Source organism: Streptococcus pseudopneumoniae ATCC BAA-960 = CCUG 49455 (assembly GCF_002087075.1).
GTDB classification, from domain to species: Bacteria; Bacillota; Bacilli; order Lactobacillales; family Streptococcaceae; genus Streptococcus; species Streptococcus pseudopneumoniae.
In genome coordinates this window covers 1-57,671 of the sequence record NZ_MWSM01000018.1, presented here as the reverse complement: position 1 = coordinate 57,671, position 57,671 = coordinate 1, and the positions used below count along the sequence as shown (strand labels likewise).

The 57,671-nt window shown below is 39.0% G+C and carries 53 protein-coding genes and 3 pseudogenes (1 of these 56 running past the window's edge); 47 read left to right on the top strand and 9 right to left on the bottom strand.

The features are described from left to right. From B4W83_RS04670 to tnpA, 13 genes and pseudogenes are all read left to right on the top strand, one after another. Positions 1–405: the 3' portion of a hypothetical protein gene (locus B4W83_RS04670; protein ID WP_000744515.1), read on the top strand. 1,452 nt of this gene lie to the left of the window's left edge; the window shows 405 of its 1,857 coding nt (coding positions 1,453–1,857); the start codon falls outside the window, past its left edge; its stop codon occupies positions 403–405. 495 nt (positions 406–900) lie between these two features. Then, positions 901–1,380: a hypothetical protein gene (locus B4W83_RS04665; protein ID WP_000350879.1), complete on the top strand. Its 480-nt coding sequence runs from the start codon at positions 901–903 to the stop codon at positions 1,378–1,380. Further along, a complete protein-coding gene (locus B4W83_RS04660) occupies positions 1,377–2,498 on the top strand; it encodes a hypothetical protein (protein ID WP_001221832.1) in 1,122 nt (373 codons plus the stop codon). Before B4W83_RS04665 ends, B4W83_RS04660 begins: the two co-directional genes overlap by 4 nt. Positions 2,499–2,501: 3 nt before the next feature. After that, entirely contained in the window at positions 2,502–2,750 is a 249-nt protein-coding gene (locus B4W83_RS13340; RefSeq protein ID WP_001144048.1) for a hypothetical protein, read from the top strand. Between the two features lie 20 nt (positions 2,751–2,770). Continuing rightward, on the top strand, positions 2,771–3,436 hold the full coding sequence (locus B4W83_RS04655) for a hypothetical protein (protein ID WP_000793417.1): 666 nt from the start codon (positions 2,771–2,773) through the stop codon (positions 3,434–3,436). Next, positions 3,423–4,649: an MFS transporter gene (locus B4W83_RS04650; RefSeq protein ID WP_001257305.1), complete on the top strand. Its 1,227-nt coding sequence runs from the start codon at positions 3,423–3,425 to the stop codon at positions 4,647–4,649. Before B4W83_RS04655 ends, B4W83_RS04650 begins: the two co-directional genes overlap by 14 nt. After that, positions 4,633–5,400: a DNA-methyltransferase gene (locus B4W83_RS04645; RefSeq protein ID WP_000846118.1), complete on the top strand. Its 768-nt coding sequence runs from the start codon at positions 4,633–4,635 to the stop codon at positions 5,398–5,400. The genes B4W83_RS04650 and B4W83_RS04645 overlap by 17 nt, the downstream gene beginning before the upstream one ends. Positions 5,401–5,421: 21 nt before the next feature. Further along, positions 5,422–6,549, top strand: coding sequence for a nucleotide sugar dehydrogenase (locus B4W83_RS04640; protein WP_007284842.1), 1,128 nt, complete (start codon positions 5,422–5,424; stop codon positions 6,547–6,549). 266 nt (positions 6,550–6,815) lie between these two features. Next, positions 6,816–7,379, top strand: a pseudogene (locus tag B4W83_RS13895) (IS66 family transposase); the annotation flags it as partial. A gap of 277 nt (positions 7,380–7,656) precedes the next feature. Continuing rightward, positions 7,657–8,448 (top strand): Cof-type HAD-IIB family hydrolase, encoded by a 792-nt coding sequence (locus tag B4W83_RS04625; protein ID WP_025172090.1) that lies wholly within the window; start codon positions 7,657–7,659, stop codon positions 8,446–8,448. Further along, complete coding sequence (locus B4W83_RS04620) at positions 8,448–9,266, top strand: Cof-type HAD-IIB family hydrolase (RefSeq protein WP_000763444.1); 819 nt, start codon at positions 8,448–8,450, stop codon at positions 9,264–9,266. Before B4W83_RS04625 ends, B4W83_RS04620 begins: the two co-directional genes overlap by 1 nt. A 3-nt stretch (positions 9,267–9,269) precedes the next feature. Beyond that, the gene (ftsY, locus tag B4W83_RS04615; protein WP_000522341.1) at positions 9,270–10,559 is read left to right on the top strand and encodes a signal recognition particle-docking protein FtsY; all 1,290 of its coding nucleotides are present in this window, start codon (positions 9,270–9,272) and stop codon (positions 10,557–10,559) included. 197 nt (positions 10,560–10,756) lie between these two features. Continuing rightward, positions 10,757–11,221 carry an IS200/IS605 family transposase gene (gene tnpA, locus B4W83_RS04610; RefSeq protein WP_000057429.1) on the top strand — a complete coding sequence of 155 codons (465 nt, stop codon included), beginning with the start codon at positions 10,757–10,759 and terminating at the stop codon, positions 11,219–11,221. A 135-nt stretch (positions 11,222–11,356) separates the two neighbouring features. Here tnpA and zwf read toward each other — a convergent pair whose 3' ends face one another. The 3 genes from zwf to B4W83_RS04595 all read right to left on the bottom strand — a co-directional run bounded on the left by zwf (position 11,357) and on the right by B4W83_RS04595 (position 15,903). Then, entirely contained in the window at positions 11,357–12,847 is a 1,491-nt protein-coding gene (gene zwf, locus B4W83_RS04605; RefSeq protein WP_000096154.1) for a glucose-6-phosphate dehydrogenase, read from the bottom strand. A 150-nt stretch (positions 12,848–12,997) separates the two neighbouring features. Beyond that, positions 12,998–13,738, bottom strand: coding sequence for an amino acid ABC transporter ATP-binding protein (locus tag B4W83_RS04600; RefSeq protein WP_001096330.1), 741 nt, complete (start codon positions 13,736–13,738; stop codon positions 12,998–13,000). Then, positions 13,738–15,903, bottom strand: coding sequence for an ABC transporter substrate-binding protein/permease (locus B4W83_RS04595; protein WP_000726253.1), 2,166 nt, complete (start codon positions 15,901–15,903; stop codon positions 13,738–13,740). Before B4W83_RS04595 ends, B4W83_RS04600 begins: the two co-directional genes overlap by 1 nt. A 175-nt stretch (positions 15,904–16,078) precedes the next feature. Between B4W83_RS04595 and B4W83_RS04590 the strand changes: the two genes are divergently transcribed. The 5 genes from B4W83_RS04590 to B4W83_RS04570 all read left to right on the top strand — a co-directional run bounded on the left by B4W83_RS04590 (position 16,079) and on the right by B4W83_RS04570 (position 20,660). After that, the gene (locus tag B4W83_RS04590) at positions 16,079–17,032 is read left to right on the top strand and encodes a CPBP family intramembrane glutamic endopeptidase (protein WP_000792110.1); all 954 of its coding nucleotides are present in this window, start codon (positions 16,079–16,081) and stop codon (positions 17,030–17,032) included. A gap of 76 nt (positions 17,033–17,108) precedes the next feature. Further along, positions 17,109–19,097, top strand: a complete 1,989-nt coding sequence (uvrB, locus tag B4W83_RS04585) for an excinuclease ABC subunit UvrB (RefSeq protein WP_000610430.1) — start codon at positions 17,109–17,111, stop codon at positions 19,095–19,097. 9 nt (positions 19,098–19,106) lie between these two features. Beyond that, entirely contained in the window at positions 19,107–19,670 is a 564-nt protein-coding gene (locus B4W83_RS04580; protein WP_000639828.1) for a GNAT family N-acetyltransferase, read from the top strand. Then, entirely contained in the window at positions 19,636–20,124 is a 489-nt protein-coding gene (locus B4W83_RS04575) for a GNAT family N-acetyltransferase (RefSeq protein WP_000216015.1), read from the top strand. The genes B4W83_RS04580 and B4W83_RS04575 overlap by 35 nt, the downstream gene beginning before the upstream one ends. A gap of 68 nt (positions 20,125–20,192) precedes the next feature. Next, complete coding sequence (locus tag B4W83_RS04570) at positions 20,193–20,660, top strand: 8-oxo-dGTP diphosphatase (RefSeq protein WP_000091552.1); 468 nt, start codon at positions 20,193–20,195, stop codon at positions 20,658–20,660. On the opposite strand, the gene B4W83_RS04565 is transcribed toward B4W83_RS04570, so the two are convergent. The 5 genes from B4W83_RS04565 to coaB all read right to left on the bottom strand — a co-directional run bounded on the left by B4W83_RS04565 (position 20,657) and on the right by coaB (position 23,801). After that, the gene (locus tag B4W83_RS04565) at positions 20,657–21,172 is read right to left on the bottom strand and encodes a transcription repressor NadR (RefSeq protein WP_000159170.1); all 516 of its coding nucleotides are present in this window, start codon (positions 21,170–21,172) and stop codon (positions 20,657–20,659) included. The genes B4W83_RS04570 and B4W83_RS04565 overlap by 4 nt on opposite strands. Before the next feature lie 11 nt (positions 21,173–21,183). Then, entirely contained in the window at positions 21,184–21,711 is a 528-nt protein-coding gene (locus B4W83_RS04560) for an ECF transporter S component (RefSeq protein ID WP_001097400.1), read from the bottom strand. A 290-nt stretch (positions 21,712–22,001) separates the two neighbouring features. Then, positions 22,002–22,565, bottom strand: a complete 564-nt coding sequence (locus B4W83_RS04550; protein WP_000747408.1) for an ECF transporter S component — start codon at positions 22,563–22,565, stop codon at positions 22,002–22,004. Then, positions 22,549–23,100 carry a phosphopantothenoylcysteine decarboxylase gene (gene coaC, locus B4W83_RS04545; RefSeq protein WP_001284126.1) on the bottom strand — a complete coding sequence of 184 codons (552 nt, stop codon included), beginning with the start codon at positions 23,098–23,100 and terminating at the stop codon, positions 22,549–22,551. The genes B4W83_RS04550 and coaC overlap by 17 nt, the downstream gene beginning before the upstream one ends. Positions 23,101–23,111: 11 nt before the next feature. After that, on the bottom strand, positions 23,112–23,801 hold the full coding sequence (gene coaB, locus B4W83_RS04540) for a phosphopantothenate--cysteine ligase (protein ID WP_000699529.1): 690 nt from the start codon (positions 23,799–23,801) through the stop codon (positions 23,112–23,114). Positions 23,802–24,030: 229 nt separating this feature from the next. On the opposite strand from coaB, the gene B4W83_RS04535 reads away from it, so the two are divergent. The 10 genes from B4W83_RS04535 (at position 24,031) to B4W83_RS04490 (ending at position 36,160) form a co-directional block, all read left to right on the top strand. Further along, the gene (locus B4W83_RS04535; RefSeq protein WP_000845265.1) at positions 24,031–25,701 is read left to right on the top strand and encodes a formate--tetrahydrofolate ligase; all 1,671 of its coding nucleotides are present in this window, start codon (positions 24,031–24,033) and stop codon (positions 25,699–25,701) included. Between the two features lie 199 nt (positions 25,702–25,900). Next, entirely contained in the window at positions 25,901–26,071 is a 171-nt protein-coding gene (locus B4W83_RS12730; RefSeq protein ID WP_158083587.1) for a hypothetical protein, read from the top strand. Positions 26,072–26,116: 45 nt separating this feature from the next. Next, entirely contained in the window at positions 26,117–27,292 is a 1,176-nt protein-coding gene (gene mutY, locus B4W83_RS04525; protein ID WP_000886137.1) for an A/G-specific adenine glycosylase, read from the top strand. A 55-nt stretch (positions 27,293–27,347) separates the two neighbouring features. Continuing rightward, positions 27,348–28,052: a response regulator YycF gene (yycF, locus tag B4W83_RS04520; RefSeq protein WP_000722069.1), complete on the top strand. Its 705-nt coding sequence runs from the start codon at positions 27,348–27,350 to the stop codon at positions 28,050–28,052. Beyond that, positions 28,045–29,394, top strand: a complete 1,350-nt coding sequence (vicK, locus tag B4W83_RS04515) for a cell wall metabolism sensor histidine kinase VicK (protein ID WP_000886221.1) — start codon at positions 28,045–28,047, stop codon at positions 29,392–29,394. Before yycF ends, vicK begins: the two co-directional genes overlap by 8 nt. 1 nt (position 29,395) lies before the next feature. Further along, positions 29,396–30,205, top strand: coding sequence for an MBL fold metallo-hydrolase (locus B4W83_RS04510; RefSeq protein WP_001289494.1), 810 nt, complete (start codon positions 29,396–29,398; stop codon positions 30,203–30,205). 90 nt (positions 30,206–30,295) lie between these two features. Then, on the top strand, positions 30,296–30,538 hold the full coding sequence (relB, locus tag B4W83_RS04505; RefSeq protein WP_007284772.1) for a type II toxin-antitoxin system RelB family antitoxin: 243 nt from the start codon (positions 30,296–30,298) through the stop codon (positions 30,536–30,538). Between the two features lies 1 nt (position 30,539). Then, positions 30,540–30,794, top strand: a complete 255-nt coding sequence (locus B4W83_RS04500) for a type II toxin-antitoxin system RelE family toxin (protein WP_007284771.1) — start codon at positions 30,540–30,542, stop codon at positions 30,792–30,794. A gap of 75 nt (positions 30,795–30,869) precedes the next feature. Continuing rightward, a complete protein-coding gene (locus B4W83_RS04495) occupies positions 30,870–32,741 on the top strand; it encodes an Eco57I restriction-modification methylase domain-containing protein (protein ID WP_000150988.1) in 1,872 nt (623 codons plus the stop codon). Positions 32,742–32,905: 164 nt separating this feature from the next. After that, positions 32,906–36,160, top strand: coding sequence for a DEAD/DEAH box helicase family protein (locus B4W83_RS04490; protein ID WP_001143846.1), 3,255 nt, complete (start codon positions 32,906–32,908; stop codon positions 36,158–36,160). A gap of 259 nt (positions 36,161–36,419) precedes the next feature. Here the strand turns inward: B4W83_RS04490 and B4W83_RS04485 are convergent, their stop codons facing one another. Beyond that, positions 36,420–37,388: an L-lactate dehydrogenase gene (locus B4W83_RS04485; protein WP_000204732.1), complete on the bottom strand. Its 969-nt coding sequence runs from the start codon at positions 37,386–37,388 to the stop codon at positions 36,420–36,422. A gap of 193 nt (positions 37,389–37,581) precedes the next feature. On the opposite strand from B4W83_RS04485, the gene gyrA reads away from it, so the two are divergent. From gyrA to B4W83_RS04380, 19 genes and pseudogenes are all read left to right on the top strand, one after another. Further along, on the top strand, positions 37,582–40,050 hold the full coding sequence (gyrA, locus tag B4W83_RS04480; RefSeq protein ID WP_001153001.1) for a DNA gyrase subunit A: 2,469 nt from the start codon (positions 37,582–37,584) through the stop codon (positions 40,048–40,050). Next, on the top strand, positions 40,050–40,793 hold the full coding sequence (srtA, locus tag B4W83_RS04475) for a sortase SrtA (RefSeq protein ID WP_000018518.1): 744 nt from the start codon (positions 40,050–40,052) through the stop codon (positions 40,791–40,793). The genes gyrA and srtA overlap by 1 nt, the downstream gene beginning before the upstream one ends. Before the next feature lie 159 nt (positions 40,794–40,952). After that, a pseudogene (locus tag B4W83_RS04470) lies at positions 40,953–41,234 on the top strand (PLP-dependent transferase); the annotation flags it as partial. A gap of 95 nt (positions 41,235–41,329) precedes the next feature. After that, the gene (locus B4W83_RS04465; protein WP_001002630.1) at positions 41,330–42,604 is read left to right on the top strand and encodes a DUF2130 domain-containing protein; all 1,275 of its coding nucleotides are present in this window, start codon (positions 41,330–41,332) and stop codon (positions 42,602–42,604) included. A 9-nt stretch (positions 42,605–42,613) separates the two neighbouring features. Next, on the top strand, positions 42,614–43,492 hold the full coding sequence (gene truB / locus B4W83_RS04460; protein WP_001013263.1) for a tRNA pseudouridine(55) synthase TruB: 879 nt from the start codon (positions 42,614–42,616) through the stop codon (positions 43,490–43,492). Between the two features lie 148 nt (positions 43,493–43,640). Continuing rightward, on the top strand, positions 43,641–43,862 hold the full coding sequence (locus tag B4W83_RS04455) for a hypothetical protein (RefSeq protein WP_000808578.1): 222 nt from the start codon (positions 43,641–43,643) through the stop codon (positions 43,860–43,862). Then, positions 43,859–44,161 carry a bacteriocin immunity protein gene (locus tag B4W83_RS04450; RefSeq protein WP_000983427.1) on the top strand — a complete coding sequence of 101 codons (303 nt, stop codon included), beginning with the start codon at positions 43,859–43,861 and terminating at the stop codon, positions 44,159–44,161. Before B4W83_RS04455 ends, B4W83_RS04450 begins: the two co-directional genes overlap by 4 nt. 107 nt (positions 44,162–44,268) lie before the next feature. After that, the gene (gene udk / locus B4W83_RS04440; RefSeq protein ID WP_001181364.1) at positions 44,269–44,907 is read left to right on the top strand and encodes a uridine kinase; all 639 of its coding nucleotides are present in this window, start codon (positions 44,269–44,271) and stop codon (positions 44,905–44,907) included. Between the two features lie 127 nt (positions 44,908–45,034). After that, on the top strand, positions 45,035–46,375 hold the full coding sequence (gene xseA / locus B4W83_RS04435; protein ID WP_025172076.1) for an exodeoxyribonuclease VII large subunit: 1,341 nt from the start codon (positions 45,035–45,037) through the stop codon (positions 46,373–46,375). Next, entirely contained in the window at positions 46,353–46,565 is a 213-nt protein-coding gene (locus B4W83_RS04430) for an exodeoxyribonuclease VII small subunit (RefSeq protein WP_000043226.1), read from the top strand. The genes xseA and B4W83_RS04430 overlap by 23 nt, the downstream gene beginning before the upstream one ends. Beyond that, positions 46,562–47,437 carry a polyprenyl synthetase family protein gene (locus B4W83_RS04425; RefSeq protein ID WP_000743839.1) on the top strand — a complete coding sequence of 292 codons (876 nt, stop codon included), beginning with the start codon at positions 46,562–46,564 and terminating at the stop codon, positions 47,435–47,437. The genes B4W83_RS04430 and B4W83_RS04425 overlap by 4 nt, the downstream gene beginning before the upstream one ends. After that, positions 47,430–48,245, top strand: coding sequence for a TlyA family RNA methyltransferase (locus B4W83_RS04420; protein WP_001041042.1), 816 nt, complete (start codon positions 47,430–47,432; stop codon positions 48,243–48,245). The genes B4W83_RS04425 and B4W83_RS04420 overlap by 8 nt, the downstream gene beginning before the upstream one ends. Continuing rightward, entirely contained in the window at positions 48,238–48,669 is a 432-nt protein-coding gene (locus B4W83_RS04415; protein ID WP_001034403.1) for an arginine repressor, read from the top strand. The genes B4W83_RS04420 and B4W83_RS04415 overlap by 8 nt, the downstream gene beginning before the upstream one ends. Before the next feature lie 6 nt (positions 48,670–48,675). Continuing rightward, complete coding sequence (gene recN / locus B4W83_RS04410) at positions 48,676–50,343, top strand: DNA repair protein RecN (RefSeq protein WP_000923542.1); 1,668 nt, start codon at positions 48,676–48,678, stop codon at positions 50,341–50,343. A gap of 1 nt (position 50,344) precedes the next feature. Then, positions 50,345–51,073, top strand: a complete 729-nt coding sequence (locus B4W83_RS04405) for a metallophosphoesterase family protein (RefSeq protein WP_001113606.1) — start codon at positions 50,345–50,347, stop codon at positions 51,071–51,073. Positions 51,074–51,151: 78 nt separating this feature from the next. After that, a complete protein-coding gene (lepA, locus tag B4W83_RS04400; RefSeq protein WP_001047210.1) occupies positions 51,152–52,975 on the top strand; it encodes a translation elongation factor 4 in 1,824 nt (607 codons plus the stop codon). 332 nt (positions 52,976–53,307) lie between these two features. Next, on the top strand, positions 53,308–54,219 hold the full coding sequence (locus B4W83_RS04395; RefSeq protein ID WP_083022231.1) for an Rpn family recombination-promoting nuclease/putative transposase: 912 nt from the start codon (positions 53,308–53,310) through the stop codon (positions 54,217–54,219). 5 nt (positions 54,220–54,224) lie between these two features. Further along, positions 54,225–54,716: pseudogene (locus tag B4W83_RS04385) on the top strand (FliH/SctL family protein); the annotation flags it as partial. Between the two features lie 736 nt (positions 54,717–55,452). Then, positions 55,453–57,671: DUF1542 domain-containing protein (locus tag B4W83_RS04380; RefSeq protein ID WP_142246430.1), on the top strand; the 2,219-nt coding region annotated here is incomplete at its 3' end.

The window sequence follows — 57,671 nt, the reverse complement described above, 5'->3', positions numbered from 1 at the left end:
AATTTATTCAATATTAATTCTTTCTATTGTTATAGGTGCGGTGATAAAAATACTTCAATGACAGGCATGCCAGAAGTAGATTTTATGTGTGATAATTATGATAGAGAAAGATTAAGAATAAAATATAAGATTGTTATTACTCCACAACATAGAGGAGATGTTTACTTAGGAGTACAGCTACCAACATATGTAGAAAAGTCATCAAATACCTCACCAGAGTTGAAAAGAATACGTTTTAAAAATATTGGAACTAAAGTAGTTGAAGGAGAGATCTGTTTTAACGAGGATACTTTACTTCAAAGCTATTATCTTAAGCTATTTATTATTCAGAATGGGGGAATAGCTATTAGTAGATGTTTCTTCAATTTAATAAATAATTGTGAGGGAAAGTTTGAAAAAATATAAATGTAATATATTTATTATTTACTCTAATTTTGAGTAATTGAAACACGAGGAGTATTCCTTCACCAAATTTGAGAAAGGCCTATTTCTTTTTATAAACAAGTCGCTTATCTAATAATAAATTTACTAATTATAATCTTAAGAAATCGTAAAGCAATACAAGATATCAGATATTTATCTGTAAATCTATTAATTAGCATTCTAGTCTTATCTTCATTATAAAATCAGTATTTTGAGATGTACAAGACAAGCTTCCTAGTTTTCTCTTTGATTTTTTTAGTATTATGGTCACAGTTGGTTGTACCTAATAGGATGAACTACAGTTATAATGATGGATTTTTTCAAATGTATTGGCTGAAGCACTCACTTAATCGCCTCGTCGCGATTTGTAATAGTGATATGTTTTCACGTTTTATATTATAGTTTTAAACAAAGAGCACAATACTTTTTAACTCAGTGTTGTGCATTGAATGAAACGAAAGAAAGGAATGAATAACAATGGATATTTTTTTAGGTACACCAATCACAGGAATAATTAATCCGAACTTGAAAAGTCCGTTAGAAACTGCGACAAAGTCCAGAATTAAGGGGATTATTTCTGATTTGAGATCGTATGGTCATAATGTGTTTTGTGTTCTAGAGGAAGAAGAATTTGGCAAAAAGATTGCAGATTCTTTAGAATGTACCCTTAGAGATTATTCGATACCGAAACAAAGTAATGTATATATTACTTTTCCAAATAATAGTTATGGATGTGCTGTGGAACTTGGTTGGGCTTCAGCGCACTCTATTCCTATTGTCTTAGGAATTAACAAAAGAATCGGTTCAAAAACACCATTGTATGAAGGTTTACACACAACAGGTACTCAGGTTCATGTTATTTATTATGATTCTGAAGATGAGTTTCCAGATAAACTTGAATGGTTAAAAATATTAAAGTACATAGAAAAGCATATATTTATTAGGTGGTTGTTATGAGAATTTTGACAGTAACTACAAATTTTGGTTTTGGTCCGTCTTCCAAATTATATTCTATTATCAAAGAGCTATTGAAGATGGGATATAAAGAGATTACATTTTGCGGAAATGGAGAATCTATAAATTTTTTTAAGACCAACTTTGGTAATAGATTAGAATACATCGAGTGTGATACTGATGAAATTAGGTCTGAAAGCTTTTTGAAAATAGTAGATATTAAGAATTATGAACTCTTAATTAATGTTATGAATCTGAATATTCCTAAAATTCAACGAGATACAAATTTAAATGTAAAAAGTGTATTTGTTGATAGTCTAAGTTGGATGTGGGAAAAACCCCTAGATGGGATTAACGAATATGATATTTATTTTGTTCAAAATGCTTTTATTGATCCCAATAATTTATCGCAGTATAAGAATATCCAAACAATAAATCCTATTATTAATACGGAAGGAATAACAAAAACAAAAGATTTCAAAAACAATAAAATTCTATTAAATTTCGCTGGTATAGTTACTCCATATGAAAATGATGTATTTTTCAAAAAGTACATGTTATTTTATCTAAAACTTTTTTCAAAAATACCTAATATTGATAAATATGAGATTGATTGTGCTTGTAACATGACGCAGAAAAAATGGATTGAATCAAACAACCGTTTTGACTACAATGTTACATTTAAAGTAATGTCCCATAAAGAGTTTCTATCAGCGTCATGTGAAGCAAGTAGGATATTTACAACACCTGGTTTGACATTTTATTTAGAGAGTTTAGAATTAGGCTTAAAACCACATTATTTTTTGCCTTCAAATTATTCTCAGGCATTATTGCTTGAAAAATATAATCAAATCTCTGGGAATTGTAATACCTTATCTAAGTATGGATATTTATTTTCAACAGATGAGTTACTTGAAGAAAGTGAAGGTGTGACTAAAGTAAGAGAAGCATTTTCTAATATTAGTACAAGATATAAAGAAGAAATCTTCGACAATATAATATCATATATTAATGAAGGTTCGGTGTATGAATCAAAAAATGAAATTCAATATAAGGAAGAGAGCGGTATTCGTTCAATTATTAGAATTATGCTTGAAAAAGGACTATTGAAAGGAAGATAATACATGCCTGTGATTGAAGATATTGATTTTTCCAATTTACTAGTGAAAAAAATGTATAAAAAAGATTTAAATCAGATAATTTCATTAAATGACTTAAATTATGATGCTAGTTTTAGGGATAATTTAATAGTTTTTGATGAAACAAGTAATTTTTCTCCAAATAACAGTCTTGTTGTTGGGGGGGGGCTTGTATTGATCGCTGTGATGCAAAAATTGATAATCTGGCTATCAATTTTTACTTTGATATACTGATGCCTATTAATGAGGCCATCATGAAAAATTTAAATTGTGCAATATATGTGGATACACCTATTGAATCATGTAAAGATGATTGTGAAAAAGAAAGATGGCAACAATTTGTTAAACGCTTAGAAATATTTTTTGAACAGCTAGGAAAACGTGTAGGCATTGAAATAAAAATAATTCGAAGAGATTTATCTTATAAAATGATTGATAAGATATTAAAAAAACATAACTTTAGTGATGATGAATTAAAAGGTTTGTATGATTTAGTGCCTAGTGCAAAGAATATTGTATTTGGACCAGAACTATTACTTCATTTTCGTAGATCAATCATTTCGTATTTACCAGAATTCATTTCAGAATATTTTGAAGAAAATTTTGAAGAAATTATAGTTTGTGAAGAGTTAAGTCAGTGTAAAGCAATTGGCAAAGCCTGGAGAATCAGTAATAAAATATATCCCAAAATATATATAGATATGCCATCTCTTAGTTGTAGAAATCGCATGCATAGGAGTAATAATGGGAAAATAGGTATTTTTGAATCAGCATCTTTGAATAAAACTAGAAAATCTGATCCATTGTTTCATGAATTTATGAATAGAATAGAATTGGAAGCTATTTTTAAATCTTTTGATGTTGATAATTTTTGGTTAGTAAAAGATGAATTAGAAGGAATGTGGTATGAGAAGCAATAAAATTTCATCAGAGTTAAAATATTATCTATATATCATTTTTACAAATTTACGATTTACTAGAATAGTAAATATTATCTTTATTGTTCAGTTTTTGGGATTATCTTTAGTACAATTTGCATTTTTTCAATCTATTTTTCTATTTTCACAATTAGTTTCAGAGATTCCCTCCGGAATTTTAGGAGATAGGTTTAGTAAGAAGAAAATCGTTCTATTGGGACTAGTTCTGTTATCAATTACTCCATTATTAACTCTTTCATCAATCTTGCTAATGAAGGACTATGTTTACTATGTTATACTAGGTGCATTTGTTTTAGAAGGAGTAGGAAATGCTTTTTTAAGTGGAGCTGATGATGCCTTGTTTTTTGAATCTCTAAGAAGTGAAGGCAAGGAGGAGAGTTATGGGAAAATACGAGGAAAGTTACAATTAATCAGCGCTCTGACTTTGGGGATTGCTACATTTATAGGAGGTGGTTTATATAGCATTACAAGATGTTTACCATATTTTATACAATCTTTTACACTTATAGGTTCAATGATAATCATCATATCTATTCCAGATAATCAGAAACACTCTATAGAAGATCTTAATCAAAATGGTGTTCCGAAATTTAAAGAATTATTTTCAGTTTTTCATAGGTTGCTAAAATCTACTAAAATTCTTTTCATGTTCGCTTTTACTACGGTTATTGTCTCAGCAATTAACGTAGTATTTGCTTTATTACCAGATTATTTTTCTAAAATAGGATTTTCTACATCTATTAATGGAGCTATGTTTATGATTTATAGTATCATTGGTGGCATAGTAGCAACTCAAGCTTATAAAATATCAAAAATAAGAGTTTCTAAATTAATTATGCTGCTATCATTGATACTAATGATTTCCATTATTTTTCAAATTTTGCCTTTCAATGCCACATTTATATTTAGTTTTCTACTGTTGTACATTATCATAGATATTCTTGATCCTATTATCATGGAGATGTTACATCTTTGGGTTGATGACAATTCAAGAGCAACAGTTATATCAGGACTATCCTTTTCAATTAGTCTTGTTACAATGTTGGTAAATCCGATAATTGGTGTAGGAATTCAAATATTTAATATGAGAATAACTATCTTATTGATTTCTTGTTTTATGATTGTAATGATATTAATCTCGTATATGTTAATAGAAAAAACTAAAAGGAGTAAAAAACATGAAAACAGAGAATAAGGCTTATTTAGGTGATTCCAGAGCTATGGAAGATGTAGAAAATGATTCTGTTGATTTAATAATCACTTCTCCACCATATTTTAATTTAGTTGATTATCAACACGATGATCAGATTGGGTTAACAGAAACATATAAAGGCTATATTCAGAGTCTAAATAGTGTTTGGGAAAGATGTAGTAAAATATTAAAAGAAACAGGAACAATTTGCATCAATATTTGCAGTTCTGTAGAAATTAGCAGAAAAAATCAAAATATGTATTACGATATCAAACATGAAATTGAAAAATTCTTTGCGGAGCATAATTTCTATATTGAAGGGACAATAATATGGAATTTGAATAATACTTCATATATCAAAAATCAAGTTGAAAAATATCCTTCAAGTTATTCGAATAATGAGTCTTTGATTCTAAATAACTATGAATACATATTGATTTTTAAGAAAAAGTCAGAATTTATAGTGTGGGATAGAAACATTGAGGGCACTAAATTTATTGACTGCATTTGGAATATACCTTGGGATTATTCTACAAGACCACCAGCTTTTCCAGAACAAATTGTCAATCAACTTATTGATATTTATTCTCTGGAAGGTGATGTTGTGTTGGATCCGTTTATGGGGCAAGCGACTACATCTTTGTGTGCTTTTAAGAAAAATAGAAAGTTCATTACCTATGAATTAAATCCAACCACTTATAAATTAGGTTTAAAAAAACTAAATCAAGTGGGTGCGCTGAATGTAAACAGATAAGAAAGTAGTAGAAGGTCTATTATGAAAATAACTACAGTTGGTATGGGGTACGTCGGTTTGACTTTATCTGTCCTGTTATCTCAGGAACATGACGTGGTTGGATTAGACATTAATTTACAGAAAGTCGAACAGCTTAATAATAAAATTTGTCCATTTATCGACTATGAGTTGGAGAGATATTTTTTAAATAAAGATTTGAAATTCGAAGCTTGTATTTATGATGAGAAGTACTTTGAAAAAGTTGATTGTATCATAATAGCAATACCAACAGACTTTGATGAAAATAAAGGAGTATTAGATACTGAGGGTATAGAATCAGTTATAGCTGATTGCCTAAGTATTAATCCTGTTGCATATATAGTTATAAAATCTACAGTGCCAATCGGATTTACGAATTATTTGAATACAAAATTTCACACAGATCGGATCATTTTTTCTCCAGAGTTTTTGCGTGAAGGAAAAGCATTATTAGATAACTTATTTCCATCTAGAATTATTTTGGGAGGGAGAGCTGAATATTGTCAAAGATTTGGAAGATTATTATCGGAGTTCTCGTTAAATGAAGTTGCCCCGATTCTACTGACAAATTCAGCTGAAGCTGAAGCAATTAAGTTATTTTCAAATTCATACCTTGCAATGAGAATTGCGTTCTTCAATGAAATTGATAGTTTTTCCATTATGAAAGGGTTAAATACTAAAAATATCATTGAAGGAATTTGTTCTGAAGAAAGAATCGGAGAATTTTACAATAATCCTAGTTTTGGTTATGGAGGATACTGTTTACCTAAAGATACAAAACATATGTTAAGTGAATGTGAAGGCCTTCCAACTGTTTTGTTAGATTCTATTGTATTAAGTAACCAAAAAAGATCAGAGTTTATAGCAACACAAATAACAAAAAATAATATATACAATGTAGGCATTTATCGTTTGCTAGCTAAAAAAGATTCTGATAATATTCGTGATTCGTCAACTGAAAATGTGATTAAACAATTAACGAAATATAATGTAAATATTATTATTTATGAACCGTTTTTGTCTTCAAAAGAGATTTTTGATGCTAAAGTTGTAACGAATCTGGAAGAATTTAAAAAACATCGGATGTTATTATTTCAAATAGAATTTCAGATGAATTGTCTGATGTATTAGAAAAAGTTTATACAAGAGATATATTTAATAGGGATTAAATAATAATATTTTACTTTTGAGAAGTTGCGATAACATAATATTTGAGAAAATCAAAGTATATTACGATTTATAGCGAAATGAAATAAAAATTGAACAAATTTATTGGGGAAGTTAAACCAATTTCTAACAATGTTTTAGAAACAACGGTGTACTATTTCAATGTCAATATACTATGTTATAACATGTTTTTTATAAGATAAGTAACTATAGAAGAAAAGTTTCTATAACAACCTCTTCCTCATCCGAAAGAAACCTCTTATTGGGTCTTAAAAAGTGATAGCCAGCAGACCTATTATTAGACTTTTTTGTCAGGGAAAGATGAGCAACAAGGTATCACGCTTTACCATCATGATCAGCGACGGAGTGGTTTAGTAGTGCAGGAATCTCATGGAGCTTATTCTGCTTATGCGATAGCAGTCCAAGGTTTAGGAGCAAAGCGATGCTAAGCTTGGTAAACTGCGAGATGCTCGTCCGCTTATCGTCAACTGGAAGAAGCTGCACTTGTTGGTTGTTGGGCACATGTGAGAAAGGAGTTTTTTGAAGCGACGCCCAAGCAAGTGGGGAAATCATCGTTAGGTGCTAAAGGCTTAGCTTATTGATGGGATACATTGTCGATTGATGAACGACTACAGAAACGTCAAGAAAAGCTCCAACCCTGAATGGAAGACTTCTTTGTTTGGTGCCGGATCCAGTCAGTTTTACAGGGTTCAGAACTAGGGAAGGCTATTGAATACAGGCTCAATTCTGAAGAAACCTTTAAGACAATTTTGAAAGACGAGCATCTCTTCCTTGTTATTGGACGATAAACAAGTGGAACTTACTCTGACTTGGAATTCCACTTGTTTTTTCGATTTTTATCAGATTAATTTCAACTTTTATTGGCGGTGGAAGTTAGTTTGGGAATTTAGAAAAAATCCAGTTATACTAAAGGGTTAAGTAATATTGGATAAAAATTAAGTGATAAAGTCGGGAGTTTATCAAGCGTCTAATCTCAAATGGATTAGGCGCTATTTGCTTTTTCTATGGTATAATAGAAGGTGGATTTATTAATTGGAGTATGAAGAATTTATGATTAAATTAGTAGCAACGGATATGGACGGAACCTTCCTAGATGGGAATGGACGCTTTGATATGGATTGCCTCAAGTCTCTTTTGGCTTCCTACAAGGAAAAAGGGATTTACTTTGCGGTGGCTTCGGGGCGCGGATTTCTATCCTTAGAAAAATTATTTGCTGATGTTCGTGATGACATTATTTTCATCGCGGAAAATGGCAGTTTGGTCGAATATCAAGGTCAGGACTTGTATGAAGCGACCATGTCTCGTGAGTTCTATCTATCAACTTTTGAAAAGCTGAAAACGTCACCTTATGTAGATATTAATAAATTGCTCTTGACGGGGAAAAAAGGCTCTTATGTGCTAGATACGGTTGATGAGACCTATTTAAAAGTGAGTCAGCACTATAATGAAAATATTCAAAAAGTAGCGAGTCTAGAAGATATTACAGATGACATTTTCAAATTTACAACCAACTTCACAGAAGAAACGCTAGAAGCTGGGGAAGCTTGGGTTAATGAACATGTTCCTGGTGTTAAGGCCATGACAACTGGCTTTGAATCCATTGATATTGTTCTGGACTATGTCGATAAGGGTGTGGCTATTGTTGAATTAGCTAAAAAACTTGGTATCACAATGGATCAGGTTATGGCTTTTGGAGACAATCTAAATGACTTGCATATGATGCAGGTTGTGGGACATCCTGTAGCTCCTGAAAATGCACGACCAGAAATTTTAGAATTAGCAGAGACTGTGATTGGTCACCATAAGGACCAGTCGGTTATAGCTTATATGGAGGGCTTATAATGGCAGATATAAAATTGATTGCATTGGACTTGGACGGGACCTTGCTGACTACTGATAAAAGGCTGACGGATCGTACCAAGGCAACTTTGAAAGCTGCGCGTGATCGTGGTATCAAGGTCGTATTGACAACTGGTCGTCCCTTAAAAGCTATGGATTTCTTTCTCCATGAGTTAGGGACTGACGGTCAGGAAGATGAGTATACGATTACTTTTAATGGTGGTTTGGTTCAGAAAAATACAGGTGAAATCCTTGATAAAACAGTCTTTTCATATGATGATGTGGCACGTTTGTATGAAGAAACAGAGAAATTATCACTACCTCTTGATGCCATCTCAGAAGGAACAGTTTATCAAATCCAATCGGACCAAGAAAGTCTTTATGCTAAATTCAATCCAGCATTGACCTTTGTTCCAGTGGACTTTGAAGACTTATCTAGTCAAATGACCTATAATAAATGCGTGACTGCCTTTGCTCAAGAACCCTTGGATGCAGCCATTCAAAAGATTTCTCCAGAATTGTTTGACCAATATGAAATCTTTAAATCACGTGAAATGTTGCTAGAGTGGTCACCAAAGAATGTTCATAAAGCAACAGGTTTGGCAAAACTAATCAGTCATTTGGGAATAGACCAAAGCCAAGTTATGGCCTGTGGTGACGAGGCCAATGACCTCTCTATGATTGAATGGGCAGGGCTCGGTGTTGCCATGCAAAACGCTGTTCCTGAAGTCAAGGCAGTCGCAAATGTAGTGACGCCAATGACCAACGATGAAGAGGCTGTCGCCTGGGCTATCGAAGAATATGTGCTAAAGGAGAACTAAGATATGGGATTATTTGACCGTCTATTCGGAAAAAAAGAAGAACCTAAAATCGAAGAAGTTGTAAAAGAAGCTCTGGAAAATCTTGATTTGTCTGAAGATGTTGAGCCTGTCTTAACAGAAGCTCAGGAAGTTCCTCAAGAAGAAGCAGAGGTTGAAAGTTCTGAAGAAACTCTGCTCCAAGAAGAGGATAATCAAGAGACAGTTGAAGAAAGTCTGGATTCAGAGCTAGCTGTAGAAGTTCAACAAGAAGAAGTCGAAGAATTGCCAAACTCAGAAGAAGTCACAGAGGAAGAGAATCCTGAGTTTCTAGAGACTGTAGAAGGAAATAGTTCTGAAGTGCTTGAAGCAGAAACGCCTCAAGCAGAAGAAACTGTTCAGGAGAAATATGACCGCAGTCTTAAGAAAACTCGTACAGGATTTGGTGCCCGCTTGAACGCCTTCTTTGCTAACTTCCGCTCTGTTGACGAAGAATTTTTCGAGGAACTAGAAGAACTGCTCATCATGAGTGACGTTGGTGTCCAGGTAGCTTCAAACTTAACAGAAGAGCTCCGCTACGAAGCCAAGCTCGAAAACGCCAAGAAACCTGACGCACTGCGCCGTGTCATCATTGAGAAATTGGTTGAGCTTTATGAAAAGGATGGTAACTACGATGAAAGCATCCACTTCCAAGATGGCTTGACAGTCATGCTCTTTGTTGGTGTTAATGGTGTTGGGAAAACAACTTCTATTGGGAAACTAGCCCACCGCTACAAACAAGCAGGTAAGAAGGTCATGCTGGTTGCGGCAGATACCTTCCGTGCAGGGGCAGTAGCCCAGCTTGCTGAATGGGGCCGTCGTGTGGACGTTCCAGTGGTGACTGGACCTGAAAAAGCTGACCCAGCCAGTGTGGTCTTTGATGGCATGGAACGTGCCGTAGCTGAAGGTATCGATATTCTCATGATTGATACTGCTGGTCGTTTGCAAAACAAGGACAACCTCATGGCTGAGTTGGAAAAGATTGGTCGTATCATTAAACGTGTTGTTCCAGAGGCCCCCCATGAAACCTTCTTGGCTCTTGATGCATCAACAGGTCAAAACGCTCTTGTACAGGCCAAAGAATTTTCGAAAATCACGCCATTAACTGGAATTGTCTTGACTAAGATTGACGGAACTGCTCGAGGTGGTGTTGTTCTAGCCATCCGAGAAGAACTCAATATTCCTGTAAAATTGATTGGTTTTGGTGAAAAAATCGATGATATTGGAGAGTTTAACTCAGAAAACTTTATGAAAGGTCTCTTGGAAGGCTTAATCTAACCAGAAACAAAAATCCTGCAAGGCATAAACTTGCAGGATTTTTTTTATTATGTGACTATTAGTCCGTCTCGCTCCGTTAGGTGCGAGACAAAAAAACCACCCGCTATGCGGGTGCGCGTCGAAGGTTATACCAAAAAAACTCCGAACGCGATACAATAAAGGTGTTCAAGCTAATTGTAAAGCGAAAGGAGAAAAATATGGCACAAAAGGCTCATAGTTTATCGCACACAAAGTGGCATTGTAAGTATCACATTGTGTTCACCCCTAAGTATAGACGAAAAGTTATCTATAATCAATATCGAAGTAGTTTAGGCGAAATATTTCATCGCTTGTGTAGTTATAAAGGAGTTGAAATTATCGAGGGTCACTTAATGCCAGACCATGTACACATGTTAGTAAGTATTCCACCAAGGATAAGTGTTTCGAGTTTCATGGGTTATTTAAAAGGAAAAAGTGCACTCATGATGTTTGACAAACACGCCAATCTCAAGTACAAGTTTGGGAATCGGCATTTCTGGGCGGAAGGTTATTATGTAAGTACAGTAGGGCTTAATGAAGCCACAATTAAGAAATATATCCAAGAACAGGAAAAGCATGATATAGCACTAGATAAATTGAGTGTAAAAGAATATGAGGATCCCTTTAGGGATAGTGGTAAGTAATACTAAAGCCTCTTTAAGAGGCAAGTGACGAGTCAAGAGCAATGAGGCTTGAACAAAGTGAAAGCCAGCGTCTTTAGGCGCTGGCTGGTAATTTGGGCTTATAGCCCTGGGACAAACCACCCGTTTGACGGGTGGTTATGATTCTAAACGACCATCTTGACGATAGGCGATATCTGGTTGCCAAGTCCATTTAGCACCAAATTTTTCAAGTAAGTCAAAGCTGGCTTGAGGTCCCATGCTTCCAGCTTTATAGTCATGAAGTGGGGCACCATTTTCAGCCCAGAGCTCTTCGATACGGTCAATCAATTTCCATGACGCACCAACTTCATCCCAGTGGCTAAAGTTAGTTGAGTTGTTATTTAGGACATCATAAATCAATTTCTCGTATGGTTCTGGAGAAGCACCAGTTGCTGTTGCATCTGTACGGTAATCAAGTGAGTTAGGAGCCAAGTTGAATTCTTCTCCTACTTGCTTCCCATTTAGACTGAGAGAGAAGCCTTCTGTTGGTTGGATATAGATGGTCAAAATGTTTGGAGCAAGTGGTTCTCCAAAGATAGAGTCCATTTGTTTAAAGACGATGTTGACATGAGTTCCTTTTTCAGTTAGTCGTTTACCTGTACGGAAAAAGAAAGGAACACCACGGAATCGATCGCTGTCTACAAAGAAAGCACCAGATGCAAAGGTTTCAGTTGTGGATTCTGGATTCACATTTGGCTCGCTACGATAAGAGATATATTTCATGCCATCAATCTTACCTGAACGGTATTGACCACGGATAAAGTGTTCTTTAAGCTCTTCATCCGTTGGATGATAGAGGTTTTTAAAGACCTTAATCTTTTCGGCACGAATCTCGTCTTTTGTGAAGCTGGCTGGCTTGTCCATAGCAAGGAGAGAAAGAAGTTGTAGTGTATGGTTTTGTACCATGTCACGGAGGGCACCAGATTGGTCATAGTAGCCACCACGTTCTTCTACACCCAAGCGCTCCGCAAAGGTAATTTGAACATTATCGATAAAGTCCTTGTTCCAAACGTTTTCAAAAATCAAGTTTGCAAAGCGAACTGCAAAGATACTTTGAATCATTTCCTTCCCAAGATAATGGTCGATACGGAAAATTTGTTCTTCGTCAAATGTTGCTAGGAGCTCGTCATTCAACTTGCTTGCGCTTGCGTAATCTGTACCAAATGGTTTTTCAACGATTAAACGTTCAAAACCTTTACCGTCAACAATGTTTTCAGACTTGAGGTGTTTGGCAATAGTTCCAAAGAACTGAGGCGCCATAGACAAGAAGAAGAGCTTGTTGTGTTCAGCTTGGTACTTGTCATTTAGCTCAGTCTGCAATTGACGCAAAGCAATGTAGTGCTCCGTATCATTGACATCATGACTTTGATAGTAGAAGTGGCTAGCGAACTCTTGAGCCTGTTCGGTACTATCTGCCAAATCAAGGATCGATTCGACTACAACAGATTCAAAATATTCCTTGCTCCAAGGACGACGGGCAGTTCCAATGACGGCAAAATGTTTGGAAAGATTGCCGGATTTATATAGTCTAAATAGGGAAGGGTAGAGCTTGCGTTTAGCCAGGTCTCCACTCGCACCGAAAATTGTAACAATAACCTTAGATGACATCTAGCTACCTAATTTCTATTTTTATTCCTAGTCTTGCTAGGTATGAGGAAACCTCATTTCATAAACTTAATTCTAACATAATTTTCCGAAAAATCAAAAAATCCAATACGAGGTAGAAAAAAACTGCAAGGAAATCCTTACAGTTTGCGTTTAGACGTTTAAGACCTTGTCCAAGAAATCTTTCAGACGTGGGTGTTGTGGGGTATCAAAGATTTGATCAGGTGTTCCGTCTTCTAGGAATTCACCGTCCGCAGTAAAGATAACGCGGTTGGCAACCTGACGAGCGAATCCCATCTCATGGGTTACGATAATCATGGTCATACCTTGCTCAGCCAATTCCTTCATAACGTTTAGTACGTCTCCGACCATTTCAGGGTCAAGGGCAGAAGTTGGTTCATCAAAGAGCATGATGTCTGGATTCATTGCTAGACCACGAGCGATGGCCACACGTTGTTTTTGACCACCTGATAGGCTATCTGGACAGGCCTTAGCCTTATCTGCTAGACCAACCTTTTCAAGCAACTCCATTCCCAATTTTTCAGCTTCTTCCTTGGTCATCAACTTGTGCTCAATAGGAGCAAAGGTGATGTTGTCCAAAACAGACATGTGTGGGAAGAGATTGAAGTGTTGGAACACCATTCCGATATTTTCACGGACGTGGTCAACGTTGGTTGTTTTTTCAGTTAAGTCATAACCGTTCACAGTGATGTGACCGCTAGTAACTTCTTCCAAAAGATTTAGGCTACGAAGGAAAGTTGACTTACCAGAACCCGAAGGACCGATGATACAAACAACATCTCCTTCATAGAACTTGGTCGTAATTCCTTTTAAAACTTCATTTTTTCCGTAGCTTTTGTGTAAATCATTTACATCAATTTTTAATTTTGCCATTAACGAATCCTCTTTTCTAAGCGTTTCGCTAGTTTAGTCAAAAGCGTGATAATTACAAGATAGAAGATAGCAAGGATTGCATACATCTTGAAACTTTGGTAGTTACGGGCAATGATAATCTTACCAGTTTGGAAGAGTTCAACCAAACCGATAGCAGATACGATAGTTGTATCTTTAAGAGCGATAACGAATTGGTTAACAAAGTTTGGCAACATCAATTTAGTTGCTTGTGGCAAGATAATCTTACGCATGGTTTTTCCATAAGAGATCCCCAAGCTTCGGCTGGCTTCCATTTGACCAACCGGAACGGCCTGAATACCACCACGAACGATCTCAGCGATATAGGCGGCTGCATTGAGTGAGAGGGCAATGGTACCAGCTACAAAGTCGTTAATTGGACTTTGTAGACCTGTGATAGACTCGATGAAGTTTGGAATTCCCCAGAAGATGAAGGCTGCAAGAATCATCAAAGGAATACCACGGATAACGTCAACGAAAATCTCAGAGATCACACGAAGAGATTTGTATGGGCTGACACTAAACATACCAAAGATAATCCCGATAACAATGGCAATAGCAAATGAGATAAGAGCTAGAGCAAGAGTGATACCAAGCCCGCTAAGGAGTTGTTTGTAGTTGTTTTGAAGCAAGCCCCAGATAGTTGTCTCATCAACAGTGCTTGTTGAAGCAGTTGAAGATTCGCTAGCTAGGTATTTATCAAGAATCTTTTGGAATTCTCCGTTTGCTTTAAGGTTTGCAAGTCCGTTGTTGAACATCTCAATCAATTCTGGATTTGCTCCTTTTTTAACAGCAAAGGCTGTTTCACCGATTGGAGTTCCAGCGATTGGTGTTTTCAATTTTTGCCCTTGGCTGATAGAATATTTGAGAACAGGCTCATCATCCATAACGGCATCAATGGCACCAGTGTTTAAACTGTCATACATTGACGAACCATCAGCGAAGGTTTTGATTTTGTAGCCGTATTTGCTTTGATTTTCTGTTAGGAAGGTTTGAGAAGCAGTTCCGTTTTTAACACCAACTGTCTTTCCTTTTAGATCTTCATAAGAAGCAATATTGCTTGATTCTTTGACACCAAGAATGGTATTGGCAGTGTAGTATGATTCTGAGAAGTCAAAAGTTGCCTTACGAGCATCTGTGACAGACATACCAGCAATGATACCATCAGCTTGTCCAGCTTGAACAGCACTGATAGCGGCATCAAAACCAGGGTTGGTGATTTCAATTTCAAAACCTTGATCTTTAGCGATTGCCTTAATCAATTCCATATCAATACCAGTGTATTGGTTGCTTGAATTTTGGAAAACAAAAGGTGCAAAAGAAGAATCGCTGGCAATGATGTATTTAGCTTTAACAGGAATGGCTTTGAAGCCTGCAAGAGTAGTTGTAGTTGGCACTGCTGAAGATGATGAAGCAGTCCATTTCTTGATGATTTTATCAAGACTACCATCTTTTTTCATTTCAGCTAAGGCTTGGTTAAATTCAGTAACCAGGTGTTCGTATTTGCTTCCTTTTTTAACACCGAAAGCAAAACTTCCTACAGCTTCCCCATCCATTTCAATATGAAGGTCTTGACCTTGGTTAATGGCATACTCGATAACAGGTTTGTCATCCATCATGGCATCGATGGCACCAGCAGTCAAGCTGTTGTTCATCAAATCACCAGTGTCAAATGTTTTAATAGTAAAACCGTATTTATCCTTGATACTTTCAAGGAAACGTTGAGCGGCTGTTCCGTTTTTAACACCAACAGTTTTTCCTTTTAATTGGTCATATTTACTAATCTTGTGTGACTTAGTAGTTGCAATGACAACTTTTGTATCATAGTAAGTATCAGACATGGTGAAAACTTTTTCACGTTCTTTTGTCTTTGTCATCCCTGCCATGATAGCGTCAGCTTGACCAGCTTGAACCGCATTGACCGCTGCGTCAAATCCAGGATAGGACATCTGAATGTTCCATCCTTTAATCTCAGCGACTTTGTTAATAATGTCAACATCAATTCCTTTATAAGTTTGATCTGAATCTTTAAACTCAAAAGGCGCATAGGCAGTATCAGACACAATCTTAATCGTCTCAGCTTTTGCAATACCTAATGAGAAAATTGGGAATAAAATTAGCAAAAATGCTAGAAATTTTTTCTTCATTTTTAGTCTCCTTTTCCGAATATTTTCCCATTATATCAGAAAAAGTAAAAAAAGGCAAATTTTTATATTCCTGTGTCAGAAAATGTAACATTGTTTTTTTCTTTTCTTTCTTTCTTGAATTGCTATTAAAAAGTGCTATAATAATAGTATATATAGAAGAAAAGAGGATAGGGATATGAAGAACAAAAGAATATTTAAAGACTTCCAAGCTTCAAAAATGAGTTTAAACATTTACACAAGCCCCTTGTTAGCCTTTGCTTTTGTCTTCATAGGAGAGTTTGTGGCTTATACTCTGTATGGTATTAGTTTGTTAGCTCTCATCGGACTTGCTAGAAATTTTGGAGAGGTTGGTCAAAATCTTGCAACCTATTTGCAGACCTTGCATCAGAGCTTGACGGATAAAACAGGTGACTTTCATTTAATTTTAGATTTACTGGCCTTTGGTTTCATTCTCAATACTGTGTTTAGATGGACTAGAAAAGTTGAGAAAAGACCTATTCGAACTTTGGGATTTTATAGAGAGAATTTCCTCAGCAATCTCCTTAAAGGATTTGGTCTAGGTTTGGCACTTTTTCTTCTTACTTTGTTAGGTTTAGTAGCCTTGGGGCAATATCGTTTTGAGTCTATTCATTTGAATCCTTATTCGCTTACCTTTGTTGTCTTTACTATCCCATTTTGGATTTTACAGGGGACAGCAGAAGAAGTGGTGGCCCGTGCTTGGCTCCTTCCTCAATTGGCCTCAAGAACCAATCTAAAACTTGCTGTTGTCATATCTAGCATATTTTTTACCCTGCTTCATGTGGGAAATTCTGGTCTCACCCCTCTATCTTTAGTGAATCTCTTTTTATTCGGAGCTGCAATGGCTCTTTACCTTCTCAAAACCGATACTGTTTGGGGTGTTGCAGGTATTCATGGCGCCTGGAATTTTGCTCAGGGTAATTTATTTGGGATTTTAGTTAGTGGTCAGCAGTCAGGAACGTCTTTGATGACCTTTTTACCACAAGGCAATCAAGATTGGCTATCAGGTGGTTCTTTTGGTATTGAGGGTTCCATCGTGTCCAGTATTATTTTGTTTCTGCTGATTCTTTATCTCGCTTATCAATTAAAGAAAGAAAATGAAAGGATGTGACTTCGGTCCGTCCTTTTCTTCGTGAAAATGCTACAAGTATGCTAAAATAGGAATAGCACATGGAGAGAGGATTTTTATGATTAACCGCATTACAGATAATCAATTTAAACTAGTATCAAAATATCAACCATCAGGAGATCAACCCCAAGCTATCGAGCAGTTGGTTGATAATATCGAGGGTGGAGAAAAAGCTCAGATTCTGATGGGGGCGACCGGAACAGGGAAGACCTATACCATGAGTCAGGTCATTTCCAAAGTCAATAAACCAACTCTGGTCATTGCCCACAATAAAACTCTGGCAGGACAGCTCTATGGGGAGTTTAAAGAATTTTTCCCTGAAAATGCAGTTGAGTACTTCGTATCCTACTATGATTATTACCAGCCAGAGGCCTATGTCCCTTCTAGCGATACCTATATTGAGAAGGATAGTTCTGTCAATGACGAGATTGACAAGCTTCGCCACTCCGCTACTTCGGCCCTTTTGGAGCGTAATGATGTTATTGTCGTGGCCTCAGTCTCTTGTATCTATGGTTTGGGTTCGCCCAAGGAATACGCTGACAGTGTCGTTAGTCTCCGTCCTGGTCTAGAGATTTCTCGTGATAAACTCTTGAATGACTTAGTTGACATCCAGTTTGAGCGAAACGATATTGATTTCCAACGGGGAAGATTTCGTGTGCGTGGGGATGTGGTAGAGATTTTCCCAGCCTCTCGTGATGAGCACGCTTTTCGAGTAGAATTTTTTGGAGACGAAATTGACCGTATTCGTGAGGTTGAGGCTCTGACAGGACAGGTCTTAGGAGAAGTGGATCATTTGGCGATTTTTCCAGCGACACACTTTGTGACCAATGACGACCACATGGAAGTTGCCATTGCTAAAATTCAGGGCGAATTAGAAGAGCAACTAGCTGTCTTTGAAAAGGAAGGCAAACTACTTGAAGCCCAACGTTTGAAACAGCGGACAGAGTATGATATCGAAATGTTGCGTGAGATGGGCTATACCAACGGGGTTGAGAACTATTCACGTCACATGGATGGACGGAGTGAGGGTGAGCCTCCTTATACCCTTCTCGATTTCTTCCCAGATGATTTCTTGATCATGATTGATGAGAGCCACATGACCATGGGACAAATCAAGGGCATGTACAATGGAGACCGTTCGCGTAAAGAAATGCTAGTAAATTATGGTTTTCGTTTGCCGTCTGCTCTGGATAATCGTCCTCTCCGTCGTGAAGAGTTTGAAAGCCATGTCCATCAGATTGTTTACGTTTCAGCGACACCGGGCGACTATGAAAATGAACAGACCGAGACAGTAATTGAGCAAATCATTCGTCCAACGGGACTCTTGGATCCTGAGGTGGAAGTCCGTCCGACTATGGGACAGATTGATGACCTTTTGGGTGAAATCAATGCCCGTGTTGAAAAGAACGAACGAACCTTTATCACAACTTTGACTAAGAAAATGGCAGAAGACTTGACTGACTACTTCAAGGAAATGGGCATCAAGGTCAAGTACATGCACTCGGATATCAAGACTTTGGAACGGACGGAGATCATCCGTGACCTGCGCTTGGGTGTCTTTGACGTCTTGGTTGGAATCAACCTCCTACGTGAAGGGATTGATGTTCCTGAAGTGAGTCTCGTAGCTATTCTCGATGCTGACAAGGAAGGTTTCCTTCGTAACGAACGTGGCCTCATCCAGACTATTGGACGTGCTGCCCGTAACAGTGAAGGCCATGTCATCATGTATGCGGACACTGTGACCCAGTCTATGCAACGTGCCATCGATGAAACTGCCCGTCGTCGCAAAATCCAGATGGCTTATAATGAGGAGCATGGTATTGTGCCACAAACCATTAAGAAAGAAATCCGTGACTTGATTGCCGTAACCAAGACTGTTGCAAAAGAAGAAGACAAGGAAGTTGATATCAATAGTCTTAACAAACAAGAGCGCAAAGAACTTGTTAAGAAACTCGAAAAACAAATGCAAGAAGCCGTTGAAGTGCTTGACTTTGAACTAGCAGCTCAGATTCGTGATATGATGCTGGAAGTCAAGGCCTTGGATTAGGGGAATAGTATGATTTATTTAAGAAAGTTAAAGAAAGAAGATTTGATGTCTTTATGGGAAATGGCTTATTCACAGCTTAATCCAGTTTGGAAACAGTATGATGCTCCCTATTATGATGATTATCAGTATTTTTCAAATTTTAAAGAATTCGAACTACAAAAATCAGAATCCATTTTAAGCCACTCAAATCGCCTTGGTATTTTTGTTGATGATAAACTAGTTGGGACTGTTTCGCGTTATTGGGTATGTAAAGAAACAAGATGGATGGAATTGGGAATTGGTATTTATGATAAAAAATTCTGGAACACTGGTATTGGGAAAGTTGCTATGTTGCAGTGGATAGATAGGACGTTTCAGGATTACTTGGAGTTGGAGCATCTGGGTTTGACAACTTGGTCAGGAAATCTTGGTATGATGAAACTTGCTGAAAAATTAAGAATGAAAAAAGAAGCTCATATTCCAAAAGTTCGTTATTATCAAGGTAAATATTTTGATAGTATTAAATATGGTATTTTGAGAGAAGACTGGGAGAAAATAAATGACGGTTATTATCAAATCAATGGAAACTCCTGAAGAGATAGAAGGTAAATCCCTCGTTCACTGGCAAACGTGGAGAGAGGCTTATGATGACCTTTTGCCTGCAGAATTTCAGGAGACAATGACATTAGAAAGATGTCGACTCTTTAGTCAAAAGTATCCAGAAAATACATTGATTGCGATAGATGATCTGAAGGTAGTTGGTTTTATCAGTTATGGTAACTTTCGTGATGAGACTATTCAAGCTGGTGAAATTATTGCTTTCTATGTTTTAAAAGACTATTACGGAAAAGGCATAGCACAAAAGTTAATGAAAGCGGCTTTGACTGCTCTTAATCATTTTTCTGAAATTTTCTTATGGGTATTGAAAGATAACAAGCGAGCCATTGCTTTCTATCAAAAAATGGGTTTTACTTTTGATGGACAAGAAAAAATACTTGAACTTGGAAAGCCTATGAAGGAAAAACGGATGGTATTCTATTCTAAATAATTCTCAAAAGTAAAAGCTAATATGGTACCAAGTCTGAAAATTTAATAACTTAGAAAGCGAGTAAATTTATGTCCCGTTCCCAATTAACGATTTTAACAAACATTTGTCTGATTGAAGACTTAGAAACTCAGCGCGTGGTGATGCAGTATCGCTCTCCTGAAACCAATCGCTGGTCTGGTTATGCCTTTCCAGGAGGCCATGTAGAAAATGGCGAGTCTTTCGCGGAGTCTGTCATTCGTGAAATCTACGAAGAAACAGGATTGACTATCCAAAATCCTCAACTGGTCGGTATCAAGAACTGGCCACTAGATACAGGCGGGCGCTACATTGTCGTTTGTTATAAGGCAACTGAGTTCTCTGGTACCCTTCAATCTTCAGAAGAGGGAGAAGTTTCTTGGGTGCAAAAAGACCAGATTCCAAACTTGGATCTGGCCTATGATATGCTACCATTGATGGAAATGATGGAAGCTCCGGACAAGTCGGAGTTTTTCTACCGTCATCGTACAGAAGATGATTGGGAAAAGAAAATTTTCTAGTCTTTTACTAAATAACCTAGCTGATTCAAGGCCTCCTCGATATAGTGGAGGTCTTGTTGTGTCTCGGCTTCAACTAGGTGATAATGAATACCATCTGTTAACTCAGAAATTGGCTTAAAGTCAGAACGTTCAACTTGTTCTAGAAAATGTTGCACGTCGCGGCGACAGGTCAGTTTTAGTAAGGTTTCAATCTCTCCATAAACAGGATGATCAATCAAGATATTTTGAACGCGACCACCATTATCTACGATAGCAAGTAATTCTCGTCCAATTTCTTCAACTTCATGCTTGACCTTAAATAATTTGTGATGATAAGTATTTGCATTAGCATCTTTATAGATATAACCACGATTGGTAGATAGAATTGGAGATCCATCAGCTCTTAAAATTGCAATATCTTGAACAATAACTTGTCGAGTGACATGAAAGTGCTCAGCTAATCTTTGGCCATTGAGGGCTTTAGGAGCTTCTTTCAAGAGTTGGAGCAGGGCTTGTTTGCGATCTTTTGTCATAGTTCTTCCTTTTAACGGCGTTTTCGAAGCACTTTATAGACAGCTAGTGCTAATGTATAGTCTACCATACTATGGATAATTGTACCAAATCCAACTAGTACAAATAGAACATAAAACATATTTTCTACATTGGTACCAGAAGTTGCGTAAAAAACGACACAGGCCAATACTTCAGCAAGGGCATGAACAACAGCCAAAACAAAGTTGAAAATCCAGGAAGATTTTGGTTTATCTAGGGTATCGGGGAATTTTTGTAGGTAAAGAGCCCCCAAAGTCCCAAAAAAGATATGGGAAAAAGCTCGAAATACGATAACCATGGGGTAGCCAGCCATCAAGAATCCAAAACTAGAGGCTAGGATGACAAAAACAGCCATTAAGGGCGACAAGAACATAGCGATAAAAATAGCGATGTGGCTTCCCAAAGTGTAAGAAGCAGGTGGAATGACGATCTTGAAAGGCATAACAATTGGAATCAAAATCGCAATAGCTGTTAAGAGGGCAGTCATTGTCATAAATTGTGTCTTTTTCCGTGTATTCATAAGAATCTCCTTTTTATTGTATATACACTAGTATAGTACAATAAAATAGACAATAAAGCAAGGATTTACTTAGGTTTATAGGTTGTTTTTAAGTTAATACTCTTCGAAAACCTCTTCAAACTACGTCAGCTTCCATCTGCAATCTCAAAACCGTGTTTTGAGCAACCTGCGGCTAGCTTCCTAGTTTACTTTTTGATTTTCATTGAGTATAAATATTGGTAAAGATTTCACTGAAAAGAAACTGTATAGAGCAAAATCTCCACCTTCAGGTTTGAAAGCGGAGATTGTTTTTATTTTTTCAAGGTTTGTAGTCGTGGAACAATGGCTAGGGTTAGAATTGCAGAAATGACCAATTCAGCAATTGAATTTGTTGAGATAACGGTTGCCAGAAGAAGTTGGATATTTCCATTATAAACATTTCCAAATAGGAAGAAGATTCCTCCAAGGACAAAGATAGTATTTGTCAAGGAACCAAGAGCCCCAGCTAAAATCAGACCAGTCTTGTTTTTCATCAGTTTATAGACTAAGTAAGGAGTTAAACCAATCAAAATACGTGGGACAATGGCAATGATAGCTGAGTAGATGTTCCCATTTGGTACGAAGGGAGAGAAGAGGTAGCTTGTCGGTAGAATCGTAATCGTGTTAACCGTCAAGCTAAGTAGCCCCATCAAAAATCCAAGTGTAACCCCAACTCGTGGACCATAAATAATGCTGGCAATAATGACAGGAATATGAACAATGGTCGGTTTGATTGGAAATGGAAAAAGGTTAAAGATAAGTGAGCTCAGAAAGTGTATCACGAGCATGGTAGCAAAAAAGATAGCAATGGGTGCAATATTAGAGCGTTTTTTCATCGAGAGTTTCCTTTATTCTTTCTAAAATAATTGTGAGGTCGGCTAAAGCTCCTCGTCCATGGTCGCCACAAGCTAGTAGGGATTCCTTAGGAGCAATCAGCTGATAGCCGTAGGCTTCTAATGTTTTCAGATTAGCCTGAGTTGCTGGATGGTCATACATTTTTGTATTCATAGCTGGTGCGATGAGTTTGGGAATATGACTGGGCAGGGCTAGAGCTGTACAGGTTACCATGTTATCCGCAAAGCCGTGGGCTAGTTTTGCAATAGTGTTAGCAGTTGCAGGGGCCACGATAAATAAATCCGCCTTTTTTCCAAGTTCGATATGATTGACTTGATCAGGATAGGGTTCCTTCATAACATCCAAGTGGACAGGATTCTGCGATAAGACCTGTAGTGTTAAAGGTTGGATAAACTCTGTAGCAGCCTGAGTCATTAAGACAGTGACTTGATGACCCTGTTTTTTTAGAGAACTGACTAAATCTGCCGACTTGTAAGAGGCGATTGAGCCCGTTACAGCCAAGAGAATGTTTGCCATAGCTTTCCTTTCTATGAATGATAGGCTTGAATTTTTTCAAGGAGGAGTTCTGCAATTTCTTCTTTAGTCTGGGCTGTTTGAAGCTGATCTTTTTCGACAAAGATAGCTCGGTGCTGATCTGCTGAAATTTGAGTCAGGTCATTCGCGATGATTAAATCTGCTTGATTCTTGATAAGACTTTTTCGTGCAATGTCAACCAGATGATCTTCGGTAACATCAACCAGCAGTTTGAAACCAATCAGATGAATAGTAGGATTCCATTCCTTGACTAGGGATATGATTTTGGGTGTCTTTTTAAGGAACAAAACCTGAACCTCATCAGTTGAAGAAATCTTGGCCTGATGATTCTGCTTGCTTAAAAATTCTTTTAGATTGGAGCTAGCCTGAACTTCCTCAAGCCCTGTCATATAAACAGGAGTGTAGTCAGATACGGCCATTGAGTGAATCAAGACCTGATAATCCTGAATACGTTCTTGCATTTCAAGGAGAAGGTCGTTTGTATTGTTAATTTCTTGAATGCTTAGGTTGGGATGGGCTTTTGGCTTCAAAGCTCGTTTTGTCGTCATTAAACAAACTTCATGTCCTGAAGCAAGCAAAGTCTCTGTGATGATTTTGCCCAAGCGACCTGTAGAATGGTTAGTGATAGAGCGGACGCTATCGATAGCTTCGCTGGTACCGCCCGATGTAACTAAAATTTTCATAGCACTATTGTACACAAAAATAAACGGTAAGTAAAATGAAAGTGATAAATTTTTGGTAGAAACGAATATTTACTATAGTTTCAAACTATAAAGCCATATAAAATTTAAGAAAGGGCTCTAAAAATCTTAAAAAAATGGATATTTACGAACGTTTAGAGAGTTTGAGGATGTTAAAAATCTTGTTTTGTGATATAATGAATTATCATATAAGAGGTTAGAGGAGTTTTGAATGAAAACAGATATTGAAATCGCACAGAGTATTGAGTTGAAGCCAATCGTTGATGTTGTAGAGAAACTTGGTATTTCTTACGATGATTTGGAGTTGTATGGAAAGTACAAGGCTAAGCTTAGCTTTGATAAAATTCGTGCAGTTGAGAGCAATCCAGTTGGGAAATTGATTTTGGTTACTGCCATCAATCCAACACCTGCAGGTGAAGGAAAATCAACTATTACCATTGGTCTTGCGGATGCCTTGAACAAGATTGGCAAGAAAACCATGATTGCTATCCGCGAACCGTCTCTTGGTCCAGTCATGGGGATCAAGGGGGGTGCTGCTGGCGGTGGTTATGCTCAAGTTCTACCAATGGAAGACATCAACCTTCACTTTACTGGAGACATGCATGCCATTACGACTGCCAACAATGCTCTTTCTGCCTTGATTGACAACCACTTACATCAAGGGAATGAGTTGGGAATTGACCAACGTCGTATCCTCTGGAAACGCGTTGTGGACTTGAATGATCGCGCCCTTCGTCATGTAACTGTTGGACTTGGTGGCCCTCTAAACGGTATTCCACGTGAGGATGGATTTGACATTACAGTTGCTTCTGAAATCATGGCCATTCTTTGCTTGGCAACGGACATCGAGGACTTGAAACGTCGTTTGTCCAATATCGTTATTGGTTATCGCTATGACCGTACGCCTGTTTCTGTAGGTGATTTGCAGGTTGAAGGTGCCTTAGGATTGATTTTAAAGGATGCTATTAAGCCAAACTTGGTTCAGACAATTTACGGTACACCTGCCTTTGTACACGGTGGTCCATTTGCTAATATCGCTCACGGATGTAACTCTGTCTTGGCAACAAGCACAGCCCTTCACTTGGCTGATTACACAGTTACTGAAGCTGGTTTTGGTGCAGACCTTGGTGCCGAGAAATTCCTTGATATTAAGACACCAAACTTGCCAACATCTCCAGATGCAGTTGTCATTGTCGCAACCCTTCGTGCCCTTAAGATGAATGGTGGTGTGGCTAAAGATGCTTTGACAGAGGAAAACGTAGAGGCAGTTCGTGCCGGTTTTGCCAACTTGAAACGCCATGTTGAGAACATCCGTAAGTTCGGTATTCCAGCAGTTGTAGCAATCAACGAATTTGTATCTGATACAGAAGCTGAAATCGCAGCCTTGAAAGAACTTTGTGCTTCTATTGATGTGCCAGTTGAACTAGCAAGTGTCTGGGCTGATGGTGCAGAAGGTGGAGTAGCACTTGCTGAAGCGGTTGTCAAGACTATCGCTGAAAATCCAGCTAACTATAAACGTTTGTATGATAATGACCTTTCTGTCCAAGAAAAGATTGAAAAAATTGTCACTGAAATCTATCGTGGTAGCAAAGTAAACTTTGAGAAGAAAGCTCAAACACAAATCGCTCAAATCGTTCAAAACGGTTGGGACAAATTGCCAATTTGTATGGCTAAAACTCAATACAGTTTCTCAGACAATCCAAATGCGCTTGGAGCACCAGAAAACTTTGAAATTACCATTCGTGAATTGGTACCAAAATTAGGTGCAGGCTTCATCGTTGCCATAACTGGTGATGTTATGACCATGCCAGGTCTTCCAAAACGTCCAGCAGCTCTCAACATGGATGTTGAAAGCGATGGAACTGTACTAGGCTTGTTCTAGTGGATTGAAATTGACTTTGAGAGACTGGGTAAAAACTCAATTTCAGGAGAAAATGAAGTAAATTTTCCCATAATAGAGCGCATAATATCAAGGTTTTTCAACACCGGATATTATGCGTTTTTTGAGTTTAAATATTTTTGCCCTACCTATTTCTTATTTGCTGCAAGCAGTTCATCAATAAAATTTAGTCCTCTTTCCCTTGGGAAGAGGCTTTTTATACTCAATAAAAATCAAAGAGCAAACTAGGAAACTAGCCGCAGATTGCTCAAAACACTGTTTTGAGGTTGCAGATAAGACTGACGAAGTCAGGAACCATACCTACGGCAAGGCGACGTTGACGTGGTTTGAAGAGATTTTCGAAGAGTATTAATACTAGGAAAAGGACAGTTAAAACCTTCTGTGTTATACTAGAGATATGTTAGATTTGAAAGAATACGGTATTGTCATGTGGCCAGAGGAGAAGATTATTTCTTTCCGTGAGAAACTTCTCAGTTGGTATGATGAAAACAAAAGAGATTTACCCTGGCGTAGAAGTAAAAATCCTTATCATATCTGGGTTTCTGAAATTATGCTCCAGCAGACCAGGGTGGATACAGTTATCCCTTACTACGAAAGATTCCTGGACTGGTTTCCAACTGTCGAAAGTTTGGCGAATGCGCCTGAAGAGCGTTTGTTGAAGGCTTGGGAGGGACTGGGATATTATTCTCGAGTACGCAATATGCAGGCTGCAGCCCAGCAGATTATGACTGATTTTGGTGGCCAATTTCCAAATACCTATGAAGGAATTTCCAGTTTGAAAGGGATTGGCCCTTACACAGCAGGAGCTATTTCCAGTATCGCTTTTAACTTGCCTGAGCCAGCTGTAGATGGTAATGTCATGCGGGTCTTGGCGCGTCTGTTTGAAGTCAACCATGATATTGGGATTCCAAGTAATCGCAAAATTTTTCAGGCAATGATGGAAATCTTGATTGACCCAGAGCGTCCGGGTGATTTTAATCAAGCTTTGATGGACTTGGGGTCTGATATTGAGTCTCCTGTAAATCCCAGACCTGAAGAAAGCCCAGTCAAGGACTTTAGTGCGGCATATCAGAATGGAACCATGGACCGTTATCCAATCAAGGCTCCCAAGAAAAAGCCAGTTCCCATTTATCTAAAAGCCTTGGTGGTCAAAAATACTCAGGGACAATTTTTACTTGAAAAAAATGAAAGTGAAAAGCTATTGGCAGGTTTTTGGCATTTCCCATTGATAGAAGTTGATAACTTTTCGCAAGAAGAGCAGTTTGACCTCTTTCATCAGGTTGCAGAAGAAAGTGTGAATTTTGGCCCCAGTCCAGAGGAGAGTTTCCAGCAGGACTATGACCTAGATGTTGCTTGGCTTGATGTTTATTTTGAGACTGTCAAGCATGTCTTTAGCCATCGCAAGTGGCATGTTCAAATTGTAGCCGGTCAGGTGACTGACTTCCATGATTTTTCAGATAGGGAAGTTCGCTGGCTTTCACCAGAAGAATTTAAGAATTACCCACTTGCCAAACCCCAACAAAAAATCTGGCAGGCTTATGCAAAAGCCAACTTAGACAGTAACAAAGACTAGCTATCGTGTCTTCTTGTTATTTTTTTGGTATAATAGTAGAGAAAAAGGTGAACATATGAAAAAAATACTAATTGTAGATGATGAGAAACCAATCTCGGATATTATCAAGTTTAATATGACCAAGGAAGGTTACGAAGTTGTAACTGCTTTTAACGGTCGTGAAGCGCTAGAGCAATTTGAAGCAGAGCAGCCAGATATTATTATTTTGGATTTGATGCTTCCGGAAATTGATGGTTTAGAAGTTGCTAAGACCATTCGTAAGACAAGTAGTGTACCTATTATCATGCTGTCGGCTAAAGACAGCGAATTTGATAAGGTTATCGGTTTGGAGCTTGGGGCGGATGACTATGTAACCAAACCCTTCTCAAATCGTGAGTTGCAGGCGCGTGTTAAAGCTCTTCTGCGTCGTTCTCAACCTATGCCAGTAGATGGGCAGGAAGCAGAAAGTAAACCTCAACCTATCCAAATTGGGGATTTAGAAATTGTTCCAGACGCCTACGTGGCTAAAAAATATGGCGAAGAACTAGACTTAACCCATCGTGAATTTGAGCTTTTGTATCATTTGGCATCGCATGCAGGTCAAGTCATTACGCGCGAACACTTGCTTGAGACTGTCTGGGGTTATGACTATTTTGGTGATGTCCGTACGGTTGATGTGACTGTCCGACGTCTGCGTGAGAAGATTGAAGATACGCCCAGCCGACCAGAGTATATCTTGACGCGCCGTGGTGTAGGGTATTACATGAGAAATAATGCTTGATTTACTGAAACAAACCATTTTTACCAGAGATTTTATCTTTATCCTGATTTTGTTAGGTTTCATCCTTGTTGTGACCCTCCTATTACTGGAGAATAGACGTGATAATATTCGATTGAAGCAAGTCAATCAAAAGGTTAAAGATTTGATTGCAGGAGATTATTCCAAGGTTCTTGATATGCAAGGTGGATCTGAAATCACCAATATTACCAATAATTTGAATGACTTGTCGGAGGTTATTCGTCTCACTCAGGAAAATCTAGAACAAGAAAGTAAGAGGCTAAATAGTATTCTGTTTTATATGACAGATGGGGTTCTTGCGACCAATCGTCGGGGGCAGATTATCATGATTAACGATACAGCCAAGAAGCAACTGGGGCTGGTTCAGGAAGATGTTCTGAATAGAAGCATTTTGGAAGTACTCAAGATAGAAGAAGACTATGAATTGCGTGATTTGATTACCCAAAGTCCAGAATTGTTGCTAGATTCCCAAGATATTAATGGCGAATATTTGAACCTTCGAGTTCGCTTTGCCTTGATACGTCGAGAGTCTGGCTTTATTTCAGGTTTGGTGGCTGTTTTGCATGATACGACGGAGCAGGAGAAGGAAGAACGCGAACGGAGACTCTTTGTTTCCAATGTTAGCCATGAGTTACGGACTCCTTTAACCAGCGTGAAATCCTATCTTGAAGCCTTGGATGAGGGAGCTTTGTGTGAAACTGTAGCACCAGACTTTATCAAGGTTTCTCTTGATGAAACCAACCGTATGATGCGCATGGTGACGGACCTCCTTCATCTTTCACGGATTGATAATGCTACCAGTCATCTAGATGTGGAACTGATTAACTTCACTGCTTTTATTACCTTTATCCTCAATCGTTTTGACAAGATGAAAGGACAGGAAAAGGAAAAAAAATATGAGTTGGTGAGAGATTATCCCATCAATTCTATCTGGATGGAAATTGATACAGATAAGATGACACAGGTTGTCGACAATATTTTAAATAATGCTATTAAGTATTCGCCAGATGGGGGTAAAATCACTGTCAGAATGAAGACAACTGAAGACCAGATGATTTTATCCATTTCTGACCAGGGTTTAGGGATTCCTAAGCAGGATTTACCACGTATCTTTGACCGTTTCTATCGTGTGGATCGTGCTAGAAGTCGTGCACAAGGTGGTACAGGTCTAGGACTGTCTATCGCTAAAGAAATTATCAAACAACATAAGGGCTTTATTTGGGCCAAGAGTGAATACGGCAAGGGTTCAACCTTTACCATTGTGCTCCCTTATGATAAGGATGCAGTGAAAGAAGAAGTATGGGAGGACGAAGTAGAAGACTAGAATGAGTGAAATAGGCTTTAAATACAGTATTTTAGCGTCGGGTTCCAGTGGAAATTCCTTTTATCTGGAAACCTCAAAAAAGAAGCTTTTAGTGGATGCAGGCTTGTCTGGTAAGAAAATTACCAGCCTACTTGCTGAAATTAACCGCAAGCCAGAAGACCTGGATGCCATCTTGATTACGCATGAGCATTCAGACCATATCCATGGAGTGGGCGTTTTGGCTCGCAAGTATGGTATGGATCTTTATGCCAATGAAAAGACCTGGCAGGCTATGGAAAATAGTAAATATCTTGGCAAGGTGGACTCGTCGCAAAAGCATATCTTTGAGATGGGCAAAACCAAAACCTTTGGAGATATCGACATCGAGAGTTTTGGTGTAAGCCATGATGCAGTCGCACCGCAGTTCTATCGCTTTATGAAAGATGATAAAAGTTTTGTCCTTTTGACAGATACAGGTTATGTCAGTGACCGTATGGCAGGGATTGTCGAAAATGCGGACGGCTATCTTATCGAGTCCAACCATGATGTAGAGATTTTGCGAGCAGGTTCTTACGCTTGGCGACTCAAACAACGAATCCTATCGGATCTGGGTCACCTTTCTAACGAAGATGGCGCCGAAGCCATGATTCGGACGCTAGGAAATCGCACTAAGAAAATCTACCTAGGACATTTGTCTAAAGAGAACAATATCAAGGAGCTGGCTCACATGACCATGGTCAATCAGCTAGCACAAGCTGATCTGGGAGTCGGAGTAGACTTTAAGGTTTATGATACCTCACCAGATACCGCAACACCCTTGACAGACATATAGAAAGAACGCTGAGAAGGTGTTCTTTTTATATTGACTGAACACCTAAAAAGTAATACAATGGTGTTACCATTAAAAAAGGGAGTGCAAAAGATGACTACTATTACATTAAAAGTTTCTGAAGCTGATAAAACATTTATGAAAGCAATGGCTAAGTTTGAAGGAGTTTCCCTGTCGGAACTTATTCGCACCAAAACTCTTGAAGCTCTAGAAGACGAATACGACGCTCGTGTGGCAGATTTAGCCTATCAAGAGTATTTAGACGACTTGGAAAAAGGAGTTGAACCCATTACTTGGGAAGAAATGATGCATGATTTAGGCTTGGAGGATGAATAATTTGTATAAATTAGTTCCGACAAGACGTTTCATCAAGCAATTGAAAAAATTGGACCGTTATACGCAGAAGCTAATTACAAACTATTTACAAACCAATGTTTTGGAAGACCCAAGACGACACGGAAAGGCTTTGGTTGGTAATCGTGTTGGTCAATGGCGCTATAGAATTGGTAATTATCGAGTTATCGTACAAATTGTAGATGATGAATTAGTAATTGCCACTCTAGAAGTTGGTCATCGGAGAGATATTTATTGAATTACTTTTTTCCAAGTAAATTTTCATTCTTTAAAATATGATATAATAGGGCTTACAATATAAGAGAGGTTGCTTATGACAATAGATATTAGTGAAGAAAGTTTATCTAAAGAATCGGCTGACTTATTAAAAATTCTTTTAAAAGATCGAACGACAAAGAAATCAATTGTTTGGGCTACGCATTCTTATGAATTGTTAGGAAAGGGATTTGCTCCAAGTGATCGCATCAATCCAAGTAAGGTGACGGGAACCTATGCCAACTTGATTCAACCCAGATCTGAAAAATCCAAATATGAGCAAAAAGATCGGACTAAGATTAGAGCCGAAGTTTTTACGCCAACTTGGTTAGTTGAAAAGCAAAATGGTTACGTTGAAGCTGAACTTGAAACTCTGAATCTTGAAGATTATATCCAAGTGCGCTGGCTAGAAATTACCTGTGGTGAAGCACCTTATATGGTAACTCGCTATGATACAGTGACTGGTAAGGAAATTCCATTATCTGAACGAGTTGGTTTTGTTGATAGAAAATTGCAGCGCATTAGTCGTGAGGTCTCAGATGAAGTCACCTTTTATGAATTTGTAAAAAAAGCTTATCGAGCTTCTTATGGCTATGAGTATCAAGGAGATTCTCTCCTTTTGGCGCGTGAGAATCTTTTGGCAACTTTTGAGGACTATTATCTAGCTAAGACTGGAAATCAACCAACATTAGAGCAAAAGAAAGAAATTGCGACTATTATTTCTTACAATGTCTTTCAGATGGATGGATTGAAAAAAAGTAGTCCTTATTCAGCTAAACAAAAGCAATCTCAACAATTGAGTTTGTTTGCGGATGAGCTAGAAGTCCAAGAAGTAGAAGAATCTAAAACCCATATCAAAGACTGGAAAAAGAATAGAATGATAGGTTTTGAGCGCCTATCTAGCGAGGAAAGTGAAATGAAATTTGATGTCGTGATAGGAAATCCTCCGTATCAGGAAACAGGAGAAGCTAGAGATGAGCCGATATATCACTATTTTATTGATGAAGCTTATAAAATCGCAGATAAATCTATACTAATCACCCCAGCAAGGTTTTTATTTAAAGCTGGTCAAACTCCTAAAAATTGGATGGAAAAGATGCTAGAAGATAAGCATTTAAAAGTTCAATTCTATGAGCTTAAAAGCGATAAAGTATTCACAGGAACAGATATTAAGGGTGGAGTAGCAATAACTTATCGTGATGCTGATAAAGATTTGGGACCAATCGGAGTATTTACTATTTTTGAAACTTTGAATGGTATTGTAAAAAAAATCGAAAAACATCCAGAATTTGAAACTTTTTCTGATTTAGTTTATCCTCAAGGTATTTATAGATTTTCAAATAAACTTTTTTCTGATTATCCAAATGCTGAAAAACTGCAAGGAAAAGGAACAAAAAATAAAATTGTTTCGAAATCACTAACTCAGTTAGATTTTGTTTTCAAAAACAAAGAAGAAAAAGACCATGTTGCTCTACTTGGAAGAATTGGCTCCGAACGTGTTTATCGATATATTAATAAAAAATATTTAGATTTACCGGAAACATTCGAAAATTATAATGTTTTTGTACCAGAAGCTAATGGAAGTGGTGCCTTAGGTGAAGTCTTATCAACACCCCTAATCGGGGAACCCCTAATCGGGCATACAGATACTTTTTTATCTATTGGTAATTTTAAAACAAAATTTGAAGCCGATGCTTGTATTAAATTTATTAAAACTAAATTCGCTAGAGTATTATTAGGTGTTTTGAAAGTTACTCAGCATAATTCACGCAAAACTTGGTATTACGTCCCCCTCCAAGACTTTACGGTCAATTCGGACATTGATTGGACACAATCAGTGGCTGATATTGACCATCAGCTCTATCAAAAATATGACCTTTCTCCTGAGGAAATTGCCTTTATTGAGACACATGTAAGGGAGATGGATTAGAAAAGTATTTTTATTTGACAAATAGCGCTCAGTGATCTATAATTGACACATAGGATTAGGTCAGGAAGCATACGATGCCCTGACCCTTTTTGTACTTATGAGATGAGAAAGTCATTTGTTAGATAAATTGACTTGGTTAGCAAACGTTCAAAAAAGGAAAACTTATGCCAGTAGAAATTAAAACCACTAAAGAGATTCATCCTAAAATCTATGCCTACACCACACCGACAGTAACCAGTAATGAAGGCTGGATTAAGATTGGGTATACAGAACGTGATGTCACACAACGTATCAAGGAGCAAACGCATACAGCTCATATAGATACAGACATATTATGGACTGGTGATGCAGCTTATACAGAAGAGCCTGATAAGGGGAAAACTTTCAAGGATCATGATTTCCACCATTTCTTGTCTTTCCATGATGTAGAACGTCGTCCTAAGACGGAATGGTTCTATTTTAATGGAACTCCTGAAAAATCTAAAAATCTATTCGATAAATTTGTTCAGCATGATTTGTCTGGTTATCAACCTGGAAAAGGACAGGACTATACTCTGCGACAAGAGCAAGAAGAAGCAGTTGCTAAGACATTAGCTTATTTCCAAGAACATGCTGGAGGCAAATTTCTCTGGAATGCCAAACCACGATTTGGTAAAACCTTGTCTACCTATGACCTAGCTCGTCGAATGGAAGCTGTTAATGTCCTAATTGTAACAAACCGCCCTGCCATTGCTAACTCATGGTATAATGATTTTGAAACATTCATAGCAGGCCAGACGACTTACAAGTTTGTTTCTGAATCAGATAGCCTTAAGAGTCGTCCAACTTTGTCACGTAAAGAATTTGTTGGTATTTTAGATGACGATGTAAGACAACTTGCTTTTATCAGTCTCCAAGACTTGAAAGGTTCTGTTTATTTAGGTGGAGAGCACGATAAACTCAAATGGGTGACTGATCTGCATTGGGATTTGTTGGTTATTGACGAGGCTCATGAAGGAGTTGATACCTTCAAGACTGACCAAGCCTTTAATAAGATTCGACGGAATTTTACTCTGCATTTGTCAGGTACACCATTTAAAGCATTGGCTAAGGGAGATTTTACCGAGGAGCAAATCTATAACTGGTCTTATGCTGATGAGCAGGCAGCCAAAACTATTTGGTCGCCTGAGCAAGAAGAGGAAAATCCATATGAAACCTTACCTCAGTTAAATCTCTTTACCTATCAAATGTCTCAGATGATTGGTGAAGAGCTAGAGAAAGGCGCTCAACTTGATGGTGAAAATATTGACTATGCTTTTGACTTGAGTGAATTTTTCGCTACAGATGATAAAGGTAAATTTATCCATGAGCAAGATGTCAGAAATTGGTTAGATACTCTATCAAGCAATGAAAAATATCCATTTTCAACCAAAGAACTCCGTAATGAACTCAAGCATACTTTTTGGCTTTTAGAACGTGTCGCTTCGGCCAAAGCATTAAAAGCCCTACTAGAAGAACACCCCATCTATGAAAACTATGAGATCGTTCTAGCTGCTGGTGACGGACGTATGTCCGAAGAAGACGATAAAGTCAAACTCAAATCCTTGGACTTGGTTAGAAAAGCGATAGCAGGTAATGACAAAACCATTACCCTATCCGTCGGTCAATTGACGACAGGTGTCACTATCCCTGAGTGGACAGGTGTATTGATGTTATCGAATTTGAAATCACCTGCACTTTATATGCAGGCCGCCTTCCGTGCTCAAAATCCTTACTCATGGATCGATAACAAAGGAAATCACTTTCGCAAAGAAAGAGCCTATGTATTTGACTTTGCGCCGGAAAGAACCTTGATTCTCTTTGATGAGTTTGCCAACAACTTATCGCTTGCGACTGCAGGAGGCGGCGGGACTTCGACAACTCGTGAAGAAAACATCAGAGAATTACTCAATTTCTTCCCTGTCATAGCTGAAGACCGTGCTGGTAAAATGGTTGAAATTGATGCCAAGGCGGTTCTAACCATTCCTCGCCAGATAAAAGCTAGAGAAGTTCTTAAACGTGGCTTTATGTCCAATCTATTATTTGATAATATTAGCGGTATTTTCCAAGCTAGTCAAACAGTTCTAGATATTTTAAATGAGCTGCCAGTTGAAAAGGAAGGGAAGGTACAAGATAGTTCTGATTTATTAGACTTTTCAGATGTTACAGTCGATGATGAGGGAAATGCAGTAGTAGACCATGAAATTGTAGTTAATCAGCAAATGCGACTTTTTGGTGAAAAAGTTTATGGGCTTGGTGAATCTGTTGCTGAGTTAGTCACAAAAGATGAGGAACGAACTCAAAAACAATTGGCAAATGATTTGAGTAAGACAGTTTCTTCAGTGATTGTAGAAGATTTAAAAGCTGAATACAATCTTAAAACTCGGGAAACAGACCAAATCAAGAAGCAAATTACAGCAATATTTGAGAATGAAATTCGAAAAAATGATATCGAAAGAAAAATTTCTGAAGCTCATATCAAGCAAGAATTGCAGCAACAAATCAAGGAAGCGGTTGATAAGGAGCAAAAGGATAAGATTCAAGAAGATTTTGATAAACGTTTAGAAGAAAATAATCTCATTCACAAAGAAAAACTAGAGCAAACACTCAAAGAAGAAGTGGAAAAAATGCCTGAGAAGTTTATCGAACAGGTTGAGATAAAACGTGTTGAACAGTTAAAACAATCAGCTCAAGATGAGATTCGTGACCATCTTCGAGGATTTGCACGAACAATTCCAAGTTTCATCATGGCCTATGGCAATCAATCTCTAACACTTGATAATTTTGATACCTTTGTTCCTGAGCATGTTTTCTTTGAAGTGACTGCTATTACGATTGACCAATTTCGTTATTTGAGAGATGGTGGACAAGATTTTGCAGGACATCTCTTTGATCGAGCAACATTTGACGAAGCTATCCAAGAATTTCTTCGTAAGAAAGAGGAGTTGGCGGATTATTTTAAAGATCAAAAAGAAGACATTTTTGACTATATTCCACCGCAGAAGACCAACCAAATTTTCACTCCTAAACGAGTGGTGAAAAGGATGGTGGATGATTTGGAAAAGGAAAATCCAGGGATTTTTGATGATCCATCTAAGACTTTTATTGATTTGTACATGAAGTCAGGCCTCTATATTGCAGAATTGGTTAAGCGACTATATAATAGCGTAGGTATGCAAGAAGCCTTTCAAAATCCTGAAGAGCGATTAAAACATATCCTAGAAAATCAAGTTTATGGATTTGCCCCTTCAGAAATTATCTATAACATTTCCACTAATTTTATCTTTGGAAATCTTTCTAAAGATATCAGTAGGAAGAATTTTGTTTTAGAAGATACTATTCCAGCAGCTAAAGAAGGAAGAATTCAGGAGTTGGTTGATTCCTATTTTGAAAATAATTAAAAAGAAGGCTGAGTCAAAATTCTTTGAAATCAGAAAAAACGCATAAGATAAGGTATTGACAATCCTTGGTATTATGCGTTTTATTGTGGGAAGATGTATAATGGATTGAAATAAGATATGAACAAATCGATTAGGAATTTAAAGCATTTTATAACAACGTTTTAGAGTAACGGGGTACTATTTCATATGATACAGGAAAAAAACAACTCCCTGATGATTCAAGGAGTTGTCTATAGTTAAATTAATTTTTAGAAGCTTCTTAGAATTCTGGATTTTTCCATGCTTCGTCAATAATAGCTTGCAATTCTTTAGCAGATGCTTGCATTTTTTGAGTTTCTGCATCGTTCAATGGAATGTTTACTGGACGAACGATACCGTGTGCTCCAACGATAGCTGGTTGACCGATAAAGACGTTCTCAATTCCGTATTGACCTTCTTGGAATACGGAAAGTGGAAGTACTGCGTTTTCATCGTCAAGGATTGCTTTAGTGATACGAGCGAGGGCTACAGCGATACCGTAGTATGTAGCACCTTTCTTGTTAATGATTGAGTATGCAGCGTCGCGAACAGAAATGAAGAGTTCTACAAGGTCAGCTTCATTCAAGTCACGGTTAGCTTGCAACCATTGTTCCAATTTTACACCGGCAACGTTAGCATGTGACCAAACGGCAAACTCAGAGTCACCGTGTTCACCCATGATATAGGCGTGAACTGAACGAGCGTCAACACCGATTTTTTCAGCAAGGGCTTGACGGAAACGAGCTGAGTCAAGTGAAGTACCTGAACCGATGACGCGTTCTTTAGGGAAACCAGAGAATTTCCAAGTTGAGTAAGTCAAAACGTCAACTGGGTTAGCAGCAACAAGGAAGATACCTTTGAAACCTGATTCAACAACTTGAGTTACGATTGATTTGTTGATAACAAGGTTTTTACCTACAAGGTCAAGACGAGTTTCACCTGGTTTTTGAGGCGCACCTGCAGTGATCACAACAAGGTCAGCGTCTGCACAGTCAGAGTATTGAGCTGCATAGATTTTTTTAGGTGAAGTGAAGGCAAGGGCGTGACTAAGGTCAAGCGCATCACCAACAGCTTTTTCATGCAATTGTGGAATTTCGATAATTCCAAGCTCTTGTGCAATTCCTTGGTTAACAAGTGCAAAAGCGTAAGATGAACCTACAGCACCATCACCGACAAGGATAACTTTTTTGTGTTGTTTAGTTGAAGTCATTGTTCTAAACATCTCCTTAATTTTATTAGGGGATTTTCCCTAGACAACTTCATTCTATCACTTTTAAAAAACTTTGTCACGAATATGCCGTATAGTTCTCTATGTAAACGTTTTAGTGGTTTAGAGGCTGAAATAGATGGGAATTTATGGTATAATGTTGTTACTTACTAATTGTGAAATGAGGCATTTATTAATGCAGGATAAAAATTTAGTGAATGTCAATCTGACAAAGGAGATGAAGGCAAGCTTTATCGACTACGCCATGAGTGTTATCGTAGCGCGAGCTCTTCCTGATGTTCGAGATGGCTTAAAACCTGTTCACCGTCGCATTCTCTACGGAATGAATGAATTGGGTGTTACTCCAGACAAACCCCATAAAAAATCTGCTCGTATTACAGGGGATGTCATGGGTAAATACCACCCACACGGGGATTCCTCTATCTATGAAGCCATGGTCCGTATGGCTCAATGGTGGAGCTACCGTTACATGCTTGTAGATGGTCATGGGAATTTTGGTTCCATGGATGGAGATAGTGCTGCCGCTCAACGTTATACCGAGGCACGTATGAGCAAGATTGCTCTGGAAATGCTTCGTGATATCAACAAAAATACAGTTGATTTCGTTGATAACTATGATGCCAACGAACGGGAACCCTTGGTCTTGCCAGCGCGTTTTCCAAACCTTTTGGTTAATGGAGCAACTGGTATTGCTGTTGGGATGGCAACCAATATTCCACCTCATAATCTAGGTGAAACCATTGATGCAGTGAAGTTGGTCATGGATAATCCTGAAGTGACTACCAAGGAATTGATGGAAGTCTTGCCTGGTCCAGATTTTCCAACAGGTGCCCTTGTCATGGGGAAATCAGGTATCCACAAGGCTTATGAAACAGGTAAAGGTTCGATTGTCCTACGTTCTCGTACCGAAATCGAAGAAACTAAGACTGGCCGTGAGCGCATTGTTGTAACAGAATTTCCTTATATGGTCAACAAAACCAAGGTGCATGAGCATATTGTTCGCTTGGTTCAGGAAAAACGCATTGAGGGGATTACAGCAGTACGTGATGAGTCAAACCGTGAGGGTGTTCGATTTGTTATTGAAGTCAAGCGTGATGCCTCAGCCAATGTTATCCTTAATAATCTCTTCAAGATGACCCAGATGCAAACCAACTTTGGTTTCAATATGCTGGCTATCCAAAATGGTATACCGAAAATTTTGTCTCTTCGTCAGATTTTGGATGCTTATATCGAGCACCAAAAAGAAGTAGTTGTTCGTCGTACACGTTTTGATAAGGAAAAAGCGGAAGCGCGCGCTCATATCTTAGAAGGTCTCTTGATTGCGCTAGACCATATCGACGAAGTGATTCGTATCATTCGTGCTAGTGAAACGGATGCGGAAGCACAAGCTGAGTTGATGAGTAAGTTTAAGCTTTCTGAACGTCAAAGTCAGGCCATCCTAGACATGCGTCTTCGTCGTTTGACAGGTTTGGAACGCGATAAGATTCAATCTGAGTATGATGACCTCTTGGCTCTGATTGCGGACTTAGCGGATATTCTTGCTAAGCCTGAACGTGTTTCTCAAATCATCAAAGACGAATTGGATGAAGTTAAACGTAAATTTTCCGATAAACGCCGTACAGAGTTGATGGTTGGACAGGTCTTGAGTCTCGAGGATGAGGACTTGATTGAAGAATCGGATGTCTTAATTACCCTTTCTAACAAAGGATACATTAAACGTCTGGACCAAGCTGAATTTACTGCTCAAAAACGTGGGGGTCGTGGTGTCCAAGGAACAGGAGTGAAAGATGATGACTTTGTTCGTGAGTTAGTGTCAACTAGCACCCATGATCATCTGCTCTTCTTCACAAATAAAGGACGAGTTTATCGTTTGAAAGGTTATGAAATTCCTGAGTATGGTCGGACTGCCAAAGGGCTACCAGTAGTCAATCTCTTGAAATTGGATGAAGACGAAAATATTCAGACGGTTATCAATGTTGAGTCTGATCGCAGTGATGATGCTTATCTCTTCTTTACAACCCGTCACGGTATTGTGAAGAGAACCAGTGTTAAGGAATTTGCCAATATTCGTCAAAATGGTCTCAAAGCGCTGAATTTAAAGGATGAAGATGAGTTAATCAATGTCTTGTTGGCGGAAGGAGATATGGATATTATCATTGGTACCAAGTTTGGTTATGCAGTTCGCTTTAATCAATCAGCCGTTCGTGGTATGAGTCGTATCGCCACTGGTGTGAAAGGTGTTAACCTTCGTGAAGGAGACACAGTTGTTGGTGCCAGCTTGATTACTGATCAAGATGAGGTTCTTATTATCACAGAAAAAGGATATGGTAAGCGTACAGTCGCTACTGAATACCCAACAAAAGGTCGTGGTGGTAAGGGAATGCAGACAGCTAAAATTACCGAAAAAAATGGCTTGCTGGCCGGTCTTATGACTGTTCAAGGGGATGAGGATTTGATGATTATCACTGATACAGGTGTCATGATTCGAACCAATCTTGCCAATATTTCACAAACAGGACGCGCAACTATGGGAGTTAAAGTAATGCGCCTGGATCAAGATGCTCAGATAGTGACTTTCACAACGGTTGCGGTGGCAGAAAAAGAAGAAGTTGGGACAGAAAATGAAACAGAAGGTGAAGAATAATGTCTCATAAAAATAATAAAAAGAAAAACAAGCGAAAAAATCTGCTGACAAATATCCTAGCAGGATTTCTGATATTACTGTCACTGGCTTTGATTTTTAATGCGCAAATTCGAAATATTTTCATAGTCTGGAATACCAATAAGTATCAAGTTAGCCAGGTATCAAAAGAAAAATTAGAAGAAAATCAGGATACAGAAGGCAATTTTGACTTTGATTCTGTCAAAGCTATCTCTTCGGAAGCTGTTCTAACTTCTCAATGGGATGCTCAAAAATTACCAGTTATTGGGGGAATTGCAATTCCTGAATTGGAAATGAATTTGCCGATTTTTAAAGGACTTGATAATGTTAATCTCTTCTACGGAGCTGGTACAATGAAACGCGAGCAAGTAATGGGGGAAGGAAATTATAGTCTAGCTAGTCACCATATCTTTGGTGTTGATAATGCTAATAAAATGTTATTTTCTCCTTTAGATAATGCTAAAAATGGCATGAAGATTTATCTAACCGATAAAAATAAAGTTTATACTTATGAAATACGTGAAGTCAAACGTGTGACACCGGATCGTGTTGATGAAGTTGATGATAGAGAAGGGGTCAATGAAATCACATTAGTAACCTGTGAAGACCTTGCTGCTACAGAACGTATTATTGTCAAAGGTGATTTGAAAGAAACAAAAGATTATTCACAAACATCTGATGAAATCCTAACAGCTTTCAATCAACCATATAAACAATTTTATTAATACAAATCAGTGAAATCCAGAATTTCACTGATTTTTTTAAGATTTTCATAAAAATATAGTAAAATGAAATAAGAATAGGACGAATCGATCAGGACAGTCAAATCGATTTCTAACAATGTTTTAGAAGTATATGTGTACTATTCTAGTTTCAATCTACTATACTTGCCAAAAGGTTTCGGCTCCATCTTTACCTTCCATGTCAAAGGTGGGGAGGCAGAAGCCCGCAAGGTCATTGATCATTTAGAAATCTTTTCTGATCTTGCAAACGTGGCAGATGCTAAATCGCTTGTTGTCCATCCAGCAACAACCACTCATGGTCAATTGTCAGAAAAAGACCTAGAAGCAGCAGGTGTCACACCAAACCAAATCCACTTGTCTATCGGTCTTGAAAATGTAGAAGATTTGATTGGAGACTTGCGCTTGGCCTTGGAAAAAATTTAAAGTAACAGAAGATAAACAGTGGGTTTTGACTCACTGTTTTTGATTTTCCTTCAGGCATGATATAATGGTTACAGAAGTCTAGAAAGAGGAATGTAATGAACGAAATCAAATGTCCCAACTGTGGGGAAGTCTTTACAGTAAATGAAAGCCAGTATGCTGAACTTTTGTCCCAAGTGAGAACGGCAGAGTTTGATAAGGAACTACACGATAGGATGAGGCAAGAACTGGCCTTGGCTGAGCAAAAGGCTATGAATGAGCAACAGACTAAACTGGCTCAGAAGGATCAAGAAATTGCGCAATTACAGAGTCAGATCCAAAACTTTGATACAGAAAAAGAATTGGCCAAGAAAGAAGTTGAACAGACAAGCCATCAGGCCCTCTTGGCTAAGGACAAGGAAGTACAGGCTTTGGAGAACCAATTGGCCACTTTGCGTTTAGAGCATGAAAATCAACTGCAAAAGACCCTTTCTGACCTAGAAAAAGAACATGTTCAGGTCAAAAATCAGCTCCTCTTGCAAGAAAAGGAAAATGAGTTGTCTTTGGCTTCTGTTAAGCAAAACTATGAAGCCCAGCTTAAAGCAGCTAGTGAACAAGTCGAGTTTTATAAGAATTTTAAGGCTCAACAATCTACAAAAGCCATTGGGGAAAGCCTAGAACAGTATGCAGAGAGTGAGTTTAACAAGGTCCGTAGTTTCGCCTTTCCAAATGCCTACTTTGAGAAGGATAACAAAGTCTCTGCGCGTGGGTCTAAGGGAGACTTCATCTTCCGTGAGTGTGATGAAAATGAGGTAGAGATTATCTCCATTATGTTTGAGATGAAGAATGAAGCTGACGGAACAGAGAAGAAGCACAAGAATGCAGATTTTTACAAGGAATTGGACAAGGACCGTCGGGAGAAGAACTGTGAATATGCCGTTTTAGTGACCATGCTTGAGGCCGATAACGACTACTTTAACACAGGGATTGTTGACGTCAGTCACGAGTATGAAAAGATGTATGTGGTTCGTCCTCAATTCTTTATTCAGTTGATTGGGCTCTTACGTAATGCGGCTCTTAATTCTTTAAAATACAAGCAGGAGTTAGCGCTTGTTCGCGAGCAAAATATCGACATTACACATTTTGAGGAAGACTTGGATGCTTTTAAACTAGCCTTTGCTAAGAACTATAATTCAGCTTCGACCAACTTTGGAAAAGCTATTGATGAAATCGACAAGGCCATCAAACGCATGGAAGAGGTTAAGAAATTCCTGACCACATCTGAAAACCAACTCCGTTTAGCTAACAACAAATTGGAAGATGTCTCTGTTAAAAAATTGACCCGGAAAAATCCAACCATGAAAGCGAAATTTGAAGCATTGAAGGGGGAGTAGAAAGCAAAAATGAACGGTATTATCAACTTAAAAAAAGAAGCAGGAATGACCTCGCATGATGCGGTTTTTAAACTGCGTAAGATTTTGGGCACCAAGAAAATTGGTCATGGTGGGACCTTGGATCCAGATGTAGTGGGTGTTTTGCCCATTGCGGTTGGCAAGGCGACCCGCATGGTTGAGTTTATGCAGGACGAGGGTAAGATCTATGAGGGGGAAATCACTCTGGGCTATTCCACGACGACTGAGGATGCTAGTGGGGAAGTGGTCGCAGAAACCTCTGTTTTGTCTCCCTTGGATGAAAAGCTTGTTGATGAAGCGATTGCGAGCTTGACTGGGCCTATTACCCAGATTCCCCCTATGTATTCGGCAGTTAAGGTTAATGGTCGCAAGCTCTATGAGTATGCGCGTGCTGGTCAGGAAGTGGAGCGTCCAGAACGTCAGGTGACCATTTATCAATTTGAGCGAACAAGTCCGATTTCTTATGATGGCCAACTTGCCCGATTCACTTTTCGTGTAAAATGCAGTAAAGGGACTTACATCCGTACTTTGTCAGTTGATTTGGGTGAAAAGCTTGGTTATGCGGCTCATATGTCTCAGTTAACTCGTACTAGTGCTGCTGGCTTACAATTAGAAGACGCACTGACCTTGGAGGAAATTGCTGAAAAAGTAGAGGCTGGCCAATTGGACTTTCTCCATCCTATAGAGATTGGGACAGGTGATCTTGTCAAAGTTTTCCTAAGTCCAGAAGAAGCTACAGAAGTTCGCTTTGGTCGTTTTATTGAGCTAGACCAAACGGACAAAGAACTGGCTGCCTTTGAAGATGATACATTGTTAGCCATTCTAGAAAAACGGGACAAACTCTACAAGCCAAGGAAGGTTTTTAGCTAGATCCTTTAGGAATAAAAATCGGGTGATAGATAACAATTGCTTGATAAAACCCCATACTAATAGTAGAATGGGGTTGGGAATTATAATATTCCAATTGTTGCGAGTTGTAGATACTCAAATAATCTATATAGAAATTTAGAGGTGTGAAATGAAGCAATTTAAAATTCTTTCAGATAAATATTTAGAGTCCATTACAGGTTCTGGTGGGAACTTAGGCCCAGGAGTATATTGTGTAGACGTTAAAGGTCGAGCAAAATGCAGTATCAATCATGGAGAGTTTTGGGGGTACACGGGAAGTGTAGTAGTCAATGGCTGGATTAATTATGGTCCATGGGCACCTAGACCAGGATTTGGTGTGATAATTCCATGATGCAAAATGAGTTTCGAGAAAGGGTGGAGCAACTTCTTCAACAAAAAGAAATAAATGAAAATAGTGAGTTGAGTCACCTGTTTCGTCTTGCTATACAAAATTTAGACAGAAATGAAAAATACCAATCGGTCATGGCCAATTTGAGTCAAGGGTTGTCGCTTTACCTCATGACGCATCATTACCAGGCACCTAAGTCTGTCATTGATTTTGGTTTATGGATTGCCAAAGCTCCTAGCCAGGAAAGAGGGAGACTGGCTTTCTTGCAGATGCTTGCTCAAACCCTACAGGGCTTTCGTTAAAACTATCGAACATCAGAGGGAAGACTCTGGTGTTTTTTGCTGATGAGACTATAAATTTTGTAAAAAATGTGATAGAATAGACGACGGATAAAATAACGGAGGATAGCATGCAAAATAGACCAATCATTATTGGAGTGACAGGTGGTTCTGGTGGTGGTAAAACCAGTGTTTCAAGAGCCATTTTATCGCATTTTCTTGATGAAAAGATTTCCATGATTGAGCATGATTCATACTACAAGGATCAGTCTCATTTGACCTTTGAAGAGCGTATCAAAACCAACTATGACCATCCATTTGCCTTTGATACAGACTTGATGATTGAGCAGATGAAGGAATTGTTGGCAGGGCGTCCGGTGGACATTCCGACTTATGACTATACTGAACATACACGGAGCAGCAAGACCTATCGTCAAGAGCCTCAAGATGTCTTTATCGTTGAGGGGATTTTGGTCTTGGAAGACAAGCGTTTGCGCGATTTGATGGATATCAAGATTTTTGTGGATACGGATGACGATGTGCGCATTATTCGTCGTATCAAGCGCGATATGGAAGAACGTGGCCGTAGCCTTGATAGCGTTATTGACCAGTATCTAGGTGTGGTTAAACCCATGTACCATCAGTTTATCGAGCCGACTAAGCGTTATGCTGATATCGTCATTCCTGAGGGAGTCAGCAATACAGTAGCTATCGACCTGTTGACGACCAAGATTGCTAAGATTTTGGAAGAAGCTCGAAATAGCAAATAAACAGAATTGGAGGCCTTGCCTCCTTTTTCTATTTTTCCCTCATAATGGTACATAAATGGAGATTTTTAGGCATATTTTTGGTATAATAATACCCATGAAAGAGCAAGAAAAGGAATAGTAGGTGGAGATGGAAAAGTATTTATCGGTAACAACTTTGACCAAGTATCTGAAAATGAAATTCGATAAAGACCCTTACTTGGAACGGGTCTATTTAACTGGTCAAGTTTCCAACTTTCGTAAACGACCTACTCACCAATATTTCTCCCTAAAGGATGACCATGCAGTTATTCAAGCGACCATCTGGTCTGGGATTTATCAGAAATTAGGTTTCGACCTAGAAGAAGGAATGAAAATCAATGTGATTGGGCGTGTGCAGGTCTATGAACCAAGTGGTAGCTACTCCATCATCATTGAAAAGGCTGAGCCTGATGGGGTTGGGGCGCTTGCGATTCAGTTTGAACAACTCAAGAAAAAATTGACAGAAGAAGGCCTGTTTCAAGAGAGGTTCAAGCAACCTCTGCCCCAATTTTCTAAGAGAATTGGTGTAGTAACCAGTCGCAGTGGAGCCGTTATTCGAGATATTATCACGACCGTCAGCAGGCGATTCCCAGGTGTGGACATTCTTCTCTATCCGACCAAGGTGCAAGGTGATGGTTCTGCGGAGGAAATTGCTCGAAATATTGTGCGAGCTAATCAAGGGGACGATTTGGATTTACTCATTATTGGTCGTGGAGGTGGTTCTATTGAGGATCTCTGGGCCTTTAACGAAGAAATTGTGGTACGAGCTATTTTTGAGTCTCGTTTACCAGTTATCTCTAGTGTGGGACATGAGACGGATGTGACCTTGGCGGATTTTGTGGCAGATCGCCGCGCTGCGACACCAACGGCTGCTGCTGAACTGGCAACACCTGTGACCAAGTTGGATTTATTAGCTCATTTGCAAAATCAGGAAAAACGGATGGCAACGGCAGTCCGAAATGTCCTATCTAAGAAACAAGAAGCTTTGAAAAAATGCAGTCAGTCTGTTATCTTTAGACAACCAGAGCGGTTATATGATGGCTATATGCAACGCTTGGATCAACTGCAATTGCGTTTGAAACAAAGTTTGCGAACACGGATTTCTGATAACAAGCAATTAGTCCAAGCAAGGACGCATCAACTGGTTCAATTATCACCTGTTACCAAAATCCAACGCTATCAAGACCGTCTAGGCCAGTTGGATAAGCTCCTCCGTAGTCAAATGGCGCTGGTTTATGATGCCAAGGTTGCTGAAGTCAAGCGACTTTCAGAAGCTTTGCTCATGTTGGATACCAGTCGAATCGTGGCGCGTGGCTATGCAATTGTCAAAAAAGAAGAGTCCGTAGTTGATTCGGTTGAGAATTTAAAGAAAACAGACCAAGTGACGCTTTTGATGCGAGATGGTCAAGTAGAATTAGAGGTTAAAGATGTCAAAACAAAAGAAATTTGAGGAAAATCTAGCAGAACTGGAGACCATTGTCCAAAGTTTGGAAAATGGTGAAATTGCTCTGGAAGATGCGATTGCTGCCTTTCAAAAGGGCATGGTCTTGTCAAAAGAACTCCAAGCGACGCTGGACAAGGCTGAAAAGACCTTGGTCAAGGTCATGCAAGAAGACGGAACAGAAAGTGATTTTGAATGAAAAAGCAAGAAAAATTAGCTCTTGTCGAGTCAGCCTTGGAAGACTTTTATGGAGGCCAGCAGTTTGCCTCTAGTTTGCGAGAGTCTGTTCTCTATTCTATTCATGCTGGTGGCAAGCGTATTCGACCTTTTCTCTTGTTGGAAGTTCTGGAAGCCTTGCAGGTGGCTATTAAACCAGCTCACGCGCAGGTGGCCGCGGCCTTGGAAATGATTCATACAGGGAGTTTGATTCACGATGACCTTCCTGCTATGGATGATGATGATTACCGTCGGGGACGCTTGACCAATCATAAGAAATTTGGTGAAGCTATGGCCATTTTGGCAGGAGATGCTTTATTCCTAGATCCTTACGCCTTGATAGCGCAGGCAGATTTGCCAAGTCAGATTAAGGTAGACTTGATTGCCAACTTATCCCTTGCTTCAGGTAGTCTGGGTATGGTAGCAGGCCAGGTTTTGGATATGGAAGGCGAACACCAGCACTTGTCTTTGGAAGAACTCCAGACCATTCATGCTAATAAGACTGGAAAACTGCTAGCCTATCCCTTCCAAGCAGCTGCTATCCTAGCAGAATTGTCACCTGAAATGCAGGCAAAGCTGAAAACTGTGGGTGAATTGATTGGACTTGCTTTTCAGGTCAGAGATGATGTACTGGATGTGACTGCCAGTTTTGAGGAGATCGGCAAGACACCTCAAAAGGACCTGCAGGCTGAAAAATCAACCTATCCTGCTTTGTTGGGCTTGGAAGAAGCTATTGCCTTTTGTAACCAAACTCTGGATCAAGCTAATGCCAAATTAGAAGAAATTGCCCAGCAGGTTCCCTTTGAGATAGAATCGATTGTAAGAGTAGTAGAAAGTTTGAGAATCAATGGCTAAGGAAAGAGTGGATGTACTAGCTTATAAACAGGGCTTGTTTGAAACGCGAGAACAGGCCAAGCGCGGTGTCATGGCTGGTCTAGTCCTAGCAGTCCTGAATGGAGAACGGTTTGACAAACCAGGAGAAAAAATCCCAGATGACACTGAGTTAAAACTCAAGGGGGAGAAACTCAAGTATGTCAGCCGTGGTGGCTTGAAACTGGAAAAGGCCTTGCAGGTCTTTGATTTGTCAGTGGAAGGAGCTACAACGATTGATATCGGTGCCTCTACTGGAGGTTTTACCGATGTCATGTTGCAAAATGGTGCTGAACTTGTCTTTGCAGTTGATGTTGGTACCAATCAATTGTCTTGGAAACTACGCCAAGACCCACGAGTTGTCAGCATGGAGCAGTTTAATTTCCGCTATGCTGAAAAGACCGATTTCAAGCAGGAGCCGTGCTTTGCCAGTATTGATGTGAGTTTCATTTCCCTTAGTCTGATTCTGCCGGCCTTGCACCGTGTCTTGTCTGATCAAGGGCAGGTCGTGGCTCTGGTTAAACCTCAGTTTGAGGCAGGTCGAGAGCAGATCGGGAAAAATGGAATTATTCGCGATGCTAAGGTTCATCAACATGTCCTTGAATCTGTCACAGCTATGGCAGTAGAGGAAGGCTTTTCAGTCCTTGGATTGGATTTTTCTCCCATCCAAGGTGGACATGGAAATATTGAATTTTTAGCATATTTAAAAAAAGAAGAGTCAGCAAGCAATCAGGTTCTTGCTGAGATTGAAGAAATAGTAGAAAGGGCGCATAGTCAATTTAAAAATGAATAAAAAAGAGAGACTTGAAAAAATTAGACGATTTGTGACAGATTATCAAATCGGTACACAAGAAGAAATTGTAGAACATTTGAAAGAGGCAGGCATCACTGCCACTCAGGCGACAGTATCACGTGATATCAAAGAGCTAGGCATTGTCAAAATTCCTTTGAGAGATAACACCTATGTCTATGAATTGCCAAAATCAATCGTAAAAAGTTTGCAACTAGCTGAATATAATATCGAATCGGCTCAATTGATGGACAAGATGATCAATCTCCAAGTTATTCCAGGAAATACGGCTTTTGTAAAAGCTCAGTTAATTGAGACTTTTGCGGATAAGATTTTCAGCTGTTTGGCTGATGATAGTTCGATTTTAGTCATGGCCAGAAGTGAAAGTCTAGCTGAGGAAATCTTTGAACAAGTAAAAAAATGGTAGGTCTATATGTTACTTGAAATTTCGATAAAAAACTTTGCCATTATTGAGGCTATTTCCCTCCATTTTGAGAAGGGGATGACAGTCCTGACTGGTGAAACAGGCGCAGGGAAGTCGATTATCATTGATGCCATGAATATGATGTTGGGAGCTCGTGCGACGACAGATGTTATTCGTCATGGTGCACCAAAGGCAGAGATTGAGGGGCTTTTCTCAGTTGAGAATAGTCGTCTTTTACAGGAAATTTTTGATGAGCAAGGTTTGGAATTGGGTGATGAAATTATCATCCGTCGGGAAATCTTGCAAAATGGTCGGAGTATTAGTCGTGTCAATGGCCAGATGGTTAATCTGTCTGTTTTGCGTGCTATTGGGCAACATCTGGTGGACATTCATGGTCAGCATGATCAAGAAGAGTTAATGCGTCCCCAACTGCATATCCAGATGCTGGATGAATTTGGTGATACAGCCTTTTGGGACTTAAAAGAAACCTATCAAACAAGTTTTGATGCCTACCGTAAAATGCGCAAGCAGGTTCTGGAAGTCAAGAAAAACCAACAGGAACACAAGGCACGTATCGAAATGTTGGAATTTCAAATGGCAGAGATTGAGGCAGCAAACTTGCAGGCTGGAGAAGACTTGTCTCTCAATCAAGAGCGTGATAAACTGCTCAACCATAAAAATATTGCGGATACACTGACCAATGCCTACAGTATGTTGGACAATGAAGACTTTTCAAGTCTGGCCAATGTTCGTTCAGCCATGAATGACATGGAAAGTGTCGAAGAGTATGACCCTGAATACCGTGAAATTTCAAGCTCACTGTCTGAGACCTACTATGTCTTAGAAGACATTAGCAAACGTTTGGAAGCTATTATTGAGGACCTTGATTTTGACGGCAATCGTCTCATGCAGGTTGAGAATCGTTTGGATCTCCTTCATACTATTACCCGTAAGTACGGTGGGAATGTAGACGATGTCTTGCTTTATTTTGCCAAGATTACGGAAGAATATAATCTCTTGACAGGCAATAACCTTTCATCTGAGGACATGGAAGCAGAGCTTAAGAAATTGGAAGTCAATCTTGTTGATTTGGCTGGTCAACTTGCCTCTGCTCGTCATGACTTGGCTCAGCAGCTCGAAGCAGAGATTAAACAAGAACTGCAAGACCTTTATATGGAAAAAGCCCAGTTTCAGGTTCGTTTTAGCAAGGGTAAATTCAGCCGTGAGGGCAATGAAATGGTTGAGTTTTATATTTCAACCAACCCTGGTGAAGACTTTAAACCCTTGGTTAAGGTTGCTTCTGGAGGGGAATTATCTCGTCTCATGTTAGCCATTAAGTCTGCCTTTTCACATAAAGAAGGTAAGACCAGTATTGTCTTTGATGAAGTGGATACGGGAGTTTCAGGTCGTGTAGCTCAGGCTATTGCGCAGAAGATTCATAAAATTGGTCAGCATGGTCAGGTTCTGGCGATTTCTCATTTGCCACAAGTGATTGCGATTGCGGATTATCAATTCTTTATTGAGAAGATTAGTAATGACCATTCAACGGTTTCGACTGTTCGTCTCTTGACGGCCGAAGAGCGAGTGGAGGAAGTTGCTAAGATGTTGGCAGGTGATGATGTGACCGAAGCAGCCCTGACGCAAGCCAGAGAATTGTTGAGAAACAGAGAGAAATAAGATGCCTGACTATTATGTAATTGGAGATGTTCACGGAAAAGCTGGGATGCTGGAAGACCTTCTCAAAACCTGGGATGGTCAGACCCAGTTGCTCTTTCTAGGGGATTTAATTGACCGTGGTGAAGATAGTTGCCGTGTCCTTGAAATGGTCAAGGATTTAGTGGACAATCAAGGGGCTATCTGTTTATCAGGAAATCATGAGTATATGTTTTTGACTTGGCTAGATGATCCAGAAGAAAGCTATGACCACTATCGTCGTAATGGTGGTGATACAACTATTAACTCTATCCTAGGTCGTCCCTTGGATGCACCAGTTGACGGAGTGGAGGATGCCAAGCGTGTTGCTACTGAAGCGGCAGACTTGGTCAAATTTATTCGTCAAATGCCATTTGTGGTAGAGACAGACAAGTATATCTTCGTTCACGCAGGTATTGATTTGACCTTGGACGACTGGCATGAAACTACAGATTACAAGAAAGTATGGCTTAGAAAACCATTCCACGAAGCCGAAAATCATACTGGAAAAACCATTGTCTTTGGTCATACACCGGTCTATGGTTTGTTAAAGCAAGAGCGAGGTACTGCTGAGCTTTGGACTACAGAAGATGGCAAGATTGGGATGGATGGAGGAGCTGTCTATGGTGGTGTCCTTCACGGGATTGTCTTTACAGATCAAGGGATGACAGAACATCACTTTATTGAGAATGACGGCTTTGTCGCTGAAGATTAGTACTCCTAGCAGGGGATGGTCTTGTCAAAATGTCAAAAACAATTTATAATAAATAGATACCCTGAAAGGAAGAGAATCATGAACTTAGAAGAATTGAAAAAACGACAGGAGAAGATCCGTAACTTCTCTATTATCGCCCATATTGACCACGGAAAATCAACTCTAGCAGACCGCATTTTGGAAAAAACTGAGACAGTCTCCAGTCGTGAAATGCAAGCTCAACTTTTGGATAGTATGGATTTAGAGCGGGAACGTGGGATTACCATTAAGTTGAATGCCATAGAGCTCAATTACACTGCAAAAGATGGGGAAACTTATATTTTTCACTTGATTGACACACCAGGACACGTAGACTTTACCTATGAAGTTTCACGTTCGCTCGCTGCCTGTGAGGGGGCGATTTTGGTGGTTGATGCTGCCCAAGGGATTGAGGCTCAAACTCTTGCCAATGTTTATCTGGCCTTGGACAATGATTTGGAAATCATGCCTGTTATTAACAAAATTGACCTGCCTGCTGCAGACCCTGAGCGCGTGCGTACGGAGATTGAAGATGTCATTGGTTTGGATGCCAGTGAAGCAGTCTTAGCATCTGCCAAGGCTGGTATTGGGATTGAAGAAATTCTTGAGCAAATCGTAGAAAAAGTGCCAGCACCAACGGGTGATGTGACGGCACCACTAAAAGCCTTGATTTTCGACTCTGTTTACGATGCTTACCGTGGAGTTATTCTTCAAGTGCGTGTCATGGATGGGGTGGTCAAACCTGGCGATAAGATTCAGCTCATGAGCAATGGCAAGACCTTTGATGTGACCGAAGTCGGTATCTTTACACCCAAAGCAGTTGGTCGTGATTTTCTTGCGACTGGTGATGTTGGTTATATTGCGGCTTCTATCAAGACGGTTCAGGATACTCGTGTGGGGGATACCGTTACCTTGGCAACCAATCCTGCAACAGAGCCATTACATGGCTACAAGCAGATGAATCCTATGGTCTTTGCGGGTCTCTATCCTATCGAGTCAAACAAGTACAATGACCTGCGTGAAGCCCTTGAAAAATTGCAACTGAATGATGCTAGTCTTCAGTTTGAACCAGAAACATCTCAGGCACTTGGATTTGGTTTCCGTTGTGGATTTCTTGGCCTTCTCCATATGGATGTTATCCAAGAACGTTTGGAACGTGAGTTCAACATCGACCTCATCATGACAGCTCCATCTGTTATCTATAAGGTTAATTTGACCGACGGTGAGTCTATGGATGTGTCCAACCCGTCTGAATTCCCAGATCCAACTAAGATTGCGACCATTGAGGAGCCATATGTTAAGGCGCAAATCATGGTACCACAGGAGTTCGTCGGAGCAGTCATGGAATTAGCTCAGCGCAAGCGTGGTGACTTTGTGACGATGGACTATATTGATGATAACCGTGTCAATGTCATCTATCAAATTCCACTGGCTGAAATCGTCTTCGACTTCTTTGATAAACTTAAGTCTTCGACACGTGGTTATGCAAGTTTTGACTACGAATTGTCAGAATATCGCCCATCTAAGCTAGTGAAAATGGATATCCTTCTCAACGGAGACAAGGTGGATGCCCTCAGCTTTATCGTTCACAAGGACTTTGCCTACGAACGTGGGAAACTCATCGTTGATAAACTCAAGAAAATCATCCCTCGCCAACAATTTGAAGTTCCAATCCAAGCGGCTATTGGACACAAGATTGTCGCTCGTACTGATATCAAGGCCCTTCGTAAAAACGTACTTGCTAAATGTTATGGTGGTGACGTTTCTCGTAAACGCAAACTCCTTGAAAAACAAAAAGCTGGTAAGAAACGTATGAAAGCTATCGGATCAGTAGAAGTTCCACAAGAAGCCTTTCTTAGCGTCTTGAGCATGGATGAAGAATAAGTTATCAGAAATGCCTTTCCTTCTTCACAGGAAATGTATATAAGAATCAATCGTAAAGCAGGCTTAGATGGTCTGCTTTTTTATAAACTATCAAGAAATCGGAGAAAATAATGGTATAGTAGATTGAAACTAATAGTACACCTCTACTTTTAAAACATTGTTAGAAATAGATTTGACTGTCCTGATAGATTTGCCCTGTTCTTATTTCATTTCACTATAAAATTTTAAATTTGTGACCATATCTTGACTGTATTTTCCTCTCTTTTTCGAATAAATAAATAGAATAATCAAATCTAGATTAAAAAATGTGCTATAATGAAAGGAGAAGCAATATGACTGTACGTCATCCGGGCATTAGCCCGACCAATGATTTGGTTGCTAAGAAGATTTTTAGCAATCCGGAAATCACTTGTCAATTTATTCGCGATATGCTGGATTTACCAGCAAAAAATGTGACCATTTTGGAGGGAAGTAACATTCACGTCTTGCCTTCCCTGCCCTACTCGGCTCAGGATTTCTATACCAGTATAGATGTCTTGGCGGAGTTGGATAATGGTACGCAAGTTATCATCGAAATTCAGGTTCATCATCAGAATTTTTTCATCAATCGTTTATGGGCTTACTTGTGCAGTCAGGTCAATCAAAATCTTGAAAAAATTCGTCAACGAGAAGGTGATACTCATCAGAGTTATAAACACATCTCACCAGTATACGCTATCGCAATTGTGGATAGTAACTACTTCTCAGATGACTTGGCTTTTCATAGTTTTAGCATGCGAGAGGATAGGACAGGTGAGGTTTTAACAATTACAAACAATGGACAGGAAAACCATCTGGTTAAGATGGCATTCTTGGAACTAAAAAAATACAGAGAAACCAGCAAAGACGAGGTTCGCAAGCCATGGTTGGAGTTTTTCGGGAATAAACCCTTTACCCAAGAACCTGAGCGAGCCATCAGCCAAGCAGACCAACTGCTAGATTACAAGAGCTGGTCCGAGGAGGACAGGGAGATGTTTAGTCAACTACGTATGCGAGAAGAACAAGCCTTATTAGCACAGGACTATGCCTTGGAACAAGCTGAAGAAAAAGGGTTGGAGAGAGGTCGTGCAGAGGGGCTTGAACAGGGATTAAAAGTAGGTTTAGTAAATCTAGTCCGCCAAGGTCTTCTGACTTCTGAGGTTGCTAGCCAGCAGTTGGGCATAACCGTCGCTGAGTTTGAGGAGCTATTGAAAAAATACAAATAAGCCCTAAAAAATACAGAGAAACCAGCAAAGACAAGGTTCGCAAGCCATGGTTGGAGTTTTTTGGGAATAAACCTTTTACCCAAGAACCCGAGCGAGCCATCAGCCAAGCAGACCAACTGCTAGACTACAAGAGCTGGTCCGAGGAGGATAGGGAAATGTTTAGTCAAGTACGTATGCGAGAAGAACAAGCCTTGTTAGCACAGGAATATGCCTTGGAATAAGCGGAGGAAAAGGGCTTAGAACGTAGTCGTGCAGAAGGTATTGAACAGGGACTAGAACGCGGTCGAGCTGAGGGTATCGAAAAAGGTTTAGAGAGAGGTCTTGAGCGTGGGCGAGCAGAAGGAGTTGAACAAGGACTGGAGCTCGGGAAAGCTGAAGGTAGTTTCGCCATGTTAGCAAATCTAGTCCGCCAAGGTCTTCTGACTTCTGAGGTTGCTAGCCAGCAGTTGGGCATAACCGTCGCTGAGTTTGAGGAGTTATTGAAAAAATACAAATAAGCCCTAAAAAATACAGAGAAACCAGCAAAGACGAGGTTCGCAAGCCATGGTTGGAGTTTTTTGTAACTCTCTATCTCCTAGATAGGGTTCGATAAAATATAGTGATTTCGGAGTTAGCTAGTTAGGTCATTTGTAAATCAAGTAAGCCTAAGAGAAGTAGTGATCTTAGAAAAACTGGAGCTGGCTAGCTAATAATCTAATCTATACGAATCCCTAAGCAAGGGGTTAGAATCTATAAACTGGCCTATGATTTAGTTTTATCCATAAATGATAAAAAAGAGGGTATGGCGTGGCTACTACAGAAGAGCGGCTTTTTAATCATACAATGCTAGGATTTGTTTTTATCAATTAGCTTTTGATGTGCTTAACATCAGGGGGAAACACTTCGAAACAAACTGTAACTAAAATGTTATCAAATTGTAATAAAACCTTGATTTGTATATGTTTCTCAAGACAGAATCGTCAGGAAGCTTGATAGAATAGCTTTGTACAGCCTATCCATATATATATATATATATATATATATGGATAGGCTGTCTTTTTCTTGATACTAAGTGAGATAAAGAAGTCAAATGATTATCTTTTTAAAGTAATTTAAGGTATAATAGTTTAGTCATATCAGGTTGAATGATTGAGTGCATTTTTGATTCACAAGGCAAACCTTTGCATTGTGTTACAGTTATGGACTCAGTAATTACACTTGAAAAAATTTAAACTAAAAAGGGGAACATCTAATATGTTTTATAGTGAGAAGGACGATAGAGAAAAACAATTACGTTTTTCGATTCGTAAGGTTAGTTTTGGAGCTGCTAGTGTTGCAGTAGCAACGCTCTATCTCTTTATGGGAAGTGGAGCGGTATCTGCTGCGGAAGCGCAGGCCATACAGTCAAATGAGGAGGTGGCAGCTGATAAGGATTCGGAAACAGAGAAAAAATCAGAGGATCCACAGCTAACCTACGCTGCTCCTGCTGCTCAAGAACAAGGATCTGCAATTAATACTGAAGCCAGGGATGAAGGTAAGCAAGAAAGTCATCCAGAGACCGAAAAGGAACAAGCAGCTTCATCTGAAAGAAGAGAGACTATAACAAAGACTCAATCGGATGAAAACTCTGTAAGTGGGGATTCTAGCTCTCCAAAATCTACAGAGGGCAGTGAAGCTTCAAAATCTGAAGGTGAAGCTACAAGAACAGAAGAAGCAAGCAGCAAGCCAAAAGTACGTAAAAGACGTGATGCAGACTCTGCTTCAACGGCGACTGTAGCCGATGCCGATCCAGATGCAAATCAGACTTATGAAGCTCCTGAGGATGGTGCAAGTGTAGATACATTGGCAGATAAATTAAAAGATCTACCTGAAACAGTAGAGAATGAGAAAAAACTTGGTAAGATAGACCAAGTTGGTAATACCAAAACTATAAATCAAGGTGAAGTGAAGGAACTTGGTGAATTTGGTGGTTGGAAGGCAGTTAATGGCGGAAAATTTGCTGTTGCAAAAAAGACAGATAGAGGGGTCTTTCCTATTGAAACTGTGAATACGGTGCGTTCGTCTAATGGTGATACTATGCATTATTGGACGTGGGTTAAAGAGTCTGTGTTTGATCGTAGCAATAATTATGCACTCTTTTTATCCAAGGTAAGAACTCAAAAAAATCAAAATGAACGAACATTTGATGGAACAAACTATAAAACTGATGGTGAATCAAATGGTATTTCTAAAGGTTTGGAGGGCTTTAATGGGATTGAAAAAACATTTAAAGTTTATGGACAACAGGTAGGATCAAACGTAACTATTGAATTTAAAACAGGATATACTGGAGATATTGATGGGAGGAAAGCAAATTATAAAGTTGAACTGAAAGCTAACAAAGATGGTGCAGAAAAGATACTTTATACAGTTACGTTTGATCCTTCTAAAAATTTAACAAATGAGAACATGACAGTAACAAAAGCAACAGAGGATAAGAATAAACAATATTTTAGTACGTTACGTTCACATACAGAGACATCTACTTATAATGTTGAGTTAGAAAAAAATGTAAATAGACCACAGGGTATTCCTGGAAAATTTAAGAGTAAACTAATTAATATACCTCAAGGTTATACTGATTATACAGTTAGTATTAGTTCAGCTGATAATCAACATCTAGGTATGGGATACCAAGTTCCTTGGCAACATTATGCTTTACCAGTTACCGGAGAAGGATTTAAGGTTACTCAGGATACTAAAGAAGTAGCCAAGGATTTATCTCAAAAAGTTTATAATAAATTAACCCAACAAAAAGAAGAAGATACAAAATGGTCTACTCCTGAAACCCAGGCTGATTATGATGTAAGATTGCAAAAAATTAAGGAGAAGATTGATTTTGGAGCTAGTACTGGTGATTATAAAACAGTGGTGAGAGATGCACTAGAAAAACAGAGACAGTTGAACGAAGAGCAGCAAATAAAAGACAAAGCTACAAAAGCAATAGAAGATAAGCTTAAAGAAAAAGAAACAGAGATTGACAACAATAACAAGCTAAGTCCAAGAGAAAAAGAGGCGGCTAAGAAACAAGCCCAAGCGGAAGCGGACAAAGCTAAACAAGCCATCACGGATGCTCAGACCCAAGATGAAGTTACCAAGCAGGAAACTGAGGGAACTAAAGCTATAGGCGATGTGAATCCAATAGGAACAGACATGGCGGTAGATGCCATAGCAGCCGCTGCAGCAAGGAGAATGGCTGAGATAGAGGATGATGAAACATTATCAGAAGACGAAAAAACTGCAGCCAAGGAAGAAGTAGCGGAAGCTGTCAGAAAAGCAGGCGAAGCTATTAGGAAAGCTAAGCAAGCTAAAAATCAAGACGACGTTGATAAAGCCCAAGCAGATGTAATCTCTGAAGTAAATGCAATCAATCCAGTAGGAAAAGACAAAGCTACAAAAGCAATAGAAGATAAGCTTAAAGAAAAAGAAACAGA

Coding starts and splice junctions, on each gene's coding strand:
- coaC (WP_001284126.1), bottom strand. CDS start 23,100: ATGGCAAACATTCTCTTGGCTGTAACGGGCTCAATCGCCTCTTACAAG.
- B4W83_RS04660 (WP_001221832.1), top strand. CDS start 1,377: ATGAGAATTTTGACAGTAACTACAAATTTTGGTTTTGGTCCGTCTTCC.
- B4W83_RS13340 (WP_001144048.1), top strand. CDS start 2,502: ATGCCTGTGATTGAAGATATTGATTTTTCCAATTTACTAGTGAAAAAA.
- B4W83_RS04490 (WP_001143846.1), top strand. CDS start 32,906: ATGCCAGTAGAAATTAAAACCACTAAAGAGATTCATCCTAAAATCTAT.
- relB (WP_007284772.1), top strand. CDS start 30,296: ATGACTACTATTACATTAAAAGTTTCTGAAGCTGATAAAACATTTATG.
- yycF (WP_000722069.1), top strand. CDS start 27,348: ATGAAAAAAATACTAATTGTAGATGATGAGAAACCAATCTCGGATATT.
- uvrB (WP_000610430.1), top strand. CDS start 17,109: ATGATTAACCGCATTACAGATAATCAATTTAAACTAGTATCAAAATAT.
- B4W83_RS04600 (WP_001096330.1), bottom strand. CDS start 13,738: ATGGCAAAATTAAAAATTGATGTAAATGATTTACACAAAAGCTACGGA.
- B4W83_RS04570 (WP_000091552.1), top strand. CDS start 20,193: ATGTCCCGTTCCCAATTAACGATTTTAACAAACATTTGTCTGATTGAA.
- B4W83_RS04485 (WP_000204732.1), bottom strand. CDS start 37,388: ATGACTTCAACTAAACAACACAAAAAAGTTATCCTTGTCGGTGATGGT.
- B4W83_RS04395 (WP_083022231.1), top strand. CDS start 53,308: ATGACTGTACGTCATCCGGGCATTAGCCCGACCAATGATTTGGTTGCT.
- B4W83_RS04415 (WP_001034403.1), top strand. CDS start 48,238: ATGAATAAAAAAGAGAGACTTGAAAAAATTAGACGATTTGTGACAGAT.
- mutY (WP_000886137.1), top strand. CDS start 26,117: ATGTTAGATTTGAAAGAATACGGTATTGTCATGTGGCCAGAGGAGAAG.
- B4W83_RS04465 (WP_001002630.1), top strand. CDS start 41,330: ATGAACGAAATCAAATGTCCCAACTGTGGGGAAGTCTTTACAGTAAAT.
- B4W83_RS04580 (WP_000639828.1), top strand. CDS start 19,107: ATGATTTATTTAAGAAAGTTAAAGAAAGAAGATTTGATGTCTTTATGG.
- B4W83_RS04650 (WP_001257305.1), top strand. CDS start 3,423: ATGAGAAGCAATAAAATTTCATCAGAGTTAAAATATTATCTATATATC.
- B4W83_RS04575 (WP_000216015.1), top strand. CDS start 19,636: ATGACGGTTATTATCAAATCAATGGAAACTCCTGAAGAGATAGAAGGT.
- truB (WP_001013263.1), top strand. CDS start 42,614: ATGAACGGTATTATCAACTTAAAAAAAGAAGCAGGAATGACCTCGCAT.
- B4W83_RS04665 (WP_000350879.1), top strand. CDS start 901: ATGGATATTTTTTTAGGTACACCAATCACAGGAATAATTAATCCGAAC.
- gyrA (WP_001153001.1), top strand. CDS start 37,582: ATGCAGGATAAAAATTTAGTGAATGTCAATCTGACAAAGGAGATGAAG.
- B4W83_RS04405 (WP_001113606.1), top strand. CDS start 50,345: ATGCCTGACTATTATGTAATTGGAGATGTTCACGGAAAAGCTGGGATG.
- B4W83_RS04495 (WP_000150988.1), top strand. CDS start 30,870: ATGACAATAGATATTAGTGAAGAAAGTTTATCTAAAGAATCGGCTGAC.
- ftsY (WP_000522341.1), top strand. CDS start 9,270: ATGGGATTATTTGACCGTCTATTCGGAAAAAAAGAAGAACCTAAAATC.
- lepA (WP_001047210.1), top strand. CDS start 51,152: ATGAACTTAGAAGAATTGAAAAAACGACAGGAGAAGATCCGTAACTTC.
- tnpA (WP_000057429.1), top strand. CDS start 10,757: ATGGCACAAAAGGCTCATAGTTTATCGCACACAAAGTGGCATTGTAAG.
- udk (WP_001181364.1), top strand. CDS start 44,269: ATGCAAAATAGACCAATCATTATTGGAGTGACAGGTGGTTCTGGTGGT.
- B4W83_RS04535 (WP_000845265.1), top strand. CDS start 24,031: ATGAAAACAGATATTGAAATCGCACAGAGTATTGAGTTGAAGCCAATC.
- B4W83_RS04645 (WP_000846118.1), top strand. CDS start 4,633: ATGAAAACAGAGAATAAGGCTTATTTAGGTGATTCCAGAGCTATGGAA.
- srtA (WP_000018518.1), top strand. CDS start 40,050: ATGTCTCATAAAAATAATAAAAAGAAAAACAAGCGAAAAAATCTGCTG.
- vicK (WP_000886221.1), top strand. CDS start 28,045: ATGCTTGATTTACTGAAACAAACCATTTTTACCAGAGATTTTATCTTT.
- B4W83_RS04455 (WP_000808578.1), top strand. CDS start 43,641: ATGAAGCAATTTAAAATTCTTTCAGATAAATATTTAGAGTCCATTACA.
- B4W83_RS04640 (WP_007284842.1), top strand. CDS start 5,422: ATGAAAATAACTACAGTTGGTATGGGGTACGTCGGTTTGACTTTATCT.
- B4W83_RS04590 (WP_000792110.1), top strand. CDS start 16,079: ATGAAGAACAAAAGAATATTTAAAGACTTCCAAGCTTCAAAAATGAGT.
- B4W83_RS04425 (WP_000743839.1), top strand. CDS start 46,562: ATGAAAAAGCAAGAAAAATTAGCTCTTGTCGAGTCAGCCTTGGAAGAC.
- B4W83_RS04560 (WP_001097400.1), bottom strand. CDS start 21,711: ATGAATACACGGAAAAAGACACAATTTATGACAATGACTGCCCTCTTA.
- B4W83_RS04420 (WP_001041042.1), top strand. CDS start 47,430: ATGGCTAAGGAAAGAGTGGATGTACTAGCTTATAAACAGGGCTTGTTT.
- B4W83_RS04565 (WP_000159170.1), bottom strand. CDS start 21,172: ATGACAAAAGATCGCAAACAAGCCCTGCTCCAACTCTTGAAAGAAGCT.
- zwf (WP_000096154.1), bottom strand. CDS start 12,847: ATGTCATCTAAGGTTATTGTTACAATTTTCGGTGCGAGTGGAGACCTG.
- recN (WP_000923542.1), top strand. CDS start 48,676: ATGTTACTTGAAATTTCGATAAAAAACTTTGCCATTATTGAGGCTATT.
- B4W83_RS04450 (WP_000983427.1), top strand. CDS start 43,859: ATGATGCAAAATGAGTTTCGAGAAAGGGTGGAGCAACTTCTTCAACAA.
- xseA (WP_025172076.1), top strand. CDS start 45,035: ATGGAAAAGTATTTATCGGTAACAACTTTGACCAAGTATCTGAAAATG.
- B4W83_RS04625 (WP_025172090.1), top strand. CDS start 7,657: ATGATTAAATTAGTAGCAACGGATATGGACGGAACCTTCCTAGATGGG.
- B4W83_RS04510 (WP_001289494.1), top strand. CDS start 29,396: ATGAGTGAAATAGGCTTTAAATACAGTATTTTAGCGTCGGGTTCCAGT.
- coaB (WP_000699529.1), bottom strand. CDS start 23,801: ATGAAAATTTTAGTTACATCGGGCGGTACCAGCGAAGCTATCGATAGC.
- B4W83_RS04620 (WP_000763444.1), top strand. CDS start 8,448: ATGGCAGATATAAAATTGATTGCATTGGACTTGGACGGGACCTTGCTG.
- B4W83_RS04550 (WP_000747408.1), bottom strand. CDS start 22,565: ATGAAAAAACGCTCTAATATTGCACCCATTGCTATCTTTTTTGCTACC.
- B4W83_RS04595 (WP_000726253.1), bottom strand. CDS start 15,903: ATGAAGAAAAAATTTCTAGCATTTTTGCTAATTTTATTCCCAATTTTC.
- B4W83_RS04430 (WP_000043226.1), top strand. CDS start 46,353: ATGTCAAAACAAAAGAAATTTGAGGAAAATCTAGCAGAACTGGAGACC.
- B4W83_RS04655 (WP_000793417.1), top strand. CDS start 2,771: ATGAAAAATTTAAATTGTGCAATATATGTGGATACACCTATTGAATCA.